The organism is Bradyrhizobium sp. 87 (genome assembly GCF_023073015.1).
Classification (GTDB): Bacteria; Pseudomonadota; Alphaproteobacteria; order Rhizobiales; family Xanthobacteraceae; genus Bradyrhizobium; species Bradyrhizobium canariense_D.
The window spans coordinates 1-40,698 of the sequence record NZ_JADPIQ010000063.1; the positions used below are offsets into that span (position 1 = coordinate 1).

Sequence of the window (40,698 nt, forward strand, 5' to 3'; positions counted from 1 at the left end):
GACCAGCTCCGCCGATCGCACGTTGTTCACCCCGCGCCAAACGGCGTAACATCCGCCGAGACTCTAATCGCCAATGGATGAAAGTTCAGCGGCAGGTCAACATCGGCCGCTCCGAAATAACTTCAGATCGTGCTCATGGGGTCGCGTTCTACTCGATGGCTGGCAGCATCCGCGCGGGTCCGACGTGCTCAGCTCGGGACCAGGCGCCCCGGCGATTTCAGATACTTCGTTGTGATTGCATCGGCCGCCCAATAGGCCAGAGCTCCGACAGTGCCCGTCGGATTGTGCGACGGGTTTTGCGGAAAGGCGCCGGCGCCCATAACAAACACGTTGGGAACATCCCAGCTTTGCAGATAGCGGTTGACAGCGCTGGTTGTCGGATCGGCTCCCATAATGGTGCCGCCTGTCGTGTGCGTCGTCTGGTAAGGGACGATCGAATAAGGGCCCTTGCGATAGTTGATGCCCATTTTATCCGGGTTCATGTGCTTGGCAATGTCGGCTGCACGATCGGTGCAGTACTTCGACATGTCCAGATCGTTTTTGCTGAAGTCGAACGTCATCCGCAGCAGGGGATTGCCGAAGCCGTCCTTATAGTTCGGGTCGAGGTCAAGATAGTTGCTGCGCTGGGCTGTGACGCTGCCGAAAGACGCGATCACGAAAGTTCGGCTATACCAGTGGGCAACCGATTGCTTCCAGCCTTTGCCCCAGCGAGGCTCCCCTGGTGGCAGGTTGCGGAAATCGATCGGCCGTTGCCCCTTGCTCTCGACACAGATGTAAGAACCACCCACGAAGCCGAGCGGCCCATGATCGAAGTTGTCGTAGTTGAAATCATCTATGATCATGGCGCACGCACCGGCGCCCATAAACGGATTGAAGACTTTATCGTTGAAGTGCGCGGTGACGCTGCTGGACATCTGGTAGGCATAGTTGCGCCCAACGCCACCCTTACCGGTTTTAGGATCGTAGATGCGACCGATTCCCGACAGCATCATCAGCCGTGCGTTATGCAGACCAAATGCGCAGAGCAGTACCATATCGGCGGGCTGTTCGAACTCCCGACCTTGCGAGTCGATATAGGTAACGCCGGTTGCCTTTTTGCGGCCGGAGTCAAGATTGACCTTAGTGACATGAGAAAGCGTGCGTAATTCGAATCTAGGGTCTTTCAGCAGAAGTGGCAGAAGCGTCGATTGCGGGCTTGCCTTCGCTGACATTTCGCAACCGAAGCGCTCGCAGAACCCACAGTACACGCAGGAGCCCATGTCCACACCCTCAGGGTTCGTGTAGGCCTGCGTAACGTCGGAGGATGGCTGAACATAGGGGTGAAACCCCATTTCCCGCGTAGCATCCTCGAACATCTTCATTTGAAAGCTGCGCTTCATCGCCGGGTTCGGATATTCGCGCGCACGGGATCCTTCGAAAGGATTCCCGCCCTCCTGGATCACGCCCTTGATGTTGCCGGCCTTCCCGGCGGTGCCGCAGAGATATTCGAAGCGGTCGTAGTAGGGCTCAAGTTCGTCGTACGTAACTGGCCAATCTTGTATCGCCATTTCTTTAGGAATGAACGTCTTGCCGTATCGTTCGCCATAGTGGCTGCGGATCCTGAACTCGCTGGGCGCGAACCGATAGTGCTGGCCGTTCCAGTGGACGCCTGCGCCGCCCACACCATTTCCCGGCAAGAACGATCCCCAGCGCCTGATCGGCAGCGCCGTCTGGTCGACGTTGTTGCGAAAGGTGAGAGTCTCGCGGGAGGCGTCCTGCATTAGGTCATGACGGATGGCGAAACGCAATTCGTCATGTATCGTCGGCGCCGCAAAGTTCGGGATAGTGTCGCGCATCCCGCCGCGCTCAAGCGCCAGCACGTTGAGTCCCGCTTTTGTGAGTTCCCTGGCCAGCACAGCCCCGGTCCAGCCAAAACCAACAATGACTGCGTCGACGGGTTTCAACTTCGTCGCCATCGGAATTCTCCTTCGACCTGAAAATCAGCTCAAGTCAGCGATGCTTTGGCTTGGTTCGGTGTAAGGCTTGTTGTAAGTCGTCTCGATCAGGTCGACGAAGTTCCCGGTCGCCCCGCTATAGCCGATCATCTTCCACGCAGCCTTATCGCGATTGCCGCCGTAAGCGGGATCGCTGAAAAAGCCTTCCATCACGTTCTGATAAAGCAGATCAAGGAAGAGGCCAGCAGGAAGCGGTCCCGAATCCGCTTTGCCTGTGCCGAGATCATTTAAGACCTCATCGCGCTGACTTTCCGTGATCGATGAAAAGTCCTTGCCGTAGGCATTGGTGCAGTATGCGTTGATCGCCGGGATGGCGGCGCGATAAGCTTCCGCAGGAGAGAGGCGAACCTGCCATCCTTGTTGGGGCACCCCAGGATGCCATGGACCTTGCATAAACATTTTACCGCCTTGCCCGAAACCGCCTGCCAATTGCTGATCGATGAAATAGGCAATGCCCAAATCGACGCCGCTGGCCGTCAAGTCATCGGCCGGAATCATATGATTGACCGCCGCCTCGACCCAGGTGGCCTCATCGGGATTGAGGAACGTGTAAGCGCGCTTCTCGGGTGGTGCGGAAGTTGCCGTCTGTGCCGGTGAGGATGCATGAGCAGTCTGCTTCGCGCCCATCTGCATCGCATGCTCTGCCGATGCGGGTTGTGGGGCGACTGATCCGCCAGTTACGCCAACGACGCCAATGACGCCCGCTCCAACAACGAATTCACGACGTTTGATGGTCATGGCTGACCTCGACCCTTCAAGTTGTGACGGCCCGCAAGTGTCAAGGTGCCGCCGGAGTATCAACTGCTCGCGCTGCTGCCATGCCTGCCATGACAGCGGTCTTGCCTGCTTTGAGTTTGGCCGCTGCCGCGGCGTAACCTCCGTCGGCCCCATCAACGAAGTGGACGTGATCTGACCGGATGTTTGAAGGCACGTAACAGGTGAGATGCGCGCTCGTCTGACGATGTGTGCCCGCGACACAAACGCCAGAGAGCTGGGCCGAAACCAGTCGAGCCTCGATAGCGTCTGCGATTTCCGGCGAACAGTCCACCGTCATTTTCAGGCCATCGTCGAACTTTCTGAAATCCGTATTGTTCGAAATCTCTCGTCGATATTTGAGGGGTTTGAACTGGCCCATGCGAATACCTGCCGCAAGAACGAATCGCGTCTTGATGGCTCGTAGTGCATCTGCGATGGCCCTCAGAAGGTGCGCGTGTGAGGAGTTCTTATCAAGCAATCTCTGGATTTTGCCTCCGAGCCAGGCGGGCAACGGACCGCCCTCCGGCAACGGATGGCCCGATCGACGCGAGGAAAATTCGATCAAGGCCAAAACATCCGCCACCAAAGCCGCGTACGACCTTTGCTCTTCGACCGGAATGGCGATGATGGAGAGGATGGTGCCCTGCTCGGTAGGGATTGGCCCGAATCCGCAGTAGAGCCCTGATAAGTCGGGCTTGGCATTCAACGGTGCGCGGCGTACTTTGAATTCTCCCTTCTTGAGTTGTCCTTCCGCCCACGCCATGCCGCCGCCGGTGAACATGGCGTACGAGACGTTCTCGGACGCGGCATATCGCGCGACACGAACATCGTGACCGGCTGCGCGGATTGCAGAAACCGGAACGATCGCGACTCGAAGTACAAGATCGAGAGTATCGTCTGCCCATGCCGCAGTTCGTGCCAATGCATACTTCACTTCGTCAAGATACTTGCCGGGGATCGCTACGGTCGCTCCGTCGCCGCCGAAAACATAGGGAAAGCGGAGTTCGGGTAACGCGTTGGTTATGGCGACCAGCACCGCAGCGCCCACCGTGTTGACGGCTTTGTATCGGCCGGTCTTGATCGCCGTCGTCGATTGGACGACATCGGCAATTCCGATGAACCAATCGCGCGGTAAGGGGCGATAGCGGTCGAAATGCGTTATTTGTGAGAAGTTATCGAGCGGCTTCAGATTGGCGTAGAAATGCTCTGTACTCGCGCTTCCCGTATTCGTGCTTGAGCAGGCGCGTTCATGAGCTGATTTGCCCGTCAAGCTGTCTTGGAGCGTCATTTGCTCGCTCCTTTGTCGTTATCCCAAACCCTCGCAACAGGACCGGGATGCGCGCGTGAGCTTGCCAATAAGCCTGTTTCACCGTTAGCTACCACGTCGTCACCGTCATTGATGAGCTTCCGTTGATTCTTTGTTGCGATATCCTCTTTGGACCACTCGGCCAACTGAACATCCCGCATTCGGTGAATAACCAGCACTGAGCTCGATGAAATGCGCAAGGATAAGGCAGAAGACATACGCTCGCGCTGAACGCATTTCAGCTTGCTCCAAGAACGACGTGCGAATGATCGAGGAACGCTACGATGTGTCAAATACATGTTGGCTAGCGGCAGCTCGAGGGAGCCGCACACGGCCAAGCTTTGGCCTCACCGGGATGGAAGTAGTCATAGGTCGGATAGCCCCGGTACGAATTATCAGTAGGATAACCTCGCCGCACCCGATAGCGCACGTCCGCCGTCGCGGCTGGTACCGCCGCCTTGATCGACGTGCAATTGATCGGAGCAGCAGACGATTCGGCCGTTGCAGCCACCGCGATAGGAACAGCAATTGCGAGCGCAATCGCGAGGCCGCGGACTTGAATAGTCACGGTAGCTCCTGTTCGCTTTGAAGATGACTATCCACCACCCGACGAGAATGACCTTGCAACGCCGGAGAGGGAAATCACCTCTCGCCATAGAGTTGATAGACGATCGTTATTGCCGCCGCGCCGCGTGATGCCCGAGCGAGGAATGCCACCAGCTGCATCTGCAGAGACTTGCCGCCCTTTGCCCAATCGAGGTCGCGCGTGCCAACGCGCGCCGCCGTCCGAAGCAGACTGCGGCAGGGCCATTGAAGGATAGGCTTATTGCCGAACTGACTGAGCACCGTACGAAAGTAATAACGTCGATTGGTGGATCGATCGCGCTGAAGTCGGCACTCGCTTCTGCTTCGAGGATACAAAAGCAAAAGAGTCATTCGCTCTCGCTTGTGACAACTTCGGTGTTCCCTGCCAAGACGGCTAGCCCGCGCTTTGGCATCAGGCCCGCTGGTCACGGCGGCGGGCCCGGTTTGCCTAGGAGCCCGGGTCTCCAGTTCCCGCTGCAGGTCCTACTTTTTCCGCTCGCGATGTTCGTACTTTTCACTACAGCGGGAATCGCCACGGGTTACGAGATCAATTTCTTGAAGGGGCGGATAACAGTGAAGCAGCGCGTATTCGTTGGTATATGGCGCGGGTGAGCGGACGCAGACGTTTGCGCCAACCGGTAGATCCACCAACTGCCCGTCCATAAGCATGTAGCTGCAGTTGTCCGTTTTCTTTGCCTTTTCTGCCGTACTGTCATCGGCCCAAGCTGCGCCCAGCGATGCAAGCGCGACGCCTGCGATTATCAGTGTACGCATCTCATTCCCTTTCCTGGACGCGCTCCGGACCTTCGATCCTGTGTGGCGAGGTGGTACATGGTCAGCATAGGCGAACCTAAAGGCAAACTCGGTGCGATGGCGCGCCTTAGCTTGCCCATTGGGCGATCTCCAGGCCCGCGCAAATGATCATTCCCCACAAGGCGAAGCTAACCTGCAAAGAGATTGCCATTTTCGGTCTCCCGACGACGCCTGAGTCGCACGCACTCTGCAACCGGGGGTCTACGCAATCGGAACCGCGACTTTGGCCCTTACAGGAGGCGCGCGAGGTAGCTCGAACATTGGGTCCGTGACGGGTCAAAGGCAAATCACCTCTCGCCATGGAGTCGATAGCCGATCGCTATCGGCAGAGACACGCTTGAGACGCTCCGGGGGGCAGGCCTGGCCTTCGAGTACGAGGTGATAGCCCTGCAGCCATGAAAGAGCCCGCCAACTGAGGCGGCTTTATCGTGGGTTATGGCGCGCAATTAGAGGAAGCGGAAACTGAGCGCATCAAGGCCGACCGAGGCCGCGGTTCGCGGCGTAGCTGCTCAAGGAGCGCGATTCGCCCCGGCCTTAGCCACCGCTTCGCGAGTTTGGAAACGAGGGCTGATTTAATTGAGGATCGGAGCGCAGGAGCCTCAAAAGTGAAGGTCGCAGGAACGGGTAAAAGGCTGCTCCTGCGACCGACGCCGCGAAGTTCCGCACGATCGGCACGGCACCCGCGGTGCTAGCACAGTGGCCCGCCAGCGTGAACCGGCCGGCCTTTTTGCCTGGATTCTGACGCGCAGGAATCCTGGTCTATACTCACGCGATGCCGGACGCCCCTGACGCCGAGATTCAATTGAGGGACATCTTCGAAAAGTACCCGACCCACGTCGAGCGCTATCGGGCAGCGAGTCGTGCATTCGCGATCAAGCCAGGGTCAATGCAGGAAACCGTGTTTCGCCTATGGTTTGACGAACGGCATGCAGAGTACGAGAAGGAGCAACGAAAATAAGGGTCGTCGCGGATGGCCAAGAAGCCCGCCCTATCGCTGAGGCGGGCCGGTGTGTGCTATGAGGGTAGACGACTGAGCCGCAGCAGAAGAGGTCTCCCGCAGCGCCTAGTCGAGATCGGGCTGAAGAAGAAATGACCGACGACTCACGAGCCGGGCAAGTCATGCAGCGCCCAAAGTCGTTCCCCTCCTTTGCTCCCCAAATAACAAAAACCGGACGTTGGTTTGTGGCTGTGAAAACTGGTGTTGGTCCCGTTTCCCACATTGCCGACTTTGCGATGGAAGCGGATGCCATGATCGGAATACTGGCCCGGCGGACCGAGAAACGGAATCCAAAAGAGACTAGCCTAGCAGAACGTCCCTCTCGGCCAGAGGCAATTCGCGGGCCTGGTGGAGATCGGGCTGAAGGCAGAAAAATGAGTCAGGTGCTAGACGAACTAAAAAAGCAAGCCCAACACGCGGAAACGAAAGCCCTCGCGCTTCCGCAGAATCCCGAGCGCGACCAGCTGCTCTGCGATCTCGCCAACTTCCGCGCGACGCTCGCAAAGCCTAGGCACGAACGTGAAATGGATCAAGGCTAGGGTGGCTGTTCAGGCCGAGGTGCGACCAAGATGGTGTGGAATTTCCCCGTTATCCACAGTCCCGAGGCTGCCGCAACTTGACAACAGCGCTTGAATTGACCCTGAGCGGGAGTAACCTTTGTCTTTTCCGATTGGCTTTCTTGCGGGGGAAATTCAATGGACAAGATCGAGCGAGCTTTCGTGCTTATTGCACTCACGGGCTTTTACGGCACGATCGCCGGGGTGACGTGGCTGATCGTCGGCTAAGAATGCCTACCGCAAAAAGAAGGGCCCGGTGTATAGGAGCCGACATCAAGCTATTCGGACGCTGATGCGGCGAGCGTTAAAGGCTAAAAATAGATGCCACCCCGGGCGAGCCATCTGCCGACCAGCGCGGAGCGAGATGCGTTGCAGAAGCTGCGCGCGGGACGTGAGCTAACGCCGAGAGCTCTTGAGCCTACCGGCAAGCGCACCGTCTTAAATATGGTCTCCAAGGGCTGGATCGAGCGCGGGAGCACGGCCGCGACGTATCGGATCACAACGGCGGGTCTCGCCGCCTTGCTCGTCAAGCTACCCCAGAGCGGGAAACCTGACCTCTATTTATTCAGGCAGGAACCATCCTGCGCTCCCCCATTACTCAAGTTGCTTCAGGCCTTCCCCGGGGGCTTGGAGCTCCAACAGCGGCCTCCGCGTGCCCCCCGCGAGGGTCGTTTTGCTGCAAGGCACCAATGGACGAGGCTTGGCGCGTCGTGTTTGCGCTAAGTGTGACGCTCCTGCTATTTTTCCCAAGTTGCGGCAATTTACGCGCGCAACCTATTGATCTCGCGCAGTGGTTGAGGTTCAGTGCGCCCTGTTGTTTTTGGCCGGGGGGCTTTTCAAATGCGTAATTTATGAATCGTGGCGCTTGGCGCCGCGTTGGCTGGCTGTGCGTCAGCATCGTCAGATATCGCGCCGTCGTACGTTTCGCCGGTCGTATACCAATCCTACAACTGCCAGCAGCTGGGGCTTGAGGCTCAGGGTATTTCGCAGCGAGCGGCCGCACTTTCCGGCGCCCAAGACAGCCAGCGGTCGAAAGACGGCTTGGTCACCGCGGCTGCTATCGTCGTGTTCTGGCCAGCCGCATTTTTTGTCGGCGGTGACAAACAGACTGCCGCGGAGCTCGCCAACATGAAAGGCCAAATGGTCGCGATCGAGCGATCGAGCAGGCGAGCATTCAGAAGAAATGCAACATCCAATTCCAAGGGAAGCCGCCGGCGTGAGAGGGGGCGCCGATCGTGGGACGGCCGCAGGCGCCGGAAGGCGTGTCCTGCGGCCCCAGCGCCTACGCCCAAAGGCGGTCCGCATCCGTCTTGGAGTCGAGCCACGTCACGCCGTCCTCGTCACCTACCGGGCTGTTCAGGCTGTAATCGCCGTAGACCCGAGGTCTATGCCGCTGATCAGCCAAGAATTCGTCTACACGCGCTCTCACGTCACTCAACCTGAGGCGCCCCTCCGCTATCGCAACAAACATCCGAGACATGACGTCTCCGCGCTCGTACTTAGAAAAATGGGCGGTAGCTTGCCGTACCGCTTCGTAGGCATCTTCACCCTCGTTTCGGGTCAATGACGCCGCAGCAAACCGACGCCTGGCCCTCTGAGCAGCGCTCCGCTTTGCGAACGCATTCTTATCGGAGAGGTTACGCAGCCGAGTACCCAGGTTGGGAGTCGCCTTCATGAAATTCCTCATCGTTTGCTGTATTTGCGACGTTAGACCCGAACTCAGCGTTCCGCCCTCATGAAGCACTGAGATGGAAGATCTCACCTGTTCTGCGCTGGGCATAAGCAGTTGATGACGGGTCTTCATACAATCCTTGCAGCGTCTGACGAGGTAACCCAGATGCTGCTCATAAAATGTACTGTCCATCGTCCGGATATGGCCGTTCTTGCATCTTTCCGCTGTTCGGCGATTGTCAGCCGACCGCTGTATCGCGAGCCTCCACGTTACGGTTACTCGGACTTGCGCCGCGGCTTGCTCATTGGCCTTGGCAAGCCGCCTCGCCTCGTCAGCCCACTCGGGGTGCAGCTCGCAATGCTTCCTGAAACGCTGAGGGTGACCAATGCAGGGCCGCATCGCTTGTCGCCAGACGTGATCCTTCGAAGCGTCTCCCCTGCGTTGAGCCGCTGCATGAACTCGCCGGCAAGCTCGGATGTCATTCTGGGAGGGACGTTCATCCACTTCCGTCTGGCCGCGCTACGCTCCTCATGCGAACGATAGCACCTACATGCGATGGACGTTCTAGCTCGACCTTACTGGTTCCGAGACCTGTCGGCTTCAAGATGTGATGGTCCGCCAGATGATGATGCGCGAACGGCAATCTCGATTCGACCGTTTCACAGAAGCACGACGGCGAGCAAATACACGGCGACCAGCAACGTGAGACTGCTAACAGTAATCGTGAGATAGATCTGTTGCATTGCGACCTCCCGGAACCGGCGCCATTCAGTGTTTGTGATTCAGGAGCCTCTTCTTACCGGTCGTTGTTATCCGAGCTATCCATAATTGGGACCCTTCAGTGATCGGAAGCGAGCCGAGAAAAGGCCGACGGGCGCTACGCCGCCGACCTCTTCTTGCAACTGCCGGCTCGCGGGTCCGGTTCCGTTGCGACTCTCGGCACTGAGCCGTTGGACTCACTGCTATCTCAGAACGATTTCTTAGGCCATGGCACGCTTGTATCGCGTTATCGTGCTGAGGGAGGATCGCATTCCACAATCGGAATGGCCTGATCATACGTTGGTCTAATTCTAGCCTGCGATGAGCAGTATCGGCATAGAAAAGCTCAGTGTCTTCGGTTTAATGGCTGTTGGACAAAATGGGAGGTTGCTCCAGCTTATCCTAAGCGCGTGCACCCTAAATGCCGTGCTCGGCGACAGGAGTTCCTGCGCTTTCCTGCATTTCTCAGGATCACCGCCCGCACAATGTGCGTGTCGGCTGTCATGGCGGCGAGTTGCGCTATTCCCCGCGAGATCGCAGATGCGGTTCGCTGATGAGATGTCGCTGTCCCGAGTAGCGAGCCTCTAACACATCAGCCTCGGCCACTCGAGGGCCTCCCGCCGTCTTGGGGCCGATGTTTTGTGCGGCTATATCTTGTTTTCCACTTCGGCACGCCGCACGCGCTCGATGATCAATTATTGTCCAAGACGTCCGAGAAGTCACATAGTTCGGTAGCAACTTGACAAGCTCGCGATGCCGGTCTCAAGCGCTGCGTTTCCCACCCGATCCGGAGCCGTTCCGTCGGGCCTGACGGAGGCGGCCAGTAAGGTGTGCACTTTGTTGACCCGACCCCGACGAGGCTGACGAGTCGCGGGCCTCCAGCCGTCTGATATATGCGCCCTCAATTCGGCTTGCCGAGCACGGAGGTGAAGGGCACTACGAAGAGCTCATCGCCGCTGTCGTCGCTGACATGCAGGACCCAGTCACGCCAATCCTCGAGACTTCGCTCGCGGGTTAAGGATTGGACGACACGGGTTGCGTGATCGCGTGCCTCAGCAAGATCGTCCACCACAGCGCCGCGGCGATCGACGAAAACCGTCTTCGTGTTCGAACAGTGAAAATATACCTGAGCCATGGTCAACCTCCTGCAGATGTGACGGTTCGCTGCGATACCTCAGCGCGTTGGTGTCCTCGACGGCGGGATACAACCGACGGAATCGATGATGTCTCGCGGAGTTGGCCGTCAGCGACTGCGACTCTCATTTCCATGGGTAGAATCATCCAAAAATATCCGCGATTCCGCATAAGCACCCGCGGAGTTCGACACTTGCATGCCGGTGCTCTGCCGCGCCTCTTCGATAAGCTCTTTGCGCGGAGCTCCCCAGAGCAGGGCAATCCCAACGACGGCGGAAAGAATTGACGCAGCGAACACGGCAATCTTGGCGGCCGAGAAGTCAGTGGCGCTTGGAAACGCTTGCCCGGCGATGAAGAGCGACATCGTGAAGCCGATCCCAGCCAGGGATCCCGCCCCGGCCAACTGCCGCCAGGTGTACTCCGCCGGCTTCACGGCTATGTCAGCGCGCACGGCCGCAGCGGCCGCGAGGAAAATGCCGACCGGCTTTCCTATGGTGAGGCCCGCAATGATCGCGGCCATGAGCCAGTTATGCCCAACGAAGACGCCGGGGTTGATTGCCACACCCGCATTCGCCAGTGCGAAGATCGGGAGCACTGCGTAGCTCGACCGCGCGCCGGCGTGTCGCAGCAGCCGGTCGGCGGGCGATTCAAGTCGGTCGTAGATCGCTTCGAGCGCGTGCAGCGCCGGGGTGGAGGGGCCGTGCCTGAGAACCTCGCCCTCGTGCTGGGCCTCGGAGGCAATGATCGTGCTGGCCTGCGTGATCAGGGCAGCCAGGTTGGCAGGCGGGCGCGTCGGAACGAATAGCGCCAGTACCACGCCAGCCACCGTCGCGTGGAGGCCGCCCGCGTAGACGAACGCCCACAACGCGACGCCTAAGAGAGCATAAGGCGAGAGAAGGTAGACTTTCGACCGGCTCAGCAGCGCCAGCGCGACGACCACGGCCGCGGCCGCGGCCAAGTAGCCCAGTTGGTTATCGCCGGAGTAGAACACGGCGACGACGACGATCGCACCGATGTCGTCAACGATGGCCGCCGCGGTAAGGAAGATCCGCAGCCCAACAGGAACGCGGGCGCCCATCACGGCGATCAAGGCAATCGCGAACGCAGTGTCGGTCGCCATCGGAATTCCCCACCCGTGCGACCACGGCCCCGCAGGGATGACCAGCGCATAGAGAAGCGCCGGCACGACCATCCCGCCGAGCGCGGCGGCGATCGGAAGCGCCGCGGAGCGGCGGCTTGCGAGGTGGCCAACTGTCATCTCACGCTTCACTTCCAACCCCACGACGAGGAAGAACACCGTCAGCAGGCCGTCGTTGACCCAACGGAGGATGGGCATCTGAAAGGCCGCGTCACCCAAGCTCACGCCCAACTCCTGGCGCCAGAGCGCCTCGAATGCCGGCCGGATCGGCGAGTTCGTCAAGACGATGGCCGTCAAGGTCGCGAGGACTAGCAAAATGCCGGCGGACGGGCCCCAGCTCGCGAACTCCAGGGCTGCCGTACGGACGCGGTGGCCAAGCGTGCCAAGCATCGCGTCGACGAGAGAGCTCTCGTCCCAAGGTCCGTCATAGCGTCGACGGTTGATGTAGAAGGTTGGCGTGATTCTCACCCCGCTTGCGCGTGCGCTTGCGACGTCCGCCTCCACCCTCGCCCTCGCGCGCCGTAAGGCGTCGCTGTTGCCAAGCGAGAAATCGGCGCTCACACCGAGGTCCGCGGCCACCGCGACGAGGTCGTCCTCTGTGAGCTGCATCGACCTCGTCATCAGCTTGATGTGCGCGGACCAGAACGCCTCGGGCGTCTGAGCATGCTCAGCGAGCTCGGCGGCCCGAAAGGAAATGCTGTTGTCCGCGAGCGGCTTGTGGCGGAAGGCATAGCAGACGCGGTTGCCAAGTTGGTCGCGTGCTTGCGCGATGCGCTCGTTGGCAGCCCTGCAGTGCGGACAGGCGTAGCTGCCGTACTCGACGAGCGAGATCTCAGCATCCACGGCGCCGAGCACGTGGTCCGTCTCTTGGTCGACCGGACGGTCGAGACGGCCCGGGGGGATCATGAGCTGCATCACTGAACGGTCGGGTGTTCGCGCCGGCTACGACGTCGGCGCAGCTGTCGCCGGTTTGATGACGTGGAATACACCGCCGTCAGGTGACGGCGCGTAGGCTATTTTCGTGCCGACGATGCTGCTGGGGAGCCCAGCCGCGTGTACGCGCGGGAGGAAGAGGCGCACCAAGGTGCCTAAACCCTGCTTGCTCTCTATACTGATCGCGCCGCCGCGGCCTTCGGCGAAGCGCTGGACCTGGGGGAGCCCGAGACCGGTGCCGCTGTCCATGGGTTTTGTGGAGAGATACGGGGTGAATGCCTGCGAAAGGACCTCCTCAGGCATGCCCTCCCCGTCGTCGGCGACGATGATCTCAATGAATGCCGCGGCCGCGCCGGAGGAAGGTTCGACGTTCCGCGCCGCGACGGTGATCACGCCGAGGTCCGGCATGGCATCGGCCGAGTTTCGACAGAGATTGAGTAGCGCAAAGTACAGTTCTTCCGGATCAGCGTTGAAGTTCCATAAATCAGAGGCAATCTCCGTGCGGACCGTGATATCCGGACGCAACGCCCGGTCAAGCGTGCCCGCTATTGCTGCGAGGCGACTGCCTGAGACGAACTCATCGGTCGACTTGGGGCGCGGTCGCGCAGCGTCGAGGAGCTGCCGCGAACGCAACGCGCCTCGCGTGATCGCCTCCTGCATTTTGTCGGCGGTGGCCTTTCGGTGCGCGGCTTCGCTCTGGCACTCCAGCAGCTGCAGTCCGCTCTCGATAACGGCGAGAAGGTTATTGATGTCGTGGACGAACTGCTTCAGGTCCGCTGCCCTCATCCCTGCCCGCTCGCCAGCCGCGACCGCCCCTCCGGTGTCGGGCCGCGGACTGGTGCGGCACAAAATCCCCGAGACCTTGCCGTCGGACCCGACGAGCGGGATCTCAACGTACCTGGACGCGATGAGGCCGCTACCGTCATCGCGTGCGCCCCGCACGCTTGCGTTGCTCGCACGCTGCACTCCAAACGCAAGCCCGGCGCGGTCCTTGAGCACGACGACGTCCTCCAGCGGCGGGCTTTCGACCGCGCCGGGGAATGAAACGCCGGTTGTCTCTTTGATCTGCATGTCGGACCTCTTGGCTTGCGACTGTTCAACGGAAGGCCGATTTCGGCTCTTACCCGAGGGCCGGCGACCATGGCTCGAAGATTGAATCCATGTCGATCAAAAGGAAAATCACCTCTTGCCATGGAGTCGATAGCCGACCGTTATCGGATCGAGAGAGACGCTTGGCGCCACCGCGGGCGCGCAGCGCTGCCCTCTGCAACACCTCACCAGACCAGAACTCTCGGCCACCGAAAAGGTGTTCCACGTGCCTATCTGGATAACCTAAAGCGGTTATCGAGACGATCATAGCTTTACCGGTCCACTCCATGGCAATGACATTGGTGCCGCGAGTGCGGTCGTGAGGCCGAAGCGCCGCCATACACCCGCCCCAATTAGAATTGGGAGTATAGCCATGCGCAAGCATCGCAGGACAGTCTGCCCACGAACTCGAGCCCTACTGGATCGAAGCTCGGGGAAAAGGAACGTTCGCCTCTCACGAGGAACTCGCCGCGCGCCACAGGCTTCTCTCTTCTTTCAGTGTTGGTGCGGTGGCTACCCACTCGCACCGACTTCCAATTCTCCAGGGTTTGGCTCACGATCCCCGCAAATGAGGACCTCGGAAACACCGCAGTCCAGACTGCATCGAGGGGGCCTACCTCAATGCGCGCGACAAGTTGCCCTTTGACCATTAGCGCTACCGCCCGGACCTGTCGCCCACGATGCCATTCGTCGCGGGGGGGCCTTACCACCACCATGGCCCACTACCGCACCGGTGGCACACCGCGGTTCGTTGCCATCGGACGCAGATCACGCCTTCGCAGAGCGGTTAAGGCTAGCGGAGCGTTGTCCTCCAGCGTGGCTTCCAATTCTCTCTGAAGGAGCCGAGCCTGCCGACAGCCGCAACAAATCTTGGTGAACTCAATCCCGAGCAGCGCCGTGGAGCAAAGCCAACACGCTAGCTGGTCGTGTCGCACACCTTATTGTCAACGGCGCGGATCCGAGCCGAAGACTCTCAATGACCTTCTCGCGAAAAGCGGCTACAGAGATGGCCGACCAAGTCCACGTCTTGTCGGTTAGCTCGGGAAGCAATCCATCGCTCTTGAGCGTAGCGCTAGCCGGAACTTTCCACGCCATCCCCTGTCTTTTGCGAAAATTTGCCGAGCGGATACTGTTCGATCCCGCCTTCACCATCTCTGACCGAAAGACTCGGCCGGCCCGATGAATTTGGTCCGGCTGAGCAGCGATTTTCCACCACTGAGTGCCAATGGCACTTGCATCGCCATGTACTCACGTTCCGTGAACGCGCAAACGTCACGGAGGGGGCCCTGGACCGGTTCTCTCCTTTCCGCCAGCAGGACCAGTGAGCTGAAGCAACCGCTCGCAGCCTACGCGGAGGTAAAGCAGGCGCAGAACGCGAACTTAGGACTGGCAGAAGAGACTATCGACGTAAATTTCAGTGCTCTTCGCTCTTGAGCTCACCGACATGATTCTGGGTGTAAAGCTCGATCCCGATCCGGTTGATCAAATCAAGCTGCGTCTCGAGGAAATCGATGTGGTGTTCCTCGTCCGTCATCAGGTTCTCGAACAAGTCGCGGGTGACATAATCCTTCACGGAATGACAATGCGTCGCCGCCTCTTGGTACAGCGCACGCGCGCTCATCTCGGCGGCGAGATCGCACTCGATGATTTCGTTGACGTTTTGGCCGATCCGCAAGGGATCGAGTATCTGCATGTTGGGAAAGCCGTCTAGGAATATTACACGGTCGGTGATGCGATCGGCGTGCTGCATCTCCTCCATTGATTCCTTGCGCCAGACCTTGGCCATCTCCGAGAGGCCCCAATTGGCCAGCAGCCGGTAGTGCAGCCAGTACTGGTTGATGGCAGTGAGCTCGTGACGCAATCCCTTGTTCAGATACTCGATGACTTTGGGGTCGCCCTGCATGATGAACTCCAACAGTTGAGGCGGGTCTTGGAGCCTAGGAGTTTAGAATGCTTCTGGCAAAAAACAAGCAAGCAGGCATTCCAGGCGCGAACGAGCGGCAAATCCACCGAAGTCAGGGCGCTGCGGGCGCGACTTTGGGCTCATCCCCCGCGTCATCCATGATCTGGCTATGCGGGCAGCCGGCCTGACAGGCTAGCGCACATTCCCTGTATGCCTCGTTGATGATCGTCTTGATGGTGCGGGCGCAGCGGCCGCATTCAGGGCTACAACCAAGGCAGTCATAGATCTGCTTGGCATTGCGCGGCGCGTCATCGGCCGTGTTGACGGCGTGGCGAACATCGTGGTCGCTGAGGACATTGCAGGAGCAGACGATCATGAAGCGCAAGAGACCTCCGGTGATGCGGCGTCGTCGATACGGGACGGCGTCGGAGCGCGTTGAAGGTCCCAAACAACGCGGAGATCAGTGAATGGCGCACTCCAGGGAAAGCGAGCCCTTGATCCTTAGATCTCAGCAGAACTCTGTTTGATGACTCGCGGCGGCGGCCAGCTGCGGAGCCGACAGAGCACACGGCAGCGCACCGTCGCGTATCGGCGAAAGGTTAATGTTCTCGGTCAGCGTAGACGACACAGCTGGAATTTGTTGGCCCTGGGTAGCAGCCACCACGGCGTTTCGCGTGTTGTTGAAGACCTCCTCGATTCCTTTCGAAGACCCGATGCGCTCAAGAAGAGCGGTCATCAGCTGGCTATGTAGTTCGTCCACGTCTTCGACCATTTGGCCAGGCGCCGCTGAGCTCAGGATGAGCGCGTTTTCACTCGTTTGAATAGGCGCAAGTCCGTGTGAGTAATTCCTGAAGCGCCGCTCGTAGGGGTTACGCCGCGAGGCCTCAATCACTACGAGCCGTACGCGTGCTCCGGAAGACTTGAGTTGCGAAAGGAGGCGGTCAATACTTACGCCTTGTCGGCGGACATCTTCTTCAGTCCAGATCTTCGCATCGACCGGAATCAGATAATTCTGTCCGTCAGATTGGACACCGTAACCTCCGAAATACACTAACACAATTGAGTTCAAATGTACTTTTGCCGTTAGACGATCAATTGCGCGGGTAATGTCGAGACGCGCCGCATTGTCAACGGCGTCGACCAGAAAACCGTCTTTGCGAAGAGCATTTGTCAAACCTTCCGCATCGCGTGTCATTTGAGAAAGAGGAGAGTCGGCATCGGGATAGGTTGAATTGCCAATCACTAGAGCTAGCCGATTAGTACCGACGGGGGCAGATTCACCCGACCCAATGCGCGCGCTCATAGACCGAGGCGTCTCCAACCGCATTGTCCTGTCGAGGCCGGTTGAGAACAGGCCGAGCAGGACTGCGATGCCGACTAGCATTCTGGGAACTGTCATTTCATTACGGTCTCCAGTTCACCGAGGAAATGCTCCTTTGCGTAAGACTTGGCGTTAACAGCATTCGCGCACTCGCACCCCGTCGCGTGCCCGCCGTCGCGTCCTTCAATTGCGGCGCGCGGTCCAGTAGCCCGAGCATCGTGCCATTCCTGAGTGGCCGCTCCAGGTCCCCCGACCGGACGTTGCGAACAATTTGCCCGCACCGGCGGCAACTTTGTCTTGGACCGTTACCGAAGCGCGAACCGCGCCGGACCTTGCGACGTAACCTCGAAATTTTACGAGATTGGGATGCGTGACAATTCCGTTGGTCACATCGACAGTAAAGCTGTAACTGGAATCGCAGGTTCCCCTTTGCGTCACGAAGACGAGATCCCAAGAGCCGTCGTAGGCCGAGCGCCCATATGCTGCCGGTGCAAATGCAATGAAACAGCTTGTGGCTGTGATCATAAGCGAACGTCTTGTCATGATAGTTCTCCTATCTAGTTAGCAAGAGTTTGTCTCGATCGGTCCAGTAGTGGCGGGCATTCGCCCGGAACCGGTACGGTCTCGGATCAGAGCCATTGGGACGTTTCGTACGCACGCGGTAGTCCTTCAAGCTTTGGGTATACTGAGAAGACGACTTCGAAGGCGTGAAGTGCACTTCAAGCTTTGGCGGGCGACGATGTTTCCATGAAACTCGGTCATCCCGTTTCGCTGTCGAGCTTGTCGAAGCATGCGAATAGCGGCTCGCTGGAAACGTCGATGTAGAGACCAGACTTCCTGTTGTCCCAGTATTCGTTGGAGAAGGGAACGCTCGGTCCCATCAGTCTGCGTCTCGCGATACTGCTCGGAGTCAACTTCGAGACCGCTTCGGCGGTGTTCCTGTAGGTCGGCATCCGCCGTACTCCGTGGTGTGCTACATTGAAGATATGTACCGGGTCGTCGACCGTCCAATCACCTCCAGCTATCGAAACGATGCCATGAGTTTGCGCGAGCGGTCGCCGGCGGCGTCTGCTTCAGTCCGGCTGAGGTCGGGTTAGGCTCTTTGCGTCCTGCGAAGTACCGGCCGAGAAGGTTGTCGCGTTTGTTCTCGGGCATGTCCCCCGGTCTCACCGCGGGTTTAGGAAAGGCTGCGCGGTTTCGTGCGACGTATGCGCACCGCCCGCGCAGCGAGCGCGGGGGTCAATTCGCCCACTGATGCTCTGAAGGATCATTTCCGAGCCCGGTGCCAGAGCCATCAAAGCGGTGACCGAGGCGAGCGCCGCCGCGGTCCATATCACGTGCCGGCATGCCTGAACAACAGTAACGGATGCAAAGGGCTGACGCGCAGTACAGGATCGGCAATGGCGGGGCCAACGACGGTGCCGCCGTCATGTTGATGGACTAGCCCAACCGCCGGCGTCTCGAGATCTAAAGCGCTCGCGGAATCGAGAGAGTTGAAACACGACGCCGATCTGGCGCGGCGCGTCGCGTCACTTGGCAACAGCGAAGGTTGATCACGGGGTCTTGCTGCGGCTTAAAGTGCCCGCAGCACATCACGCCCGCTTCCGCGAGCTCGAGCAAGCGCTCGATCCGGTCAGGTACTGCATCTTAGACTGGAAGGCTAGATGGGGGCGTTCAGAGCCGCCGGTTCCACCCCGGTCGGCGCGGCGAGCAGCTGAGCACGAAGTCTGGGACTGCGACATCAGTGCCCGATCGGCGCTCGGCCGATGACCTGCCGTTATGGACTGCATGATCAACAAGCATGAGCGCCGCGGTGCGACGCGTCCTAGTCTTCGAGGCAGTCCGGTCGCTACCGGTAGCTGAAACGTCGGCGTTGGTTGCTTCGTCACCAACCGAATAATCGTTGGCGGTCTAATGGAGGATCAAATGCCACGCATTTCCATTCCGAAACGCGAGGACGCTCCGGTGGGCTCCAAGCCGATCCTCGACAACGTCGAAAAGATGCTGGGCTTCGTGCCCAACCTGCACCGCCTCATGTCGATCAGCCCGAACGTGCTCTCCGGCTGGGCTACCCTGATGGCATCACTTGCGAAGACGCTGGACATCAAGACGAGAGACGGGATCGCGCTGGCGGTGTCTGAGGCGGACGGGTGCGACTACTGCCTGGCCGCGCACAGCTTTATGGCGGGCAATCTAGCCAAAATCCCAGCGGACGAAATCGAGTTGAACAGGGAGGGCCGATCAACCGATCCCAAGCGCCAGGCTGCGGTCGCCTTCGCGAAAGCGCTCATCGAGACGCGCGGCAAAGTTTCCGACGCCCAGTTTACGGCCGTCAGGGATGCGGGGTGGACAGACGCCAACATCGTCGAGATGATCGCGCTGACTGCTCAGTTCTTGTTGACGAACTTCATCAACAATGCGGTGCAAACCCCGATCGATTTTCCCGAGGTCAGTCCCGCGAAGGCCACCTAATGCGAGTTGCCCTCCTTTACGGAGGAGAGGACTGGAGAAACCAATGTCTCGACACTCCTGTCGCCTTGGTGTTAAACGAGTGTACGAGCTGCCCGAGGGCTCGGACGGCACGAGGGTGCTCGTCGATCGCATTTGGCCGCGCGGACTCACGAAGGAGCATGCCAGCGTGGACGTGTGGCTGAAGGACATCGCTCCGAGCGGCGGCCTCAGGACCTGGTTTGGTCATGACCGGAACCGGTGGCGCGAGTTTCACAAGCGATACTTCGAGGAGCTCCGCGCCAATCGCGCCGCAGTCGAGCACCTGACAAATCTTGCATTGACGGGCAAAGTCACGCTGCTCTTCGGCGCGCACGATACCAAGCGCAACAACGCCGTAGTGCTCGCGGACTATCTCGCGGCCCGCTAATCGGGGGTGATGTACGGAATCGGAAGCTCGCTCAAGTCGTCGTCATAGCTTGCCGCCGGCCCGATGCCGACGTTATGGTTAGCGCGGATGTCGGCGCTAAGGCCCAGCGTCCGCCCGGCGAGACACATGTTCGCAGCCTGCATCACTTGTGCGCGGCCTCGTCGCCAGGCGTTCCTTCGAGCTTGTGGAGCGCTCGAAGCAGTCGCAGCCGCCATCCCTGACATGGTGGTACGACACGGCTACTGCGACGTCGGATAGCGGCATTTTCCGCCTTCGCGCCTGCAGCCGTGTGGTCATCGTCATGCATGCGGCGAGCGAAGCACTTAGCAACTCGGGGCCGCCTCCCCGGTGGCGCCCCTGCTGTCGGGGCCGCGATTGAGAACACCGATGCGCCGGCAGGCCGTTAAGCGTGCCAGCGTCGTCACGGTCTCCGGCCACCTCAGGCTGTGGCGGAGAGGTCCGTCATCGTTCGAATTCGTCATCGTGCTTTCCTTTCAGAGTTGACTTGGGTCTTAGCTGGCGACCCAGAGCAGGTCAGTGCACGATCGGTTTACACGGACCTTTCCGCGCGCCTCCGGCTCACGCTCGCTGACGACGAGAGCACGTAAGCCCTGATCACCACTGGACGACAGAAGGACGCTTCGAGGGATCGCCCAATCCAGCGCAACGAGGCCGCTATGATGTTCGAGCGGAACACGATGAGGAGCCAGACGAGCGACGCGTTAGCAGAACCCGGATTTCAGCGATGCCTCGGCCTACGCCGTCCTCATTTCGGCGGGTCTCCTTGATCGTGTTCGTCGCGGTCACCTCGCGAGAGCGACGCTGGCTGCTCCGCGGCTCGCGACTTCGCTGACGCACGGTCTAATTCGCAGCAGGTCGGCCTTCACGACGGAGCGGTCTCAGGCGTAGAGGGTCTTACCGCCCTGGGCCTCTGCATAGTACTGAGGTGCCTCGCGACGGTCGTATTTGCCATAATCGCGTACGATCCGCACTGTCCGAACCCGTGCCGTCTCATTCGGCGCGTAAGCGTCCTCGTAGGCCCGCGCTGCACCGGCGTCCTTCCAGGATATGAGCAGAATCAGGTCGCCGGGCGTAAGTACGGCCTCGAAGATGTCCCAGGACGTGGTGTCGGGAGCCCACGGGTTCAGGCCGAGCCACTCGGCGCAATCGTAGGGGTTGTCGGTTTGCTTCCACTCCCCGGGGCGAGTCGCGTTGATAAGCGTCACCGTCGTTCCCTCCCCGACTTCGGTCTCATCGAGCCTTTGCTCAGTGACTGCGTACCCCGTCGGCACCCGATTGTCGGCAGTGATCTGGCCGACGCGCAGGTGATAGTCCGCGAGGATTTCCTCGCGGCCCTTCTGCTGAACCTCATGATGACGCCGGCGGGAGCGCCAGCGGACAAGCGACTTCTCGTCCCGCCAGTTTGAAAGCGAAAGGATCCAGCCCTCGCGAATCAGGCTCTTGTATCGGATATTGTCGACGAAACCATCGACCTGCTCCAGCTCGGGGTGCAGCCTCTTGGCGTTGTCGAAATAGTCATCCCGGCTCTCTTTGTTGGGGAGCATCTCAAAAATCACTGAAAACATACTCGTATCTCGCTCCTAGAGTGCTGCGACGCAGTCGATTCTCGACGTAGAATTGCCCGGTCGATCGAGGATCTAAGCACGGCAGTGTAGCCGTTGGCCCCATCAGCCGCACGGAAACATGCTGTCCCTGGGTGGAGCCGGACGTTTCGGATACGGATGCGAAAGAAGCTCTTCATAGCGGCGTCCTCCGGGATCTCGACCATCGCGCAGCTCTGCCATCGCCCGGTTGCGAGAACCGCTTCAGTCATTCGCGTATGGCTGCTCTCTGCGGGCGAGAGCCGCGTGAGCCCGCTAAGCGGCCGTGCGCCGGATGAGCAAGGTACCGTTATGCACTTCCGCGCGGCGAATGAAAAATGACATCACGCCATGAAGTCGATAGTCGCTGGTTATGACCGCCCTCCGCCTTCCGCATCGGACTCGCGTGCACCCGACGCCGGCTCCTCCAACAGCACGGTCAGCATCCTGACTGCCTCCGTTAGCTTGAGGATTTCACGCTTGGTCGATCTTCTCATGCAACAACTCTATCTCGAGCTCCGCCTTCACGTTGATCCGGTACTCGTTCTTCGCCGCGTCGCGACCGATGTCCTGCCGCCGGTTGTGGCTCATCATGATGACTGGCGCGGCGTCGGCCGCCTGGCACGAAAGCGCGAGATTGAGAAGAGTGAGCGGGTAAGGATCCGAGCGCCTGATCGCGCCCACCAGGTTGGCCGATGTCCAGACGCACAGGATCACGCTCTGGACGATGATGAAGGTCCACGATCCCATGACCGCGGCGACCGCGTCCGCTATCCGTTGCCCTGGAGTCAGGAGCGCAACCGTCGGTGGGCTCATCGATATCCTGAAGCCGACGTGAGCGGCGCGTTCGTCTGAGGTCGACGAGCAGGGTTTGCTCGGCCGGCTCCATGCCTCCGAGACGTCCCGCCTTGTCTTCCTCGCAGCTAGCACCCCTTCCGCTCGACCGCGAGGTCGACGCGGCCAGGCAACTGCCACGTTCTGATCGCGTTTGGTGAGCCGTGGAGCTTCGTGGCGGTCTCCGCGAGGGCGCTCCCCGGTACCTGGCGCCGACAGCCGACGTCCTCCCCGAGCGAGACGATCAGCTCGGATGCAGAAGCAACAGGCCGGACTCCCAACCGGCACTGGAGAAGTTTGCTGGCGTGCCCCGCGTCGAGCGAACAGTGTGAGTGACGAGAGTCGATCGCTTATCTCTCGAGGCGCTCGTGGCGAGCTACACGGAATCAGAAGCGAGCGCGAAGGCCGTCAGGATCACGATGGAGCGCGGCGGTGACCGCCACTTCACCGCAGACGGGAGCGATCCTAAGTCGCCGTGCCCGGCTGAAGCGAAAAACGTCAACTGCGGTCTCGAGTGCAGCTTTCCATGCGTTTCAACTCTCCTCGGCGGGTCGATGCTCTCCGCTCCCTGGGGAGATGCCCGAGAACAAACGCGCCTGGCTGGTATTTCGCAGGACGCAAAGAGCCTCACCCGACCTCGGCCGGTAAAGGTTGAAGCTGGCGACGTCGCCGCCGGCGACCGCTCGCGCGAACGGGCTGGATTCGCTTTCCGTAAAGACTTCCGCCCGGTGACGCCGTACCGCAGTCCCGGGTACACGCCTTCGCCGTAGCCCGATTCAAAGTCCTGTTGCAGCAGTCTCAGACCCGCCTCCTAGGACCTTGCAGATTGAAACACCTCCAATGTCGATCCTCATGGCATCGTTTCGATAGCCGGAGGTGATTGGACGGACGACGACCCGGTACATATCTTCAATGTAGCACACCACGGAGTACGGCGAATGCCGACCTACAGGAACAACCCCGAAGCGGTCTCGAAGTTGACTGCCGAGCAGTATCGTGAGACGCAGACTGATCGGATCGAGCGCTCCCTTCTGGAACAAATCCTGGGACAACAGGTAGTCTGGTCTCTGCGTCGACCTTTCCAGCGAGCCGCTCTTCGCATGCTTCGACGAGCTCGACAGCGAAACGGGATGACCGAGTTTCACGGAAAGCGCGAGCGCCCGCCAAAGCCCGAAGTGAACTTCACGCCCTTGAAGTCGTCTTGTGCCCATTGCGCACGCCGTTTCTTGGTCGACGCGAAAGCGGAATGCAAGCAGCGGTCCTGACTTCACTCTACCAGAACGTCGGCTTTTTCCGCTCGCTTCTGCACTATCCCGGTGAGTCGTTCTTGAGTATGGCCGAGTGATTGGATGGTTGACACACCCAAGACTGACTTCACCCCGACGGCCCCAATCCAAAGGAGCCGGTTTTGGGAACCCCGGATGAAGGGGACCGTAGTGTCGAGTGTTACCCCCGAAGAGAACTGCGGTCCTCTCATTTCGGCTTGTTACCTGATCGTCAGGTGCGTGCTCGCGAGCGCCCTAATGTTGACGATGAACCTGCCATCTTCCAACGGCCATGATGCAATGCACCCGGAGCTGAACCCGTGGTTTGCGAAGCTCCGTAGTAAGTCTGGCCCCTGCTGTGATGGCTCCGACGCCCTACATCTGCGGGATGTCGAATGGACCACTCAAAATAAAAAGGAAAGCCATTACAGTGTTATGGTGCCCAAGACCGCCGACCTCTACAGATCCGCCTCCAACGGTCAGGACATGAAGAAGGGCGATACCGAGTGGGTTGATGTTCCCGACGATGCCCTCGTTACCGAGCCGAACTTGGACCATAGCACGTTGGTATGGGTGTGGTACAGCTCCGGTTTTCAGATGACCGACCAACCGCACATTCGCTGCTTCATGCCGGGAGCGCTGACATGACCGGCGATGTTCATGATTGCGCCGCGCTCGAAACGAAAAGCGGCATCTCGAGGCCGCAAGTGTCCTCGAGAACGGTGACAGCTCGCAGGCATACACGGAGACAGAGGTCCGCTCCAAGCACGGAGACAGCCACCTCGGCCATGTTTTACCTGACGGGGCCTTGCCAAAAGGAAGGGCTGAGATACTGCGTCAACTCGGCCCCCCTTCGCGTAATCCACCGCGACCAATTGGGGTGTGAGCGATTCGGCGAGTACGTGAGGTTCTTTGCAAAGCAGGAGGCCTGAAAATGGCAGGGACTACAGAACGCGCGATCCTGGCAGGCGGTTGCTTCTGGGGGATGCAGCAGCTGGTGCGGCGCCTGCCCGGTGTGATCTCAACGCGGGTCGGCTACTCCGGCGGCGACGTCGAGAATGCCACGTACCGCCACCACGGCACACACGCGGAAGCGATCGAGATCAGGTTCGATTCGAGCCAGACTAGCTTCCGCGACCTGCTTGAGTTCTTCTTCCAGATCCACGATCCGACGACTCTCAACCGGCAGGGAAACGACCAGGGTGCAAGCTACAGGTCGGCGATTTTCTACATAAACGAGGATCAGCACCGCGTCGCACAGGAGACCATTGCCGACGTCGAGGCCTCAGGGCTGTGGCCGGGCAAAGTGCTGACCGAGCTTTCGCCCGCTGGCGATTTCTGGGAGGCAGAGCCAGAGCACCAGGATTACCTGGAACGCTATCCGAACGGCTACACTTGCCATCGTGTTCGTCCACAATGGAAGTTGCCGCGCAGGAACGCCGCCTGACGGGCGATTGCGTTGTCGGTGGCCTGCGGCGCGCGCGCAGCCCCGCGGCCGGTGTGTCGTAAGCGTTTGCAAAGTGCTCTCGCCGCTCCCGCGAAGTCGCTCAGAACGCGACAAGGTGGTGAGGTTTGGAGGGCCGGGCAAGGCCTCAGATTCTCGGCCCTGGATCATTCCATGACGTTTGGCGTGCGCGAGTCTGTGCGCGTTGAATGGCCCGTTTGAATTCATCGTGAGGACTTGCAACTGCCTTTGCGCATCCGTTCCAATCGGCGCTCGTGCTCAGTGGCCTTGAGCGGTTCTAGCGATAGTCCGGCACACGAACGAGTAGGACTGAGAACCGATTTCCGTCGCGGGCGCAACGGACGCAGTCGATGACCGATGCGCTCTGCGAAACTGGCACCTCACATACGCGACCTGTTTTTTGTGGCGATCGCTCTCGCTGATCTGACGGACTACGGCCATTCGATGAGCGGTTCACATTCCTGTTCAATGCCTAGTAGAAGACACTGAGGCGCGGCTGCAGCGTCCTCGTCGCGGCATGATCACGCGGGCTGGCAATGGACGAAGTCTAATAGCGCGCGCATGTCGACCCGAGCAGTCGCTAACTTGGTTGCTCCCGGGCCGGGGAGGTCGCTGAGCTGATCGAGCTCGGATGTAACATGAGCAGCCTAAGGGCTGGTCGGGGCCGCGTAAGTGGCAGACCCCCAACGGCCAGCACGGGACGATGACGCTGAAGTCTCAACTGGTCGAACCGACCCGTCCGTCGTGCACGTCAGCTACTTCGAGGCTCCTGCGCTTGCCAGGTGCTCTGGAAATCGGCTGCGGAGCCAGAGCGCAAAGGGTCGAGATGGACGGCACCCTAGGCCCAAATCCGCGTCCCTACCGAAAGCTGGGATGCAGCAGATATTCGACGACGTCTGAGAGTGGATGGCCAACCCGTTTTCGCTTTACACGCGCTTCGGCGTGGTTGGTGAGTAAAATTAGGCCGTTTTGCGGGGCCGCTCTTGCGTGACGGCGCGGGGCCATGGCCGCGCGCAATGCATAGAAAAGCGAGACGGCAACAGGGAAGCGAACACGAAGCTGAAGCGGCTTCTGGCTGACGCCATGTTGACAATGCGGCATTGAAGGATCTCCTGGGAAGGAAATGGTGACGCTCGCGGGGAAGCGGAAAGCTGTCGCTCATCTGGTGGATGCTCACGGGATGAGCGAACGGCGGGCGCGTAAAGCGGCTGCTGCCGCATGACCATGAGATATCAGACAACCCAGGCTGACGCTGCTAACCGCCGCCAGCGCCTGAGGGCGATTGCTCACGCACGCCGCCTGCATTCGCGGCTCGGATGGAGAACCCGTCCGAGTTCGCCATGACCTGCCGCCCGCGCCGGGATCTGGCGCTGCGCTACCCGAAAGGCTCCGCGCCAGCTCCCGTCGCTCGCACCGCCCACCGGGCCAATTTGCCGGCAAGAGCGAACTCAAAACTGAAAAAACTTGGGGACGTCAAGGGCAGAGCGGCGACGCGAGACGCGCCGCTGCCGCAGGGAATCGGCAGTTATGTGGGCAAGAGGTTATTCATCGGTGAAGCCTACGACCGGACAATTCACCAAATTCCCCGTCGTCTTCACGGGCCCGCCCGCAGGACTCACCAGCAAACCTGACGCACTTTTTGCTTCGAGATCGTCGCCGTCAGTGATCAGTTTCCGTTGATCCTTCGAGATAGCCTCCTGGGTCCACTCGGCGAGTCGTACGTCCCACATCGGAGAGTATCCGGCGCTGATCTCCTTGAAGTGCGCGAGGATGTCGAGCGAGGGGCCCTCTCCGTTGATGGCACTGTCGAGCCCCTGGCGGTTCGGATCGTTCTCACCCATCTTGCCGTTCACAATCGTATAGATCACCTCAATCGCGCCGCTCTGAAGAATGTCGCTTTCCGCAGGCGCAAAGGTAGACGACTCGAGGGTCGCCGACTCCTCGGAGTTTGCGTCAAAACTAAGATAACGCAGGTGTTTGCCGTTTGCGAAGCCAGACCGGAGTTTCAAGTCAACGGTACCTTTGTCAGGACAGATGCTCGCCACGGAGTCCGTCACGACAGAGTAATCAGGACTGCCGTTGCAGAACGCGAGTTTCGCGGGCTCGACATTAAAAGCGATGACTGGAGCGTTGAAGACAATGTCCTTGCGATTAGCCACCCGAGCCAATGGGCTGTAGTGCACATCCCCGACAGATCCGGCTCGGGCCGTCCTAGGCGGAAAAAAATGGGGCGCCTCCCCCCCCACCAACGTTTGTGACGGTGAGAAATCGACCCGGCCCGATTTGAACGTGAAGTTACCCGACTCATCCATTTCCGCAACCCGTGTGCTCGTCAAGTCTTTTGCCTTAGCGAGACTCGGCGCCCATGTGAGCCCCATGTCTTTCGAAGTAGCGTAGTCACTTACGTCGGTGAGCACGAACCAAACAGTTTCTCCCGAGGCAAGGCGGCCGCGATGGAGCGGCAGGGTCACCACCTCCCGTACAAGGTCCACTTTGCCCGACGTGAGGAATTGCTTGGTGATTTTTTTGTAGGTTACCGGACCGGCTGCTAGACTCCCTTGGGGTGCCGAAAACGACAGAAGAAAGATCATCATCGATCCACAAATGCATCTGCTGAACTTTTTACTGTGCTTCATGACCCTACCTTTTTCTGCATCCAGTCTGGTATTACCCACGCATCTGGTCTTACCCACGACATCCAAGCGGCCGTGGCTAACGATCCGTCACTTCTTTAGTCCGGGATAGCCATGGACATAGATCCAGTCAGTCGCCTTGGCTGGGATGTGGCAGCCCAGGCAATCCGAGCGAAAGTTCGTTGAGGTCGTTTTCACGGGATCGCCCGCGTCGAACCAAGACCAGCCCCAGCCGTTGCCCCACAACTTATTATCGGGGTGGCTGTTCTTACTGTCCTTCACCATCATGAACCATCCTTTGAGAAGTTCTTGATGGCTGACCGTTCCAGTCGTCATATCCGAAGTGGCCGCGTCGTAAACCTCCTTCACCAGGATCGAACCTTGGGGAAATTCGCCCGTTGTGCGATAGCTTGCCGCAGTTCCGGGCGAAGCGTAGACGACGTGAATTTGCTTAGCGCCTTTGTCACCTGCGACAGACCAACTCCCAAGGAATTCGTAGGTGGTTCGGTAGTTCTTCGGGATATGCATGTTGCCTGCCGCATCAACAAGTTGTTCCTGCGCAGGGGCGGGCTGGCTGGCTACGGGCTGCGAAACAAGACACCCGACCGTAACTACGATGAAGGACGCGGACGCCACGGCCGCACTTCTGAGAAATGTCATCACAGGGTTTCCTACTTTGTAATCGAAGGATTCTGGCTGGGCGGCATTTTCTTAGAAGAGTTCTGGCCAGGCGGCACCGGCACCTGGTCGAGCAACACGTAGAACTGCGTCCATACGTCATCCCGTTTCGCACTCGCAATGTGGCAATAGGCGCATTCCTCGATTGGCCGGACTTTCGCGGTGGCTGCCTTGGGTTCATGGTGGTTGAAGTTGTAGTAGCCCCAGCCGTCGGTTGCCTTATATCTCTCGCTGTCCTTGACCGTCACATCCGCGCCGTTGAAGGCTCCCGGGAAGAATCCTTTCCCAGATGGCTCAGTTCTCGAACCGTCCGGATGAGTGGCGGGCAGCATGAGCTGCAGTTCTTTCACGAAGATTGTTCCTTCGGGGAAGACACCAGTTTTCTTGTAGATATCGTAAGAACCAGGCTCGATATAGACGTTGTGAAATTCAGGGAAGTTTGCTTGAGGGGGGTTTAAGAAGTTTGGCGTCAGTGGTGAACCGACATAAACCCATTCGTGGAAGTTCTTTGGCAGAACAAGCTCGCCATCTTTCGTGTATTCAGGAAGATACCGGCCGGTGGCGTGCCAATCGTCGGGTGGTGGTAGCTGTGGTTGCTGTGCGAAGACTGCGGTCGCTATAGCGCTAGCACCGAGGACGGCGGATAGTGCTAATACTGTGCGTCTCATGATCTCTCTCCTCTGACCAGCTATAATGTCACCGAATGCTGTAGTGGCGGCATTCGTGCGCAGGCGGTCTCATCAACTACGCACAAGTCAGATTAAACGTGCGTGCCTATGTGCGAAAGCAACGAAGGGGCATGCAATTGATACCCGTCGGGAATGATGTCCTCTCGAACTATCTATGTTGGCGATAACGAGCGTTTCGCCCGCGCAACGCATGCCGAAATGATTCGGAGTCACCGGCGTGACAATCGATTGATTGGAGAGATCGCGCTTGGGCAATCTAATTCGCGCGATTGTTACTCACCGCGAAGCGTACGGCCTTGTGATCCATCGGCCAACTAAAGCACTTCGTTTCGAGTAGGCCTGGTAGCGTAGCCTGCCCCGAACTGTTTCGCGCTTCCTGTCCAGCTCAAGAGCCTGCGTTTGGAAGCATGCCTTGCATGCTCACCTCTAGTCGGTCGGCGAGCCCCACCTTGGCCTTGCTCATGTTGGCGATCCGCACCGGCCCAGCTCTTCAGTTGTGAACAGCCCCCTGAGCGGCTTGGTACCATGATCTGGGCAACATCGTAGAGTGCCATGCGCAACGAACCATTGCCCAGCTTGCTGATCCGGCCCGTGTAGTCCGATCTCGCTGGACTGATGCTATTCCGGTGCTCAGGACAACCTCGTGACCCTAGTGGCGTTTGCATCTGCGCGCCGAGCGCATCGTGCAACGCCGCGAAGGACGAAGGCACAGAAGCGCTTCGCTGGAAACGAATGTTGATGCGACCCGCTTCGCCGGCAACTGACCGCGCGACGCGAGATTCCAACACCTCAGGCGGCAGTTCGCCCTCTTGCCTGAGGATCTTCTCCGGCAGCATCGCCGAGCAGATCCGCTTTGTCGGCGGGAGGCCTGATCGACCAGGCGCGCAGGGCGTGACCCAAAGCGGCAGCTGATTGTTTCACCACGCGCCGGCGTCAGAAGGATACGACACGTCGGTCGGCAGGCGCGGAGTGACTCTCTCAATCGGTCAACGCCAGCGCCTCGCTATCGCCCGCGCGATCGTGAACGGCGGCTTCCACGCTCGACTCGGGAACGAGCGAGTTGGAGTAGGCGCTGATCGCACAACGACTGACGCACCACGATCCTGGTTGCTCATCGGCTTGCCACCATACAAAAAGGCGGACCATACCGTCGTTATGGAAAGGGCCGCATCGTAGAACAGGTATGCATTCGGACCTCACGCAAGGCACGTCTCTACGCTCTGCAATTTAGCCGCCGTCACGGAGAGGACGGCAAAGCCGCCTCGCTGATAGTTGCACCAGAACGGGCGTGCGGTTTGCCGAAATGGACGCAGGCGGGCCAGTTGCAAGCTGGCTCAGGCGGCACCCGACCATAACCTGACCTCATGCAAACTATAACTAATACGAGTGCGAATGCATGATGAGCTACGGTCGACGGACGGTCAGGAGAGATTGAGATGGACGATCTGGACGTACCAGCGAGTTGGCAAGCAAGGCATCGGCCACACGGAAACGTCAGTAGCAGACGTTTGTGTGTGGACGTAGTGCCGGGGGAACGAGCATTGACGCCGCCCACCGGGACGTTCGCTGCGGACGATCACAATTGTGCGGCCGAAGCTTACGAGCGTCATTTCCACGGCTGTCTTGAGCGCCTGCACGGGGAGCAACGTTATCGCGTCTTCGCCGACATCGAACGGATCTCCGGCCGCTTCCCAGCCGCCAAATGGCGCCGGTCTGACGGAACTGTTAGGGAAATCACGGTTTGGTGCTCGAATGACTATCTCGGTATGGGACAGCACCCGGAAGTCGTGAGTGCACTGACCGCAGCAGCTCACCGCTGCGGCGCAGGAGCGGGTGGAACGCGCAACATCGCCGGCAATAATTCCCCCTTGGTTGATTTGGAGGGCGAGCTCGCTGATCTGCATGGCAAGGAAGCGAGCCTCGTCTTTACCTCCGGGTACGTATCGAATCAGGCCAGCATCTCGACGATCGGTAAGCTGATCCCAGGCTGCGTGGTATTATCTGATGCAGATAACCACAATTCGATTATCGAAGGCGTCCGCCAATCAAATTGCGAAAAGCGGATTTTCCGGCACAACGATCTCGGTCACCTTGAGTCGTTGCTGCGCGAGGCAGGGGACCGCCCCAAGCTTGTCGTGTTCGAGTCCGTATACTCGATGGATGGCGATGTGGCGCCGATCGGCGCCATCTGCGACCTCGCGGACCGGTATGGCGCGATGACCTACCTCGATGAGGTTCACGCGGTTGGCCTCTATGGCGGTCACGGTGCCGGGATCAGCGAGCGTGATGGCGTGATGCACCGCGTGACCGTGATCGAGGGTACCCTCGCCAAGGGATTCGGCTGCGTTGGCGGCTATATCGCGGCGTCGCGGTCGATCTGCGACGCGGTGCGCAGCTTCGCGCCCGGATTCATCTTCACGACGGCACTCCCTCCACCAATTGCCGCCGCAGCCCGTGCGTCCGTTCGTTACCTGAAGCACTCGTCTGCCGAGCGCGAAGCACACCAACGGCAAGCCGCTGCAACGAAGCGGGCGCTCAAAGCCGCCGGGCTTCCGGTCTTCCCGACCGACACCCACATCGTGCCTGTGATTGTCGGCGATGCGGAATTGTGTAAGGCGGCAGCCGATCGTCTTCTAGAGCGCCACGCCATTTACATCCAGCCGATCAACTATCCGACCGTTCCCCGTGGGACCGAGCGTCTCCGCATCACGCCCTCGCCATATCACGGCGATAGCCACATAGCGGAACTCGCAGCTGCGCTCGCGGAGACTTGGGAGGCCCTCTCTCTTGCCTGAGAGCCGTGCTTGGGAGCGCCCCCTTCGCAACCGCCTCCCCCAACGTTGTGCATGGGAGGGGCATCGGCTACCCGGCGGGCGCGGACCGCGCTGGGAAGGCCTCGCGCCTCCCAGGTTGCGGCCGGGGCAGCCAAGTTGGGACGACGGACCAGCCAAAGAAGGCCGTTTGAGGAGAGACCCGCCCCTTTTCGACACGCTTTCGGTTAAAAGATGTGATGCGACCCAATCCACCCCTTCTATCACGCTGCTACGTTGCATGGGTCATCGCGTGGCAGATCTTGCCGCTTACGATCACAATAGGGCTCGTATTCTTCTGGTGGGCAGCCTCGAAGAATTGACCTTCGTCATCCTGTTGGGCGGTTCTCTCCAACGGCGCCGCCCTTCGTTCGAACATGCTGATCCAGAATCGTTCATTTCGATAAGCCCTCCAACCCGGAGTGCGAAAGCGATCCGAGCGAGACAACGGGCAACCGGAAATAAAAATGGATATCACGCAGCGGTGTCATCTCTTGATCGAGGATCTGTCCGTCGCGCGCGGCGAGCGCGTGGTGTTAGGTGGAGTGTATTTGCAACTGGGCTCGGGCCAACTTGCCGAAGTGACGGGTCCCAATGGCGTGGGCAAATCCACTCTTTTGCGCGCTATCGCCGGTTTCTTGCCATTGGGATCTGGTCGCATGTCACTGGTGGAGTCCGAAGCCATGGATTCAGCGCCCTTGGCAGAGCGCCTCCACTACGTGGGTCATCTCGACGGGCTGAAATCAGCGTTGACCGCCCGCGAAAACCTCGAGATCGGCCTGGGAATTTTGGGCCGAGGTCGGCTAACCCCGTTAGACGCGCTGGAGCGTCTGGAGTTAGCCCACGTTCTCGATCTGCCCGTTGGCTATCTCTCTGCGGGGCAGCGTCGCCGTGTCGCATTGGCCCGGCTCCTGGTTGCCGATCGCCCTCTATGGCTGCTCGACGAGCCGCTAACGGCGCTAGACCGGCACGCACGAGCCTTGCTCAAGACTATTGTCGCGGACCATCTCGGAAGCGGAGGATTGATGCTCGCCGCCACCCACGAACCACTCGGTCTGCCGGGAACAATCCAAGTCAGGCTCGGAGCGAGGTGAGTGTCTTCCCGCTGAGGCGCGGCCGGCATCCTTATAGCCGTCTGTCTCAAGGTCGGGAGAGAAGAGGTCACGCCGCTTTTCCGATTTCCCCGGAACGGTCTCGACGCAATGGCGACGCGGGATGGGGGCCATGATCCGTATTCTCCTCGTCGTTTTTCTTCGCGACGTCACGCTGGCGCGTCGCATCGGCGGAGGCGGAGTTCTTGGCCTGGTCTTCTTCCTCAGTCTCGTAACTGTGGTGCCTTTCGCGATTGGACCTGACCTGCGCTTGCTGTCGCGCATCGGTCCGGCCATTCTGTGGATAGCGGCGCTCCTCGCGAGTCTATTGGGCCTTGACCGTCTGTTCCAGGCGGACCACGAGGACGGTTCGCTGGACCAGATGTTGCTGTCGCCGACGCCGCTAGAACTCATTGTTCTGGTGAAGTGCATGGCCCACTGGTTTGTTACAGGGCTACCGCTCGTTCTGCTCTCGCCGTTGTTTGGCCTGATGTTGGACTTGGACGGCTCGGCGCTCTGGGCGGTAGCAGCGACCTTGTTGGTGGGTACGCCAACTTTCACCTTCCTGGGAGCGATCGGTGCAGCGCTTACCGTCACGCTGCGGCGGGGTGGTCTTCTGCTTTCGATCCTCGTTGTACCGCTAGCCGTACCAGTGCTGATCTTCGGTGTCTCCGCGGCGCAGAGTGGCACAGCGCCCGTTCTGACACCGTTCCTTGTTCTCTGCGCTCTGGGACTTGCATCCGTCGCTCTCGCCCCAATCGCTGCAGCCGCGGCACTTCGCGGGGCGGGAGAATGACAAGCGCATGCAGCGAAGGGTTTGCTTGTGAGCGAGCCGTCGCGGAACGACTCCGCACGCTTCCCAAGCTAAGACGACTTGATCATCGGGCAATGCCTATAGCGGAGTATCCGCGTCTAACAAGGCCGCGAGCCGATCCCGCTCGGCTTGGCTCAGGGGCGCCGCCGGCGTAGGTTGCAGGCGTCGCAATCTGAACAGGAGAGCGATCCCGCCCGCTGCGAGCACCAAAGCCGGCATTCCCCAGAGGAAGGTGGTTTCCAAGTCGAGCGGTGGTCTCAGCAGGATAAAGTTCCCATAACGCTCCACCAGAAAGTCGCGGACCTGCTCGTCGCTCTCGCCGAGGTTAAGGCGTTCGCGCACCAGCAGTCGGAGATCACGCGCGAACTCTGCTTTCGAATCGTCGATCGACTGGTTTTGGCAAACCAGGCAGCGCAGTCCGGCGGAAATATCGCGCGCGCGCGCCTCAAGGTTCGGGTTGGGCAGGACCTCATCTGGCTGCACCGCCCTGGCCAAGCCAGGCGCGAGGCCTGCGGACACGATCGAAAGCAGAAGAATGCGACGAAGCGGAGTCATTCGGCGGCCTGCGGCGCTGCTGCGGGGTTAGCTGCGGCGCGGACGCGAACCGCGCGGCGCGCGAAGCCGATTCTGAGGCGTCTATCAGACAACGACACGATCCCTCCAAACGCCATGATGACGCCGCCTATCCAGATGGCCGTCACAAGCGGCTTCCAAAACATGCGCGCATCGATCGAACCATCCGCGTGCTGGTCCCCAAGCGAAATGTAGATCTGGCCAAAACCCAGCGTCACGATGCCTGCCTCGCTCACGGTAGTCTGTCGTACGGGAAAACTGCGCTTGGCGGGCTCGACGGTGGCCACGGCCGCGCCGCCCCGGCTTATGACCGTGTAGGCCAGGACTTCGGAGTAGTTCGGGCCCTGTCGCGATTGTAGATTTTCGATAGTCGCTTGATAAGGCCCGAGATCGATCCCCTGGCCTAGCTTGACGGTCGCGATCCGCTCCACGCCCCAACCGGTCGCCGCCAAGCCCATAAGTGTCACGCCAAGGCCAGCGTGAGCGATAGCAGCACCCCAGGCGGAGCGCGGCAGCCCGACCGCGCGGGCCAGCATCACTCGAATAGGCTGCCCACGTGCCCAGATACGCGACATCACATCGGCGAACGAACCGACTATGAGGTAGACGGCGAGGCCGAGGCCAACCGTGGCGAGGACGGGGCCGCCTCGGATGACGGCAACGAGCACAAGTGCGCCCACGAGGCCCCCCAAGGCTGCAACCGTCGCCCGCTGCGCTGCGCCGAGCAGGTCGCCACGCTTCCAGGCGAGCGACTGACCGATCGGCATCAGCAGAACGATCAACGCTAGTAGCGGACCGAGGGTCAAATTGAAAAACGGTGCACCGACCGAAATCTTGTCCCCGGTCAGAGCCTCAAGCGCGAGCGGATAGAGCGTGCCAGTCAGGACCGTAGCGCAGCAGGCGGTGAGCAGCAGGTTGTTGACTGCGAGCGCGCTCTCGCGTGAAACGGGCGCGAACAGACCACGTTCGCTCAGGGAAGGCGCACGCCAAGCATAAAGCGCGAGGGAACCGCCGACGAACGTGCTCAGGATGATCAGGATGAAGACGCCGCGCGTCGGGTCGCTGGCAAACGAATGAACGGAGGTCAGCACCCCTGAACGCACCAGGAAGGTGCCGAGCAGCGATAGCGAGAATGTAAGTATCGCCAGGAACAGTGTCCAGATCTTGAGGGCTTCGCGTTTCTCCATAACGGCGGCCGAATGCAGGAGCGCGGTACCCGCAAGCCAGGGCATGAGTGATGCGTTTTCGACCGGATCCCAGAACCAGAACCCGCCCCAGCCGAGGGTGTAATAGGCCCAGTACGAGCCCATGGCTATGCCAAGCGTTAGAAAGATCCAGGAAATCAGAATCCAAGGCCGAACGTAGCGGGCCCAAGCGGCGTCCAACCGTCCGCTGATCAGCGCCGCCACCGCGAACGAGAACACGATCGAGGAGCCGACATAACCGAGGTAGAGGAGCGGTGGGTGTATTGCAAGGCCCGCATCTTGAAGCAGCGGATTGAGATCCTGGCCTTCAAAGGGCGCCGGAAACCGTCGAACGAAGGGATCGGAGGTGAACAGGATGAAGCAGAGGAAGGCAAAGGAGATCCAGCCTTGGACCGTTAGTGTATTGGCGCGCAATTCCTTTGCCATGCCGCGCCCGAGAATCGCAACTGCCGCTCCGAAGGCCGCAAGGATCAGAACCCAAAGCAGCATGGATCCTTCGTGATTGCCCCAGACGCCGGCGAGTTTGTACACGAGTGGTTTGGTCGTGAGCGAGTTCTCGGCGACTGTCACGAGACTGAAGTCGGACACCACATGAGCGTAAGTCAGGGCCGCGAAGGCATAGCCCAACAGCAGGAACTGGGTGATTGCAGCTGGGACCGCAATGGAAGTCAGCTCAGAATCGCCACTGCGGGTCCCCCACAGCGGCAGAACTGACTGAAGCAGCGCGACGGCGAGAGCCAGAGCGAGCGCGTAATGTCCGGTTTCGACGATCATCCTTTCGGTCCGTCCCGTTGTGGTGTTTCGTGGAAGGCCGCGCTATTGCGGCCACGCGCATTTTCGTTCTGCCAAATGCCTGATTGCTTGAGTTTGTCGGCTACGTCCTTGGGCATGTATCGCTCGTCGTGTTTGGCGAACACGGTATCCGCATGAAAGACGCCCGGTCCCTCCACCGTGCCCTCGGCCACGACGCCTTGTCCTTCACGGAAGAGATCCGGCAGCAATCCGGTGTAGCTGACCTGGATGTCGTACTTCAGGTCGGTCACCGCGAAGACGACAGTCGACGATCCACCATAGGTAAGTGAGCCAGGTTTCACCAGGCCACCGATGCGCAGACGGGTTCCTCGCGGCGGCGCCTTTTCGGCCATCTCGGTCGGCCCGTAGAAGAAGACGATGCTGTCACGCAACGCAAACAGGATGAGCCCAACCGCGATGGCCAAGGTGAAGCCTGCTGCGCTGATGATAGCGATGCGCCTGCCCTTTCTGGTCAAAGTCTACCTCTTCAAACCTAGCTGACTGACGAGTTCATCGATGCGCTCTGGCGCTTGCGCATCTTCTGCTAACTGGGCGCGCGCACTTGCGACGGCCGCCTCGGCTTTCTGGCGTTCACCCAATACGACGTAGGACCTAATCAGTTGCAGCCATCCCTGAAGGTCATGGCCATCCTTCGAAAGCTTCTCGGCCAGTCCTCCCACCATCCCGCGGATCGCGTCTCTCCGCTGCTCCGGTGGAAGGGCCGCGATTTCAGTCCGGCTTCGGCCGGCTTCTGCTTTTGATTGAGTTGGCCTAGAAGACTTATCCAGGTGTTGGCGGACGGCATCCATCCACGGGGCGCCAGCTGGCGTATCGGCCTCCAGCGCCTCCCAAAGTTGTCTCGCCCGATCTGTGTCGCCATCTTGCTCTACTGCGAGCGCATGGAAGAATCGGGCCAGAGGCTGTTTGGGATCATCCACGAGTGCTTGGTCAATGGCACCGCGTGCTTCTGCAGTCACAACGCCGTCGGCAGCCATCGTCAGCGCCTGCCCAAGAGACGCACGCTCCTCCGCATTTTCGCCGAGCAGCCGTAGCGCCGCCCTGTACGCATGCGCCGCATCCTGAAACCTTCCCATGCGCAGGTAAATTGGTGCAACAACCTGGAATCCGCGGCCATCGTTGGGGTCGCCCTTCAGACGCGTCTCGACTTCGGAAATCGCGGCAGCGAGAGTGAAGTCCTCACCCGTGCGCCTCGATGCGATCGGCATATCAGGCTGGTTGGGAGCGCCGACCTTGAGATAAGACGCGAGAGCGACGAGTGGCAGCACTAGGGCGATCGTCAAGGCCGCGGCAGTGCGTCTCGGCTGCCAGCGCGGCCACGCATGCGGCCGGCTCTCCGACGCGGAGTCGAGTGATGCAAGCAGCCGGCGCCCGATCTCGGCACGCGTGGCCATGGCATCCTCGGGCCCTACGAGTCCGCAGCGGACGTCATCATCCGCCTCGGCCAGAAGGCCGCGATAGAAGGCCACGTCGGAATCGTGACCGCCAAAGCTCTCACGCCGCTCGGAGAGCGACCGGGCCAGCGCCAGCACGATTGCAAACGTCATCATTGCGAAGACGGCCCAGAGCACGTTCAAGGCCTCCGTCCGTATTCGCCAATCCGTAACGCACCACGTTTTCGGGTATCCGGCGCGCTTGAAAATCGGACTGCTTCTATGTGTGCCGCTCCCATGGTCCGATCGGCCACTCCCGAATGATGTAAATGGACTTGCAAGGCAGTCGTCATGGACGCTCTGCCCCGGCAATTGCCGCCATCAGAGCTGGTCGACTTGCGTCCGAGATGCCTCCAACCAGCTTGTAGGCGATTGTGCCATCCCCCTTGACCACATAGGTCTCGGGGACGCCATAGACGCCGAAATCGATGCCCGTTCGGCCGGACCGGTCAATGCCGACTTGTGCGAAGGGGTTCCCATTCGCGGCGAGATAGGCTAGCGCGTTTCTGGGATCGTCTTTGTAGACGATGCCGGTAAGCGTCACCCCCTGTCGCTGCAGCATCCGGTCGCTCGCCAACGCCATCAGAGCCCCTTGTTCTTCCCGGCACTCGATACACCATGATGCGAACACGTTCACAATTGTCACGTGCCCCTTCCGCAGATCGGCGCCCGACAAGCCGGGTGGACCAGGCGTGCGAAGCCCCTCCAGCGGCTCCAGCGCAAACTGCGGTGCCGGCCTGCCGATCACAGCGGAGGGCACGAGTGACGGGTCTCCGGCGCCGAGCCGCACCAGGAGTAACGCCGCAATTCCGACGAAAACTAGAAGCGGGATAATCAGCCACAGGCGGGCCAGTGCGCGGCGACGGGCCATGGCGCTTGAGCGGAGGTGAATCGAAGTTCGGATGTTGCTCATACGCGGCCGCGCGGATCGGAGTGACGAAGTTGCAGACGACGCAAGGTACGGCGCTGAACGCGATAGTCGATGAGAACCGCCGCGATCATCCCGGCAAGCATGGTGCCCGTCACCAGAAAAGTCGCTGTGATGAACCCGCTATGCTGCATCATTTTGCTCAGGACGCCATTTCGACAGGCAGCATGCAAGCCATCGCAGGTTCGCCCGCAGCCGCCATCGTGATCGCAAGCCGCCGGATTCGGCGTCGCATGATTTCGTTACGGACGGCCATTACGTGGAGAGTCACGAACAAAAGCGTGTATGCGAGCGCCATCACAATTAGCGGCCATAGCATGGTGCCAACAATCGCCGAGCCCTCCATCCGAAATACCGATGCCGGCTGGTGGAGAGTGTTCCACCAATCAACCGAAAATTTCACGATTGGGATGTTGATGAACCCAACCAAGGTCATGATCGAAACTGCTCGTGCCGCCCTGTTCGGGTCCTCGATCGTCTGCCAGAGCGCGATCAGACCGAGATAGATCAGAAACAGAACCAACACGGAGGTGAGCCGGGCGTCCCAAACCCAATATGCGCCCCACATCGGTTTACCCCAAAGGGAGCCTGTGACGAGGCAGATAAAGGTGAAAGCCGCGCCAAGCGGCGCAGCCGCCTTTTGTGCTGCATCGGAAAGTGGATGACGCCAAACTAAGGATCCGAGCGCAAATACCGCCATGAACGTGTAGGCAAGCATCGCTGTCCACGCGGCAGGAACGTGGATGTACATGATGCGCACCGTCTCGCCTTGCTGGTAGTCGGGTGGCGCGGCGAATGTTCCAAGCAGACCAACTGCGAAGGCGAACGCCGTCGAACCCCAAAGCCAAGGCAGCAGCCTCGCGGCGATACGCACGAAATTACCAGGATTGCTGTACGCAGTGAAGTTCAGAGTCAAATTCCGATCTCCTCGAACTCAACCTGCAGGCCGGGATTGCTCGCGCTCCCGAAGAAAGTTCGTGCCACTGGGGCTCCTACAAGCCGATGAGTATCGCATCACACCGGAGACGATTTCACAAATTACCTCCAGTTATTGTTTTGATGCCCGCAAGGCGACCAGAGCTGAGCGGCTCCGATTTGTATACTTGGAGTGGCCGCAATTGTCGCGTGCAGACGGCACGGCAATTCGAGAGACCGATAGCAGGTGGGAGCCGCGCGCTATCCGATCGCGTGCGACGTCGAGATAGCGTTCAATGCCGCGGTCGATGCTCGGCGTAATGAGCTAAAAGTGAGGGCGCTCGTCTCGCGTAAGCGGTCCGCTTTAAAGGGCGCCTCCTTCGTATAGATCCCTTACTCCGTTTGGATGCCTGACCCGTACGTAGGTTCAATTGAGCCACCAATCGCGATCGTCCTATCTATAAGGCGTGCGGTGGCCCTCCCAGCTATCGCTGCCCACCTTGGGCGTTTCCTCCCTAGACTTGGGCCGCTTGTGGCAACGCAGGCGGCCTTCTTTTTTGTGTGCACTCATATGGAATTGAACCGAGGTCTGGTCGACCTATACCTCGGTAGGGTCACTTCATACCCTCGCGCAATGGCAACAACTAAGCGCTCGGTGCTACCAGATGATACGGAGCGAACAGCAACGGAACCCGCCCGCGAGCAGGCAGTTGCAGGACAAGGGCGGCCACGTAATGCTCGACCGCTCTTTCCCCTCATCGAGCCGCATGTTGCCAGTGATTACTGTTTGCTTCCATGGTTGCGGAGATCCCCCCATGATAAGCATCGCCGATCTCTTAATCCGGTTCCGGCAAGGGAGCCGGCCTGCCTCCAATGCTCAAGTTGCGGTTGTCACCGATCGGGATCGATCCAGCATGGCCGAGTTTGTCCGCATCCTGCAGGCCTACGATCAAGGCCGGTACGGCAGGAGTTAGAGGGCGACCGCGTCTCAAGCAGCGAAGAAAAATGCGGGACACGGGACCAATGGTATGGACCCCGCCCTTGCGGCGGTGGAATCTCAAGCGTCAACTGCAGCGAAGGAGGATGTTATGCAGGTCGTTCGGATAGGTCTAGATCTGG

Annotated in this window: 32 protein-coding genes and 2 pseudogenes; 10 read left to right on the top strand and 24 right to left on the bottom strand. The window is 59.8% G+C overall.

Annotated elements, in window-relative coordinates; all coding sequences use genetic code 11:
• Positions 1-188: 188 nt before the first annotated feature.
• From IVB50_RS15850 to IVB50_RS15870, 5 genes are all read right to left on the bottom strand, one after another.
• Positions 189-1,955 (bottom strand): GMC family oxidoreductase, encoded by a 1,767-nt coding sequence (locus IVB50_RS15850; RefSeq protein ID WP_247296355.1) that lies wholly within the window; start codon positions 1,953-1,955, stop codon positions 189-191.
• A 24-nt stretch (positions 1,956-1,979) separates the two neighbouring features.
• Positions 1,980-2,732: a gluconate 2-dehydrogenase subunit 3 family protein gene (locus IVB50_RS15855; RefSeq protein ID WP_247296358.1), complete on the bottom strand. Its 753-nt coding sequence runs from the start codon at positions 2,730-2,732 to the stop codon at positions 1,980-1,982.
• A 40-nt stretch (positions 2,733-2,772) separates the two neighbouring features.
• A complete protein-coding gene (locus tag IVB50_RS15860) occupies positions 2,773-4,038 on the bottom strand; it encodes a DUF3095 domain-containing protein (RefSeq protein WP_247296360.1) in 1,266 nt (421 codons plus the stop codon).
• Positions 4,039-4,698: 660 nt separating this feature from the next.
• Positions 4,699-4,992 (bottom strand): hypothetical protein, encoded by a 294-nt coding sequence (locus tag IVB50_RS15865; protein ID WP_247296362.1) that lies wholly within the window; start codon positions 4,990-4,992, stop codon positions 4,699-4,701.
• Between the two features lie 132 nt (positions 4,993-5,124).
• Positions 5,125-5,415 (bottom strand): hypothetical protein, encoded by a 291-nt coding sequence (locus IVB50_RS15870; RefSeq protein ID WP_247296364.1) that lies wholly within the window; start codon positions 5,413-5,415, stop codon positions 5,125-5,127.
• 1,128 nt (positions 5,416-6,543) lie between these two features.
• Between IVB50_RS15870 and IVB50_RS15875 the strand changes: the two genes are divergently transcribed.
• A complete protein-coding gene (locus tag IVB50_RS15875) occupies positions 6,544-6,990 on the top strand; it encodes a hypothetical protein (RefSeq protein WP_247296368.1) in 447 nt (148 codons plus the stop codon).
• Between the two features lie 3,350 nt (positions 6,991-10,340).
• Here IVB50_RS15875 and IVB50_RS15880 read toward each other — a convergent pair.
• From IVB50_RS15880 to IVB50_RS15910, 7 genes are all read right to left on the bottom strand, one after another.
• On the bottom strand, positions 10,341-10,574 hold the full coding sequence (locus IVB50_RS15880; RefSeq protein WP_247296369.1) for a hypothetical protein: 234 nt from the start codon (positions 10,572-10,574) through the stop codon (positions 10,341-10,343).
• Between the two features lie 108 nt (positions 10,575-10,682).
• Positions 10,683-12,626 carry a Na+/H+ antiporter NhaA gene (gene nhaA, locus IVB50_RS15885; RefSeq protein ID WP_247296372.1) on the bottom strand — a complete coding sequence of 648 codons (1,944 nt, stop codon included), beginning with the start codon at positions 12,624-12,626 and terminating at the stop codon, positions 10,683-10,685.
• A 27-nt stretch (positions 12,627-12,653) separates the two neighbouring features.
• Positions 12,654-13,715: an ATP-binding protein gene (locus IVB50_RS15890; RefSeq protein ID WP_247296374.1), complete on the bottom strand. Its 1,062-nt coding sequence runs from the start codon at positions 13,713-13,715 to the stop codon at positions 12,654-12,656.
• Between the two features lie 1,432 nt (positions 13,716-15,147).
• Positions 15,148-15,636: a bacterioferritin gene (gene bfr, locus IVB50_RS15895; protein WP_247296376.1), complete on the bottom strand. Its 489-nt coding sequence runs from the start codon at positions 15,634-15,636 to the stop codon at positions 15,148-15,150.
• Between the two features lie 112 nt (positions 15,637-15,748).
• Positions 15,749-16,012: a (2Fe-2S)-binding protein gene (locus tag IVB50_RS15900; protein WP_247296412.1), complete on the bottom strand. Its 264-nt coding sequence runs from the start codon at positions 16,010-16,012 to the stop codon at positions 15,749-15,751.
• Positions 16,013-16,144: 132 nt separating this feature from the next.
• Positions 16,145-16,939, bottom strand: coding sequence for a caspase family protein (locus IVB50_RS15905; RefSeq protein WP_247296378.1), 795 nt, complete (start codon positions 16,937-16,939; stop codon positions 16,145-16,147).
• A gap of 776 nt (positions 16,940-17,715) precedes the next feature.
• Entirely contained in the window at positions 17,716-17,910 is a 195-nt protein-coding gene (locus IVB50_RS15910) for a peptide-methionine (R)-S-oxide reductase (protein WP_247296381.1), read from the bottom strand.
• Positions 17,911-18,883: 973 nt separating this feature from the next.
• Here IVB50_RS15910 and IVB50_RS15915 point away from each other — a divergent pair.
• Both IVB50_RS15915 and IVB50_RS15920 read left to right on the top strand, forming a co-directional pair.
• Entirely contained in the window at positions 18,884-19,429 is a 546-nt protein-coding gene (locus tag IVB50_RS15915; RefSeq protein ID WP_028141266.1) for a peroxidase-related enzyme, read from the top strand.
• 43 nt (positions 19,430-19,472) lie between these two features.
• Positions 19,473-19,835, top strand: coding sequence for a DUF488 family protein (locus tag IVB50_RS15920; RefSeq protein ID WP_009859355.1), 363 nt, complete (start codon positions 19,473-19,475; stop codon positions 19,833-19,835).
• 899 nt (positions 19,836-20,734) lie between these two features.
• On the opposite strand, the gene IVB50_RS15925 is transcribed toward IVB50_RS15920, so the two are convergent.
• A complete protein-coding gene (locus tag IVB50_RS15925) occupies positions 20,735-21,421 on the bottom strand; it encodes an antibiotic biosynthesis monooxygenase (RefSeq protein WP_247296383.1) in 687 nt (228 codons plus the stop codon).
• 489 nt (positions 21,422-21,910) lie between these two features.
• Entirely contained in the window at positions 21,911-22,252 is a 342-nt protein-coding gene (locus IVB50_RS15930; protein ID WP_247296385.1) for a DUF1003 domain-containing protein, read from the bottom strand.
• A 1,541-nt stretch (positions 22,253-23,793) separates the two neighbouring features.
• Between IVB50_RS15930 and IVB50_RS15935 the strand changes: the two genes are divergently transcribed.
• The 4 genes and pseudogenes from IVB50_RS15935 to IVB50_RS15950 all read left to right on the top strand — a co-directional run.
• Positions 23,794-24,183 carry a hypothetical protein gene (locus IVB50_RS15935; RefSeq protein WP_247296387.1) on the top strand — a complete coding sequence of 130 codons (390 nt, stop codon included), beginning with the start codon at positions 23,794-23,796 and terminating at the stop codon, positions 24,181-24,183.
• Positions 24,184-24,283: 100 nt separating this feature from the next.
• A pseudogene (locus IVB50_RS15940) lies at positions 24,284-24,467 on the top strand (peptide-methionine (R)-S-oxide reductase); the annotation flags it as partial.
• A 2-nt stretch (positions 24,468-24,469) separates the two neighbouring features.
• A complete protein-coding gene (msrA, locus tag IVB50_RS15945; protein ID WP_247296388.1) occupies positions 24,470-24,982 on the top strand; it encodes a peptide-methionine (S)-S-oxide reductase MsrA in 513 nt (170 codons plus the stop codon).
• A 1,062-nt stretch (positions 24,983-26,044) separates the two neighbouring features.
• A pseudogene (locus tag IVB50_RS15950) lies at positions 26,045-26,299 on the top strand (IS3 family transposase); the annotation flags it as partial.
• Between the two features lie 242 nt (positions 26,300-26,541).
• Here the strand turns inward: IVB50_RS15950 and IVB50_RS15955 are convergent.
• The 3 genes from IVB50_RS15955 to IVB50_RS15965 all read right to left on the bottom strand — a co-directional run bounded on the left by IVB50_RS15955 (position 26,542) and on the right by IVB50_RS15965 (position 28,979).
• Entirely contained in the window at positions 26,542-27,591 is a 1,050-nt protein-coding gene (locus tag IVB50_RS15955; protein WP_247296390.1) for a hypothetical protein, read from the bottom strand.
• A 132-nt stretch (positions 27,592-27,723) separates the two neighbouring features.
• Positions 27,724-28,293, bottom strand: coding sequence for a cytochrome P460 family protein (locus IVB50_RS15960; protein ID WP_247296392.1), 570 nt, complete (start codon positions 28,291-28,293; stop codon positions 27,724-27,726).
• 11 nt (positions 28,294-28,304) lie between these two features.
• Complete coding sequence (locus IVB50_RS15965; RefSeq protein WP_085385711.1) at positions 28,305-28,979, bottom strand: cytochrome P460 family protein; 675 nt, start codon at positions 28,977-28,979, stop codon at positions 28,305-28,307.
• Positions 28,980-30,436: 1,457 nt separating this feature from the next.
• Between IVB50_RS15965 and hemA the strand changes: the two genes are divergently transcribed.
• The 3 genes from hemA (at position 30,437) to ccmB (ending at position 33,697) form a co-directional block, all read left to right on the top strand.
• Entirely contained in the window at positions 30,437-31,795 is a 1,359-nt protein-coding gene (hemA, locus tag IVB50_RS15970; RefSeq protein WP_247296396.1) for a 5-aminolevulinate synthase, read from the top strand.
• Between the two features lie 482 nt (positions 31,796-32,277).
• Positions 32,278-32,904, top strand: coding sequence for a heme ABC exporter ATP-binding protein CcmA (gene ccmA, locus IVB50_RS15975; protein ID WP_247296397.1), 627 nt, complete (start codon positions 32,278-32,280; stop codon positions 32,902-32,904).
• A gap of 130 nt (positions 32,905-33,034) precedes the next feature.
• Positions 33,035-33,697 (top strand): heme exporter protein CcmB, encoded by a 663-nt coding sequence (gene ccmB / locus IVB50_RS15980; protein WP_247296399.1) that lies wholly within the window; start codon positions 33,035-33,037, stop codon positions 33,695-33,697.
• A gap of 96 nt (positions 33,698-33,793) precedes the next feature.
• Here the strand turns inward: ccmB and IVB50_RS15985 are convergent, their stop codons facing one another.
• From IVB50_RS15985 to IVB50_RS16015, 7 genes are all read right to left on the bottom strand, one after another.
• Positions 33,794-34,270: a cytochrome c-type biogenesis protein gene (locus IVB50_RS15985; RefSeq protein ID WP_247296402.1), complete on the bottom strand. Its 477-nt coding sequence runs from the start codon at positions 34,268-34,270 to the stop codon at positions 33,794-33,796.
• Complete coding sequence (locus IVB50_RS15990; RefSeq protein ID WP_247296404.1) at positions 34,267-36,267, bottom strand: heme lyase CcmF/NrfE family subunit; 2,001 nt, start codon at positions 36,265-36,267, stop codon at positions 34,267-34,269. Before IVB50_RS15990 ends, IVB50_RS15985 begins: the two co-directional genes overlap by 4 nt.
• The gene (gene ccmE, locus IVB50_RS15995) at positions 36,264-36,761 is read right to left on the bottom strand and encodes a cytochrome c maturation protein CcmE (protein WP_247296406.1); all 498 of its coding nucleotides are present in this window, start codon (positions 36,759-36,761) and stop codon (positions 36,264-36,266) included. Before ccmE ends, IVB50_RS15990 begins: the two co-directional genes overlap by 4 nt.
• A gap of 3 nt (positions 36,762-36,764) precedes the next feature.
• Complete coding sequence (gene ccmI / locus IVB50_RS16000) at positions 36,765-37,874, bottom strand: c-type cytochrome biogenesis protein CcmI (RefSeq protein WP_247296414.1); 1,110 nt, start codon at positions 37,872-37,874, stop codon at positions 36,765-36,767.
• A 151-nt stretch (positions 37,875-38,025) separates the two neighbouring features.
• Positions 38,026-38,649 carry a DsbE family thiol:disulfide interchange protein gene (locus IVB50_RS16005; protein WP_247296408.1) on the bottom strand — a complete coding sequence of 208 codons (624 nt, stop codon included), beginning with the start codon at positions 38,647-38,649 and terminating at the stop codon, positions 38,026-38,028.
• Positions 38,646-38,801 carry a heme exporter protein CcmD gene (gene ccmD, locus IVB50_RS16010; protein WP_063615308.1) on the bottom strand — a complete coding sequence of 52 codons (156 nt, stop codon included), beginning with the start codon at positions 38,799-38,801 and terminating at the stop codon, positions 38,646-38,648. Before ccmD ends, IVB50_RS16005 begins: the two co-directional genes overlap by 4 nt.
• A gap of 5 nt (positions 38,802-38,806) precedes the next feature.
• Positions 38,807-39,580, bottom strand: coding sequence for a heme ABC transporter permease (locus IVB50_RS16015; protein ID WP_247296410.1), 774 nt, complete (start codon positions 39,578-39,580; stop codon positions 38,807-38,809).
• Between the last annotated feature and the right edge of the window lie 1,118 nt (positions 39,581-40,698).

What these genes read in the sequence shown, in the direction of transcription:
- IVB50_RS15850 (WP_247296355.1), bottom strand. Translation starts at nt 1,955, where the DNA reads ATGGCGACGAAGTTGAAACCCGTCGACGCAGTCATTGTTGGTTTTGGC.
- IVB50_RS15855 (WP_247296358.1), bottom strand. Translation starts at nt 2,732, where the DNA reads ATGACCATCAAACGTCGTGAATTCGTTGTTGGAGCGGGCGTCATTGGC.
- IVB50_RS15860 (WP_247296360.1), bottom strand. Translation starts at nt 4,038, where the DNA reads ATGACGCTCCAAGACAGCTTGACGGGCAAATCAGCTCATGAACGCGCC.
- IVB50_RS15865 (WP_247296362.1), bottom strand. Translation starts at nt 4,992, where the DNA reads ATGACTCTTTTGCTTTTGTATCCTCGAAGCAGAAGCGAGTGCCGACTT.
- IVB50_RS15870 (WP_247296364.1), bottom strand. Translation starts at nt 5,415, where the DNA reads ATGCGTACACTGATAATCGCAGGCGTCGCGCTTGCATCGCTGGGCGCA.
- IVB50_RS15875 (WP_247296368.1), top strand. Translation starts at nt 6,544, where the DNA reads ATGACCGACGACTCACGAGCCGGGCAAGTCATGCAGCGCCCAAAGTCG.
- IVB50_RS15880 (WP_247296369.1), bottom strand. Translation starts at nt 10,574, where the DNA reads ATGGCTCAGGTATATTTTCACTGTTCGAACACGAAGACGGTTTTCGTC.
- nhaA (WP_247296372.1), bottom strand. Translation starts at nt 12,626, where the DNA reads ATGCAGCTCATGATCCCCCCGGGCCGTCTCGACCGTCCGGTCGACCAA.
- IVB50_RS15890 (WP_247296374.1), bottom strand. Translation starts at nt 13,715, where the DNA reads ATGCAGATCAAAGAGACAACCGGCGTTTCATTCCCCGGCGCGGTCGAA.
- bfr (WP_247296376.1), bottom strand. Translation starts at nt 15,636, where the DNA reads ATGCAGGGCGACCCCAAAGTCATCGAGTATCTGAACAAGGGATTGCGT.
- IVB50_RS15900 (WP_247296412.1), bottom strand. Translation starts at nt 16,012, where the DNA reads ATGATCGTCTGCTCCTGCAATGTCCTCAGCGACCACGATGTTCGCCAC.
- IVB50_RS15905 (WP_247296378.1), bottom strand. Translation starts at nt 16,939, where the DNA reads ATGAGCGCGCGCATTGGGTCGGGTGAATCTGCCCCCGTCGGTACTAAT.
- IVB50_RS15910 (WP_247296381.1), bottom strand. Translation starts at nt 17,910, where the DNA reads ATGCCGACCTACAGGAACACCGCCGAAGCGGTCTCGAAGTTGACTCCG.
- IVB50_RS15915 (WP_028141266.1), top strand. Translation starts at nt 18,884, where the DNA reads ATGCCACGCATTTCCATTCCGAAACGCGAGGACGCTCCGGTGGGCTCC.
- IVB50_RS15920 (WP_009859355.1), top strand. Translation starts at nt 19,473, where the DNA reads ATGTCTCGACACTCCTGTCGCCTTGGTGTTAAACGAGTGTACGAGCTG.
- IVB50_RS15925 (WP_247296383.1), bottom strand. Translation starts at nt 21,421, where the DNA reads ATGTTTTCAGTGATTTTTGAGATGCTCCCCAACAAAGAGAGCCGGGAT.
- IVB50_RS15930 (WP_247296385.1), bottom strand. Translation starts at nt 22,252, where the DNA reads ATGAGCCCACCGACGGTTGCGCTCCTGACTCCAGGGCAACGGATAGCG.
- IVB50_RS15935 (WP_247296387.1), top strand. Translation starts at nt 23,794, where the DNA reads ATGTTGACGATGAACCTGCCATCTTCCAACGGCCATGATGCAATGCAC.
- msrA (WP_247296388.1), top strand. Translation starts at nt 24,470, where the DNA reads ATGGCAGGGACTACAGAACGCGCGATCCTGGCAGGCGGTTGCTTCTGG.
- IVB50_RS15955 (WP_247296390.1), bottom strand. Translation starts at nt 27,591, where the DNA reads ATGATCTTTCTTCTGTCGTTTTCGGCACCCCAAGGGAGTCTAGCAGCC.
- IVB50_RS15960 (WP_247296392.1), bottom strand. Translation starts at nt 28,293, where the DNA reads ATGACATTTCTCAGAAGTGCGGCCGTGGCGTCCGCGTCCTTCATCGTA.
- IVB50_RS15965 (WP_085385711.1), bottom strand. Translation starts at nt 28,979, where the DNA reads ATGAGACGCACAGTATTAGCACTATCCGCCGTCCTCGGTGCTAGCGCT.
- hemA (WP_247296396.1), top strand. Translation starts at nt 30,437, where the DNA reads ATGGACGATCTGGACGTACCAGCGAGTTGGCAAGCAAGGCATCGGCCA.
- ccmA (WP_247296397.1), top strand. Translation starts at nt 32,278, where the DNA reads ATGGATATCACGCAGCGGTGTCATCTCTTGATCGAGGATCTGTCCGTC.
- ccmB (WP_247296399.1), top strand. Translation starts at nt 33,035, where the DNA reads ATGATCCGTATTCTCCTCGTCGTTTTTCTTCGCGACGTCACGCTGGCG.
- IVB50_RS15985 (WP_247296402.1), bottom strand. Translation starts at nt 34,270, where the DNA reads ATGACTCCGCTTCGTCGCATTCTTCTGCTTTCGATCGTGTCCGCAGGC.
- IVB50_RS15990 (WP_247296404.1), bottom strand. Translation starts at nt 36,267, where the DNA reads ATGATCGTCGAAACCGGACATTACGCGCTCGCTCTGGCTCTCGCCGTC.
- IVB50_RS16005 (WP_247296408.1), bottom strand. Translation starts at nt 38,649, where the DNA reads ATGAGCAACATCCGAACTTCGATTCACCTCCGCTCAAGCGCCATGGCC.
- ccmD (WP_063615308.1), bottom strand. Translation starts at nt 38,801, where the DNA reads ATGATGCAGCATAGCGGGTTCATCACAGCGACTTTTCTGGTGACGGGC.